Source organism: Enterobacteriaceae endosymbiont of Donacia cinerea (assembly GCF_012569925.1).
Lineage (GTDB): Bacteria > Pseudomonadota > Gammaproteobacteria > Enterobacterales > Enterobacteriaceae.
This window is the reverse complement of sequence record NZ_CP046204.1, coordinates 2,314-59,984: the sequence shown is the minus strand read 5'-3', so window position 1 is coordinate 59,984 and position 57,671 is coordinate 2,314. Positions and strand designations below refer to the sequence as shown.

The window sequence follows — 57,671 nt, the reverse complement described above, 5'->3', positions numbered from 1 at the left end:
ATATTATTATCAAATCTAAAAATATGGATGGATACTATACTTATTTTATTCCTGGTTGGGACTGTCATGGTTTACCTATAGAACAGAAAGTAGAAGAAATTTTAAAGAAACAAAATAAAAAAATTTCCAAAAAAAAATTTAGAATTAAATGTAGAGAATATGCTTTTAAACAAATTGAAAAACAAAAAAAAGATTTTATAAGATTAGGAATATTTGCTGATTGGGTAAACCCTTATTTAACAATGAATTTTCAAACAGAAGCAAATATTGTTCGTACTTTAGGAAAAGTTATTAAAAATAATTATATATATAAAGGTAAAAAACCAGTATATTGGTGTACAAAATGTGTTTCTTCTTTAGCTGAAGCTGAAGTTAATTATGTTAAAGAAAAAACATTAACATGTTATGTTATGTTTAATATAATAAATTCTAATGTTTTTAAAAAAATTTTAAATATAGAAATAAAAAATTATAATATTTCATTTTTAATATGGACTACAACACCGTGGACTATTCCAGCAAATAGAGCTATTGTTGTAAATAGTGAAATATATTATCAATTAATTAAAATTAATAAAAAAATTATTATAATAGCTAAAAATTTAGTTAATATTATTATGTATAAAGCAAAAATTATAAAATGGAAAATTTTATTAGAAATAAAAGGTAAACATTTTAAAAATATATTAATAAAAAATCCAATTAATAATAAAATTTCTTCTGTAATTACAAGTGATTATGTTTCTGAAACATCAGGAACTGGAATTGTTCATATGGCTCCTAATCATGGATTAGATGATTATAAAATATGTCATCAAAATAATATAAAATGTTTAGAAAATATTATAGACAAAAAAGGATTTTTTGTAAATAGTGTACATCCTCAATTAGATAAAATTAGTATTTTTTCTTCTACAAAAATAATTATAAAAATCTTAACAAAAACAAACACATTATTTTTATTAGAAAATTATGTACATAATTATCCATATTGTTGGCGTCATAAAATACAAATTATATATATATCTACATCACAATGGTTTATTAGTATAGATAAAAAAAATCTTAGAAAATTAGCAAAAAAAGTTATAAAAAAAGTAAATTGGATACCTAATTGGGGTTATAAAAGAATGTATTTAATGTTAGATAAAAGACCTGATTGGTGTATTTCTAGACAAAGAACTTGGGGAATTCCAATTCCTTTATTTGTTAATAAAAAAACACAAAAAATACATGTTAATTCTTTAAAATTTATTGAAAAAATAGCTTGTATGATTGAAAAAAAAGGTATACAAGCATGGTGGGATTTAAATATTAATAAATTTTTAGGGGAAGACGCTATTTTATATGAAAAAGTTACAGATGTATTAGATGTATGGTTTGATTCTGGATCTACTCATGATTCGATTATTAAAAAAATCAAAAAATTTAAAAAAAATAAAATTGATGTATATTTAGAAGGTACAGATCAATATAGAGGATGGTTTATTTCCTCATTAATTATTTCAACAATAATTAATAATGATGCTCCATATAAAACAGTAATAAGTCATGGATTTACTGTTGATGAAAATGGTAAAAAGATGTCTAAATCTTTAGGTAATATTATTAAACCTCAAAGTATAGTAAATACTTTAGGTAGTGATATTTTAAGATTATGGGTATCTTCTACTGATTATACTAATGAAATACATATTTCTTCTAATATTCTAAACAGAATTACCGAAATTTATAGAAGAATTAGAAATACAGTTAGATTTTTATTATCTAATTTAGATAATTTTATACCAGAAAAAAATCTAATAAAAATAGAACAAATGTTAATTTTAGATAAATGGATTATCCATAGAACAAAAGTTACACAAAATAAAATTATAAAATATTATAAGGAATATAATATACAAAATGTAGTTCAAGAAATAACACAATTTTGTTCTATAGATTTAGGTTCCATTTATTTTGATATTATAAAAGATAGACAATATACATTTAAAAAATTTAGTATAGAAAGATTAAGTTGTCAAATGTCTTTATATATGATCCTTGAATCTTTAGTAAGATGGATAACACCAATATTATCTTTTACAGCTCATGAAATTTGGAATTATATTCCTGGAATAAGATCTAAATATGTTTTTACAGAAGAGTGGTATTCTAAATTATTTTATTTATCATCGAATAGTATAATGAATAATAAATATTGGGATGAAATTTTTCTTTTTAAAAATAAAATTAATAAAATTATTGAATATGCAAGAAATAAAAAAATTATAGGTAGTTCATTAGAAGCAAATATTACTGTATTTGTGAATACAAATATTTATAAAAAATTAGTAATATTAGGTTCAGAATTACGTTTTTTATTATTAGTATCTAATATTTCTTTTTATGAAGAACGAAAAATGTCTACAAATAAATTAATAAAAAGTTTTAAAATTACTAAATCAAAATATTTTAAATGTAAACGTTGTTGGTATTTTTATAAAAATATAATTAATAATATTTGTGATCGTTGTAGATTAAATACAATAGGTGATGGTGAAAAACGTTTATTTATTTAATAAGTTTTTTAAAATAATTAAAAAAAAAATAAAAATAAAAATATTAAATATATATATTTTATTATTTATATTAATAGATTTTTTCAGTAAAAATCTCATTATTAAAAAAATAAAACTATATAAATTTTATTATATTTGTTCTTATTTAAATTTAATTTATTTACAAAATTATGGTATTATTTTTGGTTTTTTAAAAAATTTTAAAAATATTAATTTATTTTTAATAAAAATTAATATAATTATATTAATAATATTAATTTTTATTAAAAATAATTTTAATCAATTATCTTATAATATTTTATTTAGTGGAATATTAAGTAATTTACTTAATAGAATTCAATATGGCTTTGTGATAGATTTTATAGATATACATATATTAGATTATCATTTTCCTATTTTTAATATTGCAGATATTCTAATTTTTGTTAGTATAATTCTGATTATCAAAGATAATTTTAAAATATCAAAATAATATGTGGGTTCCTTTATATGAAAAAAAATCAAATTCGTTTAGCTATAGCAGGAATTAATGGTCGTATGGGTAAAAATATTTTTAAAATACTAAATACAGAAAAAATAAATAATATTTTATTAAATGGAGTTACAGAAAGTAAAATATCTCTAAAAAAGATAAATAAAATTTTATATAAATCTAATTTTTTAGATATTAAATCTAATATAATAGATATTATAGATAAATTTGATGTTTTAATAGATTTTACAAATCCGAAAACAACACTAAAAAATATAAATATTTGTGAAAAATATAAAAAAAAAATTGTTATTGGAACTACAGGTTTTACTCAAGAACAAAAATTAATAATTAGAAAAATATCAAAAAATATAGCTATTATTTTATCTTCTAATTTTAGTCAAGGTATAAATATTTTATTAAAAATAATAGAAAATATAATTAATATTTTATGTAAAAATAAAAAAATAAATAATTTAGATATAGATATAATAGAAAAACATCATAAAAAAAAAATAGATTTACCATCAGGAACAGCTTTATCATTAAAAAATACTATTATTAAAGCTTATAAAAAATTTAATATTTTAAAAAAAATTACATGTCACTCTATTAGAGCAGCTGATTTATATGGAGAACATAGTGTCTTATTTTCTTTTATCGGAGAACAAATAGAATTAATTCATAAAGCATCTAATAGGATGCCTTTTGCAAAAGGTGCCATTCAAGCAGCTATTTGGATTAATAATAAAAAATCTGGTATATATAATATGCACGATGTATTAGAAATATAATATTAAAATTAATAAAATTAATTATTTTAAAAAATTTGTATTATTTTATAAATAAAAAATCTATATGATATATCTTCATATTTTTATACGGATGATATTGAATATCAATAATGTTTACTTTATAAGTTTTTTCTTTTTCATCTATTAGTTTAATTATATGAAGTTTTTTTTTTAAAATTTTTTTAAAATTAATATTAACTATATCATTATCATTTATAATAATAGGTATTTCTTTTTTTTTTTTACCATAAATTATGGCTGGAAATTGGTTATTTAGTCTTAAACGTCTACTAAATTTTTTACCTGTCTGTATTCTTTTTAAAAATTTTATAATATTCATATTATATCTCTTTTTAATTAATTAATATAATTTTTTAGCAATATCTAATAAATCTTTTTTAAAAATTTTTTTCATATTTAAAATAGCATCAATAATATCATGATGAATCATTTTATTTTTTTGAATACCTATACATCTTCCCCCATATCCTTTGTATAATAATTCTACTGCAAAAGATCCCATTTGAGAACCTAAAATACGATCATATGCAACAGGAGAACCTCCTCTTTGGATATAACCTAAAACTGTAGTTCTAGTTTCACGTTTAATTTTAGTTTGGATAAATTTCGCTAGTTTATTAATATCACAAATAAATTCGGTAATCAATACTATTGCATGTTTTTTACCTTTTTCTATACCTAATTTTATTTCTTTTACTAAATCTTCTTGATTATAATTAATTTCAGGTAAAACTATAAATTCACAACCTCCAGCAATAGCTGCAGATAAAGTTAAATCTCCACAATGTCTACCCATAATTTCAACAATAGATATTCTTTGATGAGAAGTAGATGTATCTCTTAATTTATCAATAGCTTCAACAATAGTTTCTAAAGCAGTAGAATAACCTATACTATAATCAGTACCTGCTACATCATTATCAATTGTTCCTGGAATTCCTATACATGGAAAACCCATTTCTGTTAATAATTTAGCACCAATATACGTACCATCTCCTCCTATTACAACTAATGCATTAATACCATGTTTTTTCATATTATTTATAGCAACAGAACGTACTTTTTGATTTTTAAATTGAGGAAAACGAGCAGATCCTAAAAAAGTACCTCCTTTATTAATAATATCAGATACACTAAATCTATTTAATTTAATAATATTATTATTATATAATCCTAAATAACCATTATATATGCCAAAAATTTCTATATTATAACTTATTGCTGTTCTCACAACACCTCTAATAGCAGCATTCATTCCTGGAGCATCTCCACCACTTGTAAGTACACCAATTTTTTGAATCATATGATACCTCATTAAAATATATAATATTTTATTAATAAAATTAATTTTTAAAAAAACCTTTATATTTTTTAGAAACTATAGAATATGGATCTTGATGTATAATTATATCTGAATAAGGAAATTTTTTATTTAGAGCATTTTCTATCTTTTTCGCAATTGAATGTGATTCTAATAAAGGTAAATTATCTTCTAATACTAAATGAAGTTGTATAAAACGTGTAGGACCAGATTGTCTTGTTTTTAATTGATGTGCTCCTTTTACTTTAGGCCAAGAAGTAATTAAATCTATTATAATTTTTTTTTCATGTTCTGGTAATGATCTATCTAACAAAGATTGTATTGCTTTATATCCTACTTTAAAAGCGTTATAAAAAATAAATATACTTATAATTAATGCTATAAAAGAATCTGCTTGTTTTATATGAAAATAATTTAAAATTAAAGCTAATAAAATTGCACTATTAATCAAAATATCTGATTCATAATGCATCATATCAGCATGAGTAGCTTGACTATTTGTTTTAGCTATTACTTTTCTTTGAAAAAGAACTAATATTAAAGTTAAAAAAAATGAAATTATTATAACTAATATTCCTATTATTGGATAATATATTTTTGTAGGATTAGATATATATTTTAAACTATTTAAAAATAAAAATATTGCTGTAATACAAATAAATATACTTTGTGTTAAAGCAGATAGTGATTCAGCTTTGCCATGACCAAATGTATGTTCTAAATCAGCAGGCTGTAAAGAATAATATATAATTAATAAATTAATTGATGAAGACGTAATATCAACAAAAGAATCTACGCAAGCAGCTAACATACTTATAGATTTTGTTTGCCACCAAGCTAATAATTTTAGTATTAATAATGTTAAAGATAATAAAATTGCTAAATTTGTAGCTTTTTTTATTAATTTATTATATTCATTTTTGTTTTCTTTAAAATAAATTTGTTGAGATATATTATTCATATTTATATTTAATCCATATTTAAATTTTTATAATGTAGTATAAAAATTTTTTATATTTTAAAATAATAAATTATTTTAACATTAATTTTTATTCTATTAAAAATATGTTAAATTTTAATTTATATTTTTATTAAAAATTATATAAAATAATTATATTTAAGTCATAAATTTAAAAAAAATTTGAAAAAATGAAAAAATTTAATGAAAAAACATTTCAAGGAATGATTTTTATTTTACAAAATTATTGGGCACAACAAGGTTGTAGTATTATTCAACCAATTGATACTGAAGTTGGAGCAGCAACATCACATCCAATGACATGTTTATACGCAATAGGTGAAAAACCTATTAAATTAGCTTATGTACAATTATCAAGAAGACCATCCGATGGACGATATGGTAATAATCCTAATAGATTACAACAATATTATCAATTTCAAGTAATAATGAAACCTCCTCCTTATAATATCCAGATTTTATATTTAAAATCTTTAGAAATATTAAAATTGAATTTAAAAAAAAATGATATTCGTTTTATAGATGATAATTGGGAAAATCCTACGTTAGGTGCATATGGAATCGGGTGGGAAATATGGTTAAACGGTATGGAAATAACTCAATTTACATATTTTCAACAAATGGGGGGTATAATATGTAATCCAATAACAGGAGAAATTACTTATGGTTTAGAAAGATTAGCAATGCATATACAAGATGTAAAAAATATATTTGACTTAATTTGGAATAAAGATAAAAGTACTTACGTTACTTATGGTGATATTTTTTACAAAAATGAAATAGAACAATCTATTTATAATTTTCAATATACAAATATTAATTTTCTTATGTATTGTTTTAAAAATTATGAAACTGAAATAAATTATTTATTAGAATTAGAAAAACCATTAATTTTCCCTGCATATGAAAAACTTTTAAAAGCCTCCCATTGCTTTAATTTATTAGAAGCACGTAGATTTTTATCACATACTGAAAGACAAAGGTATGTTCTAAAATTACGTAATATGACAAAATTAATCATTACAAAATATTATGATAATATAAAATAGAAATTATTAATTAGGTAATATAACATTATGTGTAATAATATATTATTATTAGAAATTGGTATAGAAGAAATACCTTCTAATTATTTATTAAAATTATCTAAAATAATTTTAATAAATTTTAAAAATGAGTTAAAAAAAAATTTTTTTAAATATAAAACAATAAAATGTTTTTTTACTGCTAGACGTATTGCATTACAAATATATTTTATAAATATTATACAAAATGATTATTTTTATACTATTAAAGGACCTTTTATACCTAATAAAAAAGATATTTTTTCAAATAAAATAGTTAAATTTTGGATAAAAAAGTATAATATTAAAAATATAAAAAATATTTTCTATAAAAATAAATATCTTTTTTATAAAAAAATAATAAAAGGTGCACATATTGAAGATTTAATATCAAATATGATAATAAATTCCTTAAAAAATATTATTTCTATTCCTAATTTTATGTACTGGGATAAAAATTTTTTTAAATTTATTAGACCTATAAGAAACATAGTATTAGTTTTAGGTAAAAAAAATATTAAAAAAAATTTGTTTAATCTTCAATCTAATAATATTATTCAAGGACATCGTTTTATGTGTTCAAAAAAAATAATTTTAAAAAATGCAGAAGAATATAATAAATTATTATTTAAACAAGGAAAAATTATTGTTAATTATACTGAAAGAAAAAATTTCATTTTTAATGAAATACAAAAAATAACAAATAATTTAAATCTTATATCTAAAATAAATAAAAAATTTTTAGAAGAATTATCTTCTATGGTTGAATGGCCTGTATTATTAATAGGTAAATTTAGTAAAAAATTTTTAACATTACCATCAGAAATATTAGAATATATTATGATTAATTATCAAAAATATATCCCTTTATATGATAAAAAAAAACATTTATCATTTTATTTTATTATTTTAATAAATATTCAAACAAAAAATAATAAAAAAATTATTTATAATAATGAACAAGTAATTAAATCAAGATTTAAAGATATTCAATTTTTTTTTCAAAATGATTTAAAAATAAAATTTGAAAAATATTTAGATAAATTAAAAAATATTATTTTTCAAAAAAAATTAGGTAATCTATTTGAAAAAACTATACGTATAAAAAATATATCTCAATTTATAGGAAAAAATATTAAAAAAATTAATATTGTAGATTGTATTAGAGCTAGTAAATTATCTAAATGTGATTTAGCAACACAAATGGTTTATGAATTTCCTGATTTACAGGGAATTATTGGCATGTATTATGCAAAATATAATAAAGAAAATAAAAATGTAATACAAGCTATTAAAGAACAATATCAATATAAAAAAAATAACTTAATACCTAAACATATAGTTTCTTGTGTTTTATTTATTGCAGATAAAATAGATACAGTAGTAGGAATTTTTAGTATATCGTTAATACCTACTGGAGATAAAGATCCTTTTGCTTTAAAATATATAACATTAATCATTATACGTATTATTATAGAAAAAAAAATAAAAATTAATTTAACTAAATTAATTATTTTTAGTTTATCTTTATACAAAGATAATTTAATTAATAAAAAAAAAATATTAAATCAAATTTTATTTTTTATAAAAAATAGATGTAAGAATTGGTATATATCTTTAGGTTATAAAAAAAATATTATCTCTTCTATTTTAGATAATGAAATTAATAATTTATTAATTTTAGATTATAAAATAAAAGCTTTAGATTTATTTTTTAAAAATGAGATACAACAAAGTTATTTTTTAATTTCTACTTATAAAAGAATAAGTAAAATTTTACTTAAAAATATAAAATACATAGATGATGTTAATGAAATAAATACTTCTTTATTAAAAGATAAAGAAGAAATTACATTATTTAAACATATTCTTAAATTATCAAAAATATTTATTTTAAAGATTAAAAATAACGAATATTATAATATATTATTGATATTATCAGAATTATATTATCCTGTGAATAATTTTTTTGAAAAGGTCATAATTAATCATAAAGATAAAAAAATTAAAAAAAATAGAATTTTGATCCTAAATCATATAAAAAAATATTTTTTTAAAATAGCTAATTTTAGTTGTTTATATTAATTTTAATTTTTTTAATGTATCTTCTATAATTTTTTGATTATATTTTGTAAGTTGTGTCATAGGAAGTCTCATTTTATCATTATCTATGAGTCCTAATCTTTTTGCTACCCATTTAACTGGTATTGGATTAGATTCAATAAATAATTGATTATGTAATAAGATTAAATCTTTATTAATTTGTTTTGCTTTATTTATTTTTTTTTCTTTTATATAATTACAAAATTTACTCATTTTTAATGCAGCAATGTTAGCTGTAACAGATATAATACCATCACCACCTAATAACATAAATTCAAAAGAAGTTTTATCATCACCACTAATTAAAAAAAATTTTTTTTTAATTAAATTTTTAATTTTATTTACACGAGATAAATCTCCAGTTGCTTCTTTTATTCCTATAATATTATTAATTTTTGACAATCTATAAATTGTTTCTGGTAATAAATCGCATCCTGTTCTTGAAGGAACATTATATAGTATTTGCGGTAATTCAGTATTATTTGCAATTTCTTTAAAATGTTGATATAAACCTTCTTGTGTAGGACGATTATAATAAGGAGTAACATTTAAACAACCTACAATTCCTGAATTTTCAAGAATAGATATTATTGAAATACTTTTAGATGTAGAATTAAATCCTGTTCCAGCTATAATAGGTATTTTATTTTCTGAAAAATCTAATGCATACATTATAATATCTATGTGTTCATTATATGTTAACGTAGCAGATTCTCCTGTTGTACCCATAATAACAATTGCTTTTGTGCCATTATTAATATGATACTTAATTAATTTTTGTAAACTTTTTTTACAAATATTACCTTTAATATCCATTGGAGTTATAAGTGCTACAATACTTCCAGTAAACATTAGACTATAATCCATATTAATTAATGTTAATGATTGAATAATCATAACAAATTTAAAGTAAATAAACAAATTATTATAATTTTATTAATTTAAATTTTAATAAAATAATAAAAATTATTATTTTTTTATATTAAATTTTTGTAAAAAATCATTTATTTTTTTTTTTACATCTAAAATAGATGATGTATTATTAATTTTTTTATAAATAATTTTTTTATTTATATAATCTTTATTATAATATTTAATTAATGGTTTTGTTTGTCTTAAATATTCTTTTAAACGATTTTTAATCGTAATAATATTATCATCTGTTCTAGTTATTAATGTTTCTCCTGTTATATCATCTTTATCTTTTATCTTTGGAGGATTAAAAATTATATGGTAGGTTCTACCTGAAGGTAGATGTATTTTCCTACCTATAATTCTTTTAATAATTTGTTTTTTTGGTATATGAAACTCTAAAATTATATCTATTTTTATATTTTCTTTTTTTAGAATATTAGCTTGTACAATATTTCTAGGATATCCATCTAATAAAAAACCTTTTTTACAGTCTAAATTGTATAATCTATTTTTAATAATTTTAATCGTTATATTATCAGGAATCATTATACCTTTTTTAATAAAGTTTGTTATTTTATTAGTTAAAAGAGAATTCTTATTATTTAGAATATAATTTCTTAATATGTTTCCTATAGAAATATTAGGTAAATGATATTTTTCAGATATAAATCTTGCATAAGTTCCTTTTCCTACTCCTGGAGGTCCTAATAATATTATACGCATTTAATAATATTCTCATTTTTAAAAAAACTTAAAATATGTCTTTTCAAAGATATTAATTTCTTTAGAATGTTTCATTGTTAAATCTATTTGATCTAAATCATTTGTAATAAAATTAATTATATCTTGACTAATTTTAAAATTAAAAAATTGATTATTTATTATAATTTTTTTATGAAATAAATCTATATAACATAAAATACCAGGAAATTTTTCTACTATAAAAAATAATTGATCAATTATTTTTTTATTTAAAATAATTAGTAATAATTTATTATTAATAGCATTATTATAAAATATATCTGCATAACTAGAAGCGATAATAGTATGAAAACCAAAATCTAATAATGCCCATACAGCATGTTCTCTCGAAGAACCACAACCAAAATTTTCTCTAGTTAATAAAATTTTTGAATTTTTAAATTCTTTTTTATTTAAAATAAATTTATGATTAAGTACTTTATTTTTATCATCTAAATATCTCCAATCATTAAATAAATTTTTTCCAAATCCTGTTTTATTATTCTTTTGTAAAAATTGTTTTGGAATAATAACATCCGTATCAATATTTGATATATTTAGAGGAACTATGATATCATTATATTGTAATTTTTTTTTCATATATATCTCAATTTATATTAATAAAACAACCATATAGAGCTGTTATTGCAGCTATAAGGGGACTTACTAAATGAGTTCTACTATTACGACCTTGACGACCTTCAAAATTTCTATTACTAGTAGAAGCACATCTTTCTCCTGGTTGAAGTTTATCATCATTCATAGCTAAACACATAGAACATCCTGAATATCTCCATTCAAAACCTGCGTTTTTAAAAATTTTATCTAATCCTTCTTTTTCTGCTTGTTCTTTAACAACATTAGATCCTGGAACAACTATCGCTGTAACGTGAGGAGAAATTTTTTTTCCTAAAACAACTTTTGCTGCTATTCTTAAATCTTCAATTCTAGAATTTGTACAAGAACCAATAAATACTTTATTAATTTTTATATTAATTAATTTTATACCTTCATTTAAAGCCATATATTTTAAAGCTTTTATTGCTAATTTTTTTTTATTATGATTTTTATAGGAATTTATTAATGGAATATTTTCATTTATACCTATGATTTGTTCAGGATTAGTACCCCAAGAAATTTGAGGAGTTAACTTTGTAATATCAATATTTATAATTTTATCAAATTTAGCATTACAATCACTATATAATGTTTTCCAATATTCTAAAGCTTTTTTCCATAAGTATTTTTTAGGAGCGAATTTTTTATTTTTTAAATAAGATAAAGTTATATTATCAGGTGCAATTAATCCTGATTTAGCACCCATTTCAATAGACATATTACAAATTGTCATTCTTGATTCCATACTTAATTTTTTTATAACATTACCATTAAATTCAATAATATATCCATTACCCCCACTAATACCAACTTTTCTAATTATTGATAAGATTATATCTTTTGCTGTAATATTTTTGGATATATTACCATTAATATTTATTAACATGTTTTTAGCACGTTCTTGTTTTAAAGTTTGAGTTGCTAATACATGTTCTACTTCTGAAGTACCTATTCCAAAAGCTAATGAACCAAATGCTCCATGAGTAGAAGTATGTGAATCTCCACATACAATAATCATTCCTGGCAATGTAAGACCTTGTTCTGGACCTATAACATGAACTATCCCATTTTTAGGATTATAAATATCGTATAATTTAATATTAAAATCATTACAATTTTTTATAAGTGTTTCCATTTGTTTTTTAGCTATATAACTAGATGCATTTATATCTTTTATTTTAGTAGATACATTATGATCCATAGTTGCAAAAGTTTTATTTGATCTATAAACTTTTCTATTTTTATTTCTTAATTCTTGAAAAGCTTGAGGTGAAGTTACCTCATGAATAAAATGTCTATCAATATATAATAAATTAATATTATTTTTTATATTACAAATAATATGCCTATCATATATTTTTTCATATAATGTTTTTCCCATAAATTATACCTATATATATCTATATAATAAATTCCATAATTAATGTTCCCATATCATCAGTTGTAACTATTTTTTCATCTTTACTATTTGTAAATAAATCTTTAGTTCTATAACCTAAATCTAGTGTTTTTTGAATAGCATTTTTTATTTTTTGAGCTATATTTTTTTCTTGTAAAGAATATTCAATTAACATTGCTAATGATAATATTTGAGCAATAGGATTAGCTATATTTTTTCCTGCAATGTTAGGAGCAGAACCTCCTGAAGGTTCATATAAACCAAAATAATTATGATTAAAACTAGCTGAAGGTAAATTGCCTACTGATCCCGTAATCATAGCACATTGATCAGATATTATATCTCCAAATAAATTTGAACATAATATAATATCAAATTGAGAAGGATTTTTCATTAATTGCATTACAGCATTATCAATATACATATGTTCTAATTTTACTGATTTATATTGTTTAGATACTTCTGTTAAAACTTCACGCCATAATTTGGATGTGTTTAAAACATTTGCTTTGTCAATAGAACATATTTTTTTTTTTCTTTTTAATGCTAAATTAAAAGCAATATGTGCAATTCTTTCTATTTCAAATCTTGAATAAATTTCAGTATCAAATGCATATTCATTTATTCCTTTTCCTTTTCTACCATTAGGTAGACCAAAATATATACCTCCTGTTAATTCTCTAATACAAATAATATCAAAGCCTTTATTTAAAATTTTTTCTTTTAATGGACTTAAAATACTTAATTGTTTATAAAAAAAAGAAGGACGTATATTTGCAAATAAATTAAAATGTTTTCTTAATTTTAATAATGATCCTTTTTCTGGTCTTTTATCTAAAGGTAAATAATCCCATTCAGGACCTCCTACAGATCCAAATAATATGGCATTAGAATTTTCACAACCATATAATGTTTTTTTAGGTAACGGATTTCCATATGTATTAATAGCTATTCCACCAACAATATAAGTATCAATAAATATTTTTTTATTTATATATTTTTTAATTTTTTCTAATATTTTTATTGCTTGTTTCATTACTTCTGGACCAATACCATCTCCAGGTAAAATAGCTATTTTAAATTTAGCTGACATTATTATTCCTCAAAATTGTTAACTTTATTAATTTTTAATATATTTTGTTGAACTTTATCAGATTTCCAAATACTATTAAGACAATTAATAATTGAAATAACTGAAGCCTTAATAATATCTTTAGATAAACCAATTCCATAAAAAAATTTTTTTTTATATTTTATTTTAATATCAACTTGTCCTATTGATTCTTCAGTATGATTTTTAGCTTTTAATATATATTGAATAAGTTTTATATCATAATTTGTTATTCTAATTATTGTTTTATATATTGCATCTACTGGACCTAATCCGGTTGCAGCTTCTAATTTTATTATTTTTCCACATTTTAATTTTATTATTGCAATAGAAATATTAGAATTAGATTGTACATTAAAATATATTAATGAATAATATTCTGTATTATTTTCTATTTCATTATTAAAAGCTAATGATTCTAAATCATAATTAAAAATTTGTCCTTTTTGGTCAGCTAATTTAATAAATTTTTTATATAGTGTATTAATGTTATATGTATTTTTTTTATATCCCATTAAATTCATATGATATTTAACTGCAGCTCTTCCTGACTTAGAAGTAAGATTAATTTTTGTTTTATTTAAACCTATATTTTTAGGGTTTAATATTTCATAAGTTTTTTTATTTTTTATCATTCCATCTTGGTGAATTCCAGAAGAATGAGAAAAAGCATTACTTCCTACAATAGCTTTATGAATAGCTAATGGAATATTACAAATTTTACTTACTATTTTACTTGTATAATATATTTTTTGGTAATTTATATTAGTATAAAAATTCATATTTTTTTTTCTTGTATATAGAGCCATAATTACTTCTTCTAAAGCACAATTTCCGGCTCTTTCTCCTATTCCATTTATAGTTCCTTCAATTTGTCTTGCTCCTGCATTTATTGCAGTAATAGCATTACCAACTGCCATACCTAAATCATTATGTGTATGAACTGAAAGAATACATTTATCTATATTATCTACTTTTTTTTTTAAATAAGAAATTATATTATAATATTCTTGAGGAAATGTATAACCTACTGTATCTGGAATATTAATAGTTGTAGCTCCTGCATCAATTGCTGTTTTTACAACTAAACATAAATCGTTAATAGGTGTCCTACTTCCATCTTCACAAGAAAATTCAATATCATCAGTATATTGACGTGCATATTTTATCATAAATGATATTTTTTCTATTACTTTATTTAAAGTGGTTTTTAATTTTGTAATAATATGTATAGGAGAAGTTGCCAAAAAAAGGTGAATTCTAAAATTATTAGATTTTTTTAATGATTTATATACCATATCTATATCTTTTTCTTTACATCTAGCTAAACCACATAATTTACTATTTTTTATAATATATGATATTTTTTTAGAAGTTTGATAATCGTTAGGAGAAGAAATAGGAAATCCAATCTCAATAATATCAATGCCCATAGATTCTAATGCTAATGCTATTTCTATTTTTTCTTTAGTATTTAAATTAGATTTTAGTGATTGTTCACCATCACGTAATGTAGTATCAAAAAGAATAATTTTTTTTTTCATATTAATATCATCTCTTAAAAGAAAATTTATTAAAAATATATTTTTTTATATTAAAATTAATTTAATAATTAAAAAAATTATATTTTATATATATATTATATATAATTATAATAATTTATATTTATTAAATATTTAAATAAAAAATTATTTTTTATGAGTTTTTATTTAATTAAAATAATTATATTAAAATAATTTAATTATTATTAAAATTTTAAATTATTAAAATATTAAATTTTTTTTAAGGTTATTATGGATGTAATAGATAAATTTTATATGATGCGTGCAATAAAATTAGCTAAACTAGGAATTTTTACTACAACTCCTAATCCAAATGTAGGATGTATTATTGTTAATAATAAAAAAATTATTGGACAAGGATATCATTTTAAAACAGGAAAATCTCATGCAGAAATTAATGCATTAAAAATGGCAGGTCAATATGCTAAAGGATCAACAGTTTATGTAACATTAGAACCTTGTAATTATAAAAATTTAACACCATCTTGTTGTCAAGCATTAGTTAATGCTAAGATAAAAAGATTAGTAGTTGCTTCAAAAGATCCTAATCCAAAAGTAAATGGTAAAGGATTAAAATTTTTAAAAAGTAAAGGTATTCAAATAACTAATAATGTTTTATCAAAAAAAGCTAAATCCATAAATTATGGATTTTTTAAAAGAATGAATACTGGTTTCCCTTGGATACAACTTAAATTAGCATCATCTTTAGATGGTAAAATTGCATTATTAAATGGGAATAGTAAATGGATATCTTCAAAAGTTTCTAGAAAAGATGTTCAAAATTTACGAGCAAAAAGCACAGCTATTCTAAGTACAAGTAGAACTATTTTACAAGATAATTCTACTTTATTAGTAAAATGGAATAAATTATTTTATCAAATAAAAAAAAAATATCCTAAAAAATTATTAAGACAACCAATTAGAATTATTTTAGATAGATTAAATAAAATTAAACCTACTAATAAAATTATTTTATCTCCTGGAAAAATAATTTTAGTAAAATCACAATATACTTTTGAAAATTGGCCTCATTATGTAGAGCAAATTATTATTCCTGAAATAAATAATTATTTTAATTTAAAATATTTATTTAAAATATTAGGTAATAGAGGAATTAATTCACTTCTTATAGAAGCAGGAAGTATTTTATCAGGATCTTTAATTAATGATAAATTAATAGATGAATTAATTATATATTTATCTCCTAAATTATTAGGAAATATGTCGTTAAATTTATGTAATATACATAAATTTACAAATATTATTAATGTACCTAATTTTTATTTTACAAATATAAAAAAATTAGGACCAGATCTAAAATTAATATTAAAACCTATTAAATAATTTTATAAAAAAGAAGGATATAAAAAATATACTATGAAAATTATTGATGAAAATATTATAGCACCTAATGCTTTTATAGCTATTGTTATATCAAGATATAATACATTTATAAATAAAAATTTATTATATGCTACTATTGATACTTTACAAAGAATAGGTATGGTACAAGATAAAAATATAACTATATGTTGGGTACCAGGAAGTTATGAAATAGCTTCAGTTATTAATTTATTAATACAAAAAAATATTTATGATGGTATAATAGCAATTGGAACTATTATAAAAGGAAAAACATCTCATTTTAAATATTTATCGAAAGAAGTTTGTTCTCAAATATCTAATTTATCAGTAAGAAATAATATCCCGATCTCTTTTAGTATTTTAATAACGGATAATATTGAACAAGCTATTGAAAGATCAGGTGTTAAGTTAGGTAATAGAGGTACTGAAGCAGCTTTAACTTTATTAGAAATGATTAATATATTTAAATCCATAAAATTATTACATATAAAAAGGTAAGTTAAGTGAAGTTTACTGAAAGATATCAATCTAGAAAATATGCTTTACAAGCTATTTACTCTTGGCAATTATCTAAAAATAATTTTCATGAAATCCAATACTATTTTTTAAACGAATCAATACAAAATATTAAAAACATTGATATTGATTATTTTAATGATTTAATAAATGGAGTAATAATTAATAGTTTTTATTTAGATAATGTAATGAAACCATTTTTATCTCGTAAATTATTTGAGTTAGGACAAATTGAAAAAGCAATTTTACGTCTTTCTTTATACGAATTAATTAATCGTTTAGATGTTCCATATAAAGTTGTAATAAATGAAAGTATTTGTCTTGCAAAAAAATTTGGTGGAGTTGAAAATAGTTATAAATTTATTAACGGTGTGTTAGATAAAATAGCAAACAAACTAAGAAATTAAATAATTAAAATTTTTTATTTTAATAATTATTTATATAGTAATTATAAATATTTTCAATATATCAATTTTTTATTAAATTTTTTTATTTATAATTCATTTTCTATTTTTAGAGATACTGTTTCTCCTAAAATAATTTGTACTAATTTTAAATTAAATTGTATAGCATATTTTACACTTTGTCCTGTTAATAATTTGTATTTATTATCCCAATAAACTGGACTTTTTGTCCATTGTTGATTTGGTATTAAATATTTTAATCCTAAATATCCAGTCATTTTTGCATTAGGAAATAAATTATTAGCACTAATAACCATAGCAGGTGAAGCACATATTGCACCTATTATACGATTAGAAAATTTAAATTTTTTTAGATATTTTAATAAAAAATAATTTTTTTGAAAATATTTAGATGCTTCTAATCCACCAGGAAGAATAATTGCTATTATATTTTCGATGTTAATATTTTCTATATTATTTAAAAAAATATCACTTACAATTTTTGTACCATGAGCACATAATATTTCTCGTTTATTATTTACACTAACTAATATAACATTTATATTACTTCTAGTTAAAATATCTATTGAAGATACTGTTTCTATATCTTCAATACCATCTGTAACACAGATAAAAACTGAATAACATTTTATCATTATTAAATTATCCTTATTAATCTAAAAAATTAAAATTTTAAAATAATCTTATTAAAGAAAGTATATTATTTATATATAGGAAATAATTTACATAATTTAATAACATTATTTTTTATATTTTTACAATATTTATTTTTTTTATTTAAAATATTTATAATATACTTAGATAATAAATATATTTCTTTTTCTTTAAAACCTCTTTTTGTAATAGCTGGTGTTCCTATTCTTATTCCAGAAGTAATAGAAGGAGGATTTATATCATCAGGAATACTATTTTTATTCACAATAATATTATATTTTTCTAATAATAATTCAGCTTCTATTCCTGTTATATTTTTATTTGTTAAATCTATAATAAATAGATGATTTTCAGTATAATTAGATACTATTTTAAAATGATATTGTTTTAAAATTTTGACCATTAATTTAGCATTTTTTAGTATTTGTTGTTGATATAAAATAAAATTAGGATTTAATGCTTCTTTAAATGCAGCGGCTTTAGCCGCAATTACATGCATTAAAGGACCACCTTGACTTCCAGGAAAAACAGATTTATCAAATTTTTGAAATAAATATTTATTTTTTTTTAATGATAATATTATTCCTCCTCTAGGTCCAGATAATGTTTTATGAGTTGTACTGGTTACTACGTGAGCGTAAGGTAATGGATTAGGATATAATCCTGCAATAATTAATCCTGCAATATGTGAAATATCAACAACAAAATATGCATTTATCATATCAGCAATATATCTCATTTTAGCCCAATTACATATTCTTGAATATGACGAAAAACCTCCAATAATTATTTTTGGTTTATATTTTTTTGCTAATTTTAATAAATTATTATAATCAATTATCCCTTTTTTATTTATTTTGTATGATATATTTTTATAAAATTTTCCTGAAAAGTTTACTTTAGAACCGTGTGTTAAATGACCTCCATGTGAATTTTCTAATCCCATTAAAATATCTCCAGGTTTTAATAAAGCCATATAAACAGCAAAATTAGCTTGTGATCCTGAATGTGGTTGTACATTTACATAATCTGCATGAAATAATTTTTTAGCTCTTTGTATAGCAATATTTTCAATTTGATCAATATATTTACAACCCCCATAATACCTATATTTAGGATATCCTTCAGCATATTTATTAGTTAATTTAGATCCTTGAAAAAACATTACATTATAGGATGTATAGTTTTCAGAAGCTATTAAATTAATACTTTCTTCTTGTCTTTTTGATTCTTTATTTAAAATATTTAATAATTCCGTATCATAGTTTAATATTTTTTTGTTTTTTTTCAAATTGATTACCTTTTAAAAAAAAATTCTTTTTTCTTTTAAAGAAAAAAAATTTTTTTATAATATTTGTACATTCTTTGATTAAAATTCCAGAATTTATTTTTATTTTATAGTTTATATTATAAATACCTAATAAATCTATAAAAGATCCTATATTACTATATTTTTTATTATAAGAACTAAATACTAAACGAGAAATTCTGCTAATAATTATAGCTCCAGAACACATTAAACATGGTTCTAATGTTACGTACATAGTTGTATTTAATAATCTATAGTTTTTTAAATATTTTCCAGCTTTTCTTAAGGCTATTATTTCAGCATGTGCTGTAGGATCATGATTTTTAATTGAATTATTCATACCATAAGAAATTATTTTATTATTTTTTACAATAATTGCTCCAACTGGTATTTCTCCAGTATTTTTTGCTAATTTAGCAAAACGTAAAGCATATTTCATCCAATAAATATCATTTTTCATTAAAATATATTTTTAATTTTAATTATTTTAAATAAAATTTAATTTTATTATATAAAAAATATGTAAAAGAATATATTTTTTATTTTTAAAAATAATTGTTATTAGTATAATATTAATACATTTCAAATTTTATAAAATTTGAAAAAATAATTAAACTTAATCTTAATAAAAGAGAATTTATAGTGATAAAAAAAATTACAGCAATTTATGGTATGCATGATTATTTATTTCCAAAAACTTTATTATGGAAAAATATTGAAAATATTATTCAAAATATTTTAAATAATTATGGTTATCAAGAAATTAAATTACCTATTTTAGAAAAAAGTGAATTATTTAATAAAACTATTGGTGAAAATACAGATATTATAGAAAAAGAAATGTATACTTTATTAGATAAAAATAAAAATTCTTTAACTTTACGTCCAGAAGGAACGACGGGTTTTATTAGAGCTATAATTGAACATAATATTTTTTATATTAATAAGCGTTTTTGGTATAATGGACCTATGTTTCGTTATGAAAGACCCCAAAAAGGGAGATATAGACAATTTAATCAAATTGGTATTGAAATACTTGGTTTAAAATCTCCTTATATTGATGCTGAAATTATTATTCTTACAAATAATATATGGAAAAAATTAAATATTACAGAAAATATTTTTTTAGAAATTAATACTATTGGATCTCTAATAGATAGAGAAAAATATATAAAAAAATTAATATTTTTTTTAGAAAAAAATTTACATCTTTTAGATTTAAAAGATAGAAAAAAAATATATACAAATCCTTTAAGAATTTTAGATAATAATCATAAAAATATTCAAAAATTATTAATTAATGCCCCTAAATTAAAAAATTTTCTTAATGAAAATAGTATATATAAATTTAAAAAATTATGTAAAATTTTAAATTTTATGAATATAAAATTTACTATAAATGATTATTTAGTTAGAGGATTAGATTACTATAATGATATAGTATTTGAATGGAAAACTAATAATATAGGAACAACAAATTCTAAAACTATATGTGGAGGAGGAAGATATGATAAATTAATTAATAATATGAGTAATAATAAAATTAATAGTGGAATTGGCTGTGCTATAGGTATAGAACGTTTAATTTTATTAGTTGAAAATATGAAATCTATTAAGTTAGAGATCAAATATCTTGTTGATATTTTTTTAATACCAATGGAAAATAATCATATTTTAAAAAAAATTTTAGTTATTGGAGAATTAATTAGAAAAAATTTTCCTAAACTTAGAATAGTAACTAGTTATCTTTTTAAAAATTTAAAAAAACAGATTATTAAAGCAAATAAATATAAATCACATTTTATAATTATTATAGGTCAAAAAGAAATAGATAATTCTTTACTTATTATTAAAGATTTATGTTTAAAAAAACAAATCATTATACCAGAAAATAAATTAATATTACATTTAGAAAAAATATTTTAATAAATTATTTTTTAAAAAATTTTTATCTAGTAAAATTTTACAATTATTAAAATAAATTTTAATTATAAAAGAGTAAAATATGAAAATAAAATTACCAAAAATTGTAATGTTAATATTTATTCTTTGTTCTATTTGTTTAACTTCTTGTACATATGAAAAAAATAATAGTACATTATCTAAATTTAATAAAATAAAGTTTAAATTAATTTGGCAAAATAAAATAGGAAAAAATAATATTTCTTTTAAAAAATTAAAACCTTTTTATAGTAAAGGATTTTTATACTTAGCTAATAAAAATGGATTTATTTATTGTATAAATATAAAAACAGGAAAAATTATTTGGTCTATTAATTTAATAAATAAATCTTGTTTTTTTTCATCTTGTAAATATGAATATCTTACTGCTGGACCCATAATTTCAAATAATTATTTGTATGTTGGTAATAAACAAGGAAAAATTTTTGCAATAAATATAAAAAATAAATCTGTAGTGTGGGAACAAAATATATTTAATGAAATATTATCTAATTTTATTATTAGAAAAAATATACTACTAGTCCATAGTATGGATGATATTTTACAGGGATTAGATAAAAATAATGGTAAAATTTTATGGACAGCACATTTAGGTCATTCAAATATATTATCTATAAGAGGTTTATCTGATCCCGTACTTTTTTTTGATAATGTAATTATAGGAAGTGATAATGGTTTAATTAGTTCTCGTGTAGTTACTAACGGATTTTTAGTTTGGGAGCAAAGTTTATTAAGAATGAATAGTAATAAAAATTTCATTAATATAAATGATATTGATATACAACCAATTATATATAAAGGAATTGTGTATGTATCATCTTATAATGGTAATTTTATGGCGATAAATTTAAGTACAGGTGATATTATTTGGGAAAAAATATATTTTACTCATAAAAATTTTATTATAAATAATAATGTTATTTATTTAATAGACCCATTAAACAGAATTTTTGCCTTAAATGCAAAAAATGGTAAATTAATATGGATAATAGATGAATTTAAAAATAATAAAATTGATAATTTATTTATATATAATAAAAAAATTTTTTTTACAAATAATAAAGGATTTCTTTATTGGATAGATCCTAAAGAAGGAATTTTCCTTGGAAATAAAAAAATTGATAAATATAAAATAAATTATATTTTAGTAATAAAAAATAAATTAGTTGTACAAAATATATATAATAAAATATATTTATTTAAAATTTTAACAATATCTTAAATAAAAGAGATAAAAATGACACATCAATATCCTAATATTGTTATATTAGGTAATAATAATGTAGGTAAATCTTCTTTATATAATATTTTAATTAAAAAAAATGATTCGTTAGTTAATAAAATACCAAATTTTACAATAGATACTAAATATGGTAATGCTAAGATTAAAAATTTAGAATTTATCTGTATAGATACAGTTAGTTATAATAACTTTAATAAAAAAAATCCTTTAATAAAAGAACAAATTTTATTTTTAATTAAAAAATCAAATCTTATTTTATTAATAATAAAAGGAGATAAATTAAATACTATAGATTATAAAATTATTGAGAATATTAGAAAATATGGTAAAAAAGTAATTATAATATTAAATTTTAAAAAAAAAAAATTTTTAGATACTGAATTTTATTCTTTAGGTGTAAACTTTTATCAAATAAATATTTTAGATAATAATGATATTTTAAAATTAAAAAAAATATTATTTTCTTATATTAAGAAGATATTTATAAATAAAAAAGATACAAATAAATTTTATATAAAAAATAAAAATAATATTAAATTAGCTATTATAGGAATGCCTAATGTAGGTAAATCCACTTTAATAAATAAATTTGTTAATGAAAAAAGAGTAATTATTAGTGATATTCCTGGAACAACAAGAGAAAGTATTTCTGTATCATTAAATAAATTTAATAAAAATATTACTATAATTGATACAGCAGGTATAAAGAAAAAAAATAAAATTAAAAATCAAATAGAAAAAATATCTATTTTAGAATCTTATAAAATTATTAAAAAATCTAATATTGTTTTATATGTAATTAATGGAGAAAAAAAGATTTTTTGTAATCAAGATATAACAATAATAAATTATATCATTTCTAAAAAAAAATTAATTATTTTAGTAATAAATAAAATAGATCTTATAAAATTAAAAGATATTAATTTTATAAAAAAACTTATAAAAATAAAATTTAAATTTTTTCCTATAGTTTCTATTTCTGCTAAATTTACTGTAAACTTAACAAATATTTTTAAAATAATATATAAAATATATAATATATCTACTAAAATATATAATACTTCTAAACTTATGAAAATTTTAAATTTAGCAACCAAATTAGTTTTACCACCAATACATAATGGTAGACGTATAAAATTAAAATATATACATCAATTAAATAATAATCCTTTAATATTTAAAATATATGGTAATCAGTTAACAAAATTAAATAATAATTACAAACGTTATTTATTAAATTTTTTTTATAAAAAATTACAATGTATTGGCAATGTTATAAATTTAAAATTTCAAGAAAATAAAAATCCATATAATTAATTTATTAAAATTAATATTTATTATTTTAATATATTTTATTCAAAGAAATAAATTTGCATTTATTAATATATAAATATGAAAAAAAAAATTCCGTATTTTAGATTTGAAGTAGCTCCTATGTTTAAAAAAACTAATAAATATTGTAGGTATTTTTACCGTAAATTAACTAAAAAATCACTTTTATATACTGAAATGATTCATTCTAATTTAATTAAAAATAATAAAATAATTTTATTAGAAAATAATAATGTGAATAATCTTGTATTACAATTAGCTGGTAATGAACCGAAATTATTATCTTTGTGTGCTAAAAAAGCAGAAAAAATAGGATATAAAGAAATTAATTTAAATTTAGGATGCCCCTCTTTAAGATCTCAAAAAGGTAATTTTGGAGCATGTTTAATGTTTCAACCTAAAATTGTATCAGATTGTATTAAATCTATGAGTGATAGTGTTACGATTCCTATTACAATAAAAATGCGTATTGGAATTAATAATAATGATAATTATGATTTTTTATATAAATTTATTGATTTATTGATAAAAAGTGGTTGTAGAAGATTTATAATTCATGCAAGAAAAGCATTACTTTATAAAAAAATTAGTACAAGAAAAAATTTAATAATCCCTAAATTAAATTATAAAATTATTTATAAGATAAAAAAAAATTTTCCGAATATAAAAATATCAATTAATGGTGGTGTTAAAACTTTATTAGATATTAAAGAACATTTAAAATATGTTGATGGAGTTATGATTGGTAGAGAAATTTTTAAAAATCCAATGATATTAATAAATATCGATAAACATATTTATAATAATAAATCTGTTATTATTAAAAACCCTTTAATAATAGTAAAATCTATGTTTTCCTATATAGAAAAAGAATTAAATAAAGGTGTTCCTTTAATGACTATTATTACTCCCTTATTAAATATTTTTTATGGTATTAATGGATTTCATAATTTTAAAAATTTTATTTTTAATAAAAAAAATTTTTTAAAAAATAATAATCTAGATATGTTAAAAAAAGCTTTATTTTATATAAAATATTAATAATATATTCTATTTTATTTTTTAAATAAGTTAAAAATTATATTTATAAATGGTAATAAATAATTTAATGAAACAATTTAAAAAAGATTTACAAATTGAAAATATAAAAACTCCTCCTCATTCTTTAGAAGCAGAACAATCAATATTAGGAGGATTAATGTTAGATAATAATCGATGGGATTATATTATAGAAAAAATAATAGTAGACGATTTTTTTATTTTATCACATAAAATAATTTTTAATGAAATGAATATTTTAATAGAATTAGGAAAACCTATAGATTTAATAACATTATCTGAATCTTTACAAAGTAAAAAAAAACTAAATCAAGTAGGAGGATTTGCATATTTGGCTGAATTATCAAAAAATATTCCTAGTATATCGAATATATATGCTTATGCGGATATTGTTCATGAACGTGCTATAATTAGAGAAATGATATCTGTTGCTAATGAAATAGCAGAAGCTGGATATTATCCAAATGGTAGAAATAGTGAAGATTTATTAAATTTAGCAGAATCCCGTGTATTTAAAATTGCAGAAAAAAGGTTTCATAAAAATACTAAACCTAAAAATTTAGAAGAAATTTTAGAAGTTACTATTTCTAAAATTGAATCATTTTATAATGCTCCTAAAAAAGGGATCACAGGAATAGATACTGGTTATCATGAACTAAATAAAAAAACATCAGGATTACAAAATTCTGATTTAATTATAATTGCCGCACGTCCTGCTATGGGAAAAACTACGCTTGCAATGAATATTTGTGAATATACAGCAATATCTCAAGATAAACCTGTATTAATATTTAGTTTAGAAATGCCTTGTGAACAAATTATGATTCGTATGCTAGCATCTCTTTCACGTGTAAACCAAAGTAAAATTAGAACAGGACAATTAAATGATAATGATTGGAAAAAAATATCTAATACTATGGGTATTTTATTAAAAAAAAAAAATATATATATTGATGATTCTTCTGAATTAACTCCAACAGAAATTAGATTACGTTCTAGAAGAATATTTCGAGAACATAATGGTTTAAGTTTGATAATGGTAGATTATTTACAATTAATGAAAGTACCTTCTCTATCTTTTAATAGAACTTTAGAAATATCTGAAATTTCTCGTTCTTTAAAATCATTAGCTAAAGAATTACATGTTCCTGTTGTTGCTTTATCTCAATTAAATAGATCTTTAGAACAAAGATCTGATAAAAGACCAATGAATTCTGATTTAAGAGAATCTGGTTCAATAGAACAAGATGCAGATCTTATTATGTTTATTTATAGGGATGAAGTATACAATGAAAATACTAATTTACATGGTATAGCTGAAATTATTATAGGTAAACAAAGAAATGGACCTATTGGAACTATAAAATTAATTTTTAATAATCAAATTACACGTTTTGATAATTATTCAAATTATTATGATAATGAAAATATTTAAAATTTTTTCTAAAATAATTTAATTAATTTTTTATAAAAAAATATTACATAAAAAAATAATTAATATAAAATTATTTATATAATTTAATTAAGAAAAAAGAAATGTTAAAAATTTTTAATACATTAAGTAAAAAAAAAGAAGTATTTTATCCTATTAATAAAAAAAAAGTAAAAATTTATGTATGTGGTGTAACTCCATATGATATATGTCATATTGGTCATGGAAGAACTTTTATTGTATTTGATATTATTATCAGATATTTAAAATTTTTAAATTATGAAGTTTATTATATAAGAAATATTACTGATATTGATGATAAAATTATAAATTTAGCAAATCATGAAAATAAGAATATATATTCTATTACAAAAAATATAATTGATAAAATATCAAAAGATTTTAATAATTTAAATATATTATTTCCTAATTTTGAACCTAAAGTTACTGATCATATACAAGATATTATATCTGTAATAAAAAAGTTACTAATAAATAATACTGCATATATTGCTAAGAATGGTGATATTATGTTTTCTATTAAAAAATATCCAAAATATGGATTTTTATCTAAACAAAATATAAATTTATTAAAATCAAATATAAGAGTTAAGAATATTAATTTTAAACAAAATTATAAAGATTTTATTTTATGGAAATTAACTAATAAATTAAATATAGGATGGGACTCTCCTTGGGGTTATGGCCGTCCGGGATGGCATATAGAATGTTCAGCTTTGAGTCGTAAATATTTAGGAAAGTGTTTTGATATACATGGTGGTGGTAATGATTTAATATTTCCTCATCATGAAAATGAAATTGCTCAATCTTCTTGTATTGATCCAAAATTTTTTGTTAATTATTGGATACATACAGGGATGATTATAATTAATAATAAAAAAATGTCTAAATCTTTAAAAAATACTTTTAAAATAAAAGACTTATTATTAAAATATAATGAAGAAGTTATTAGATATTTTTTAACTGCTACTCACTATCGTAGTCCTATTATATTTAATGAAACTAAATTAAAACAAGCACAAATAGCTATAAAAAAATTATATACTTCTTTATTTTATAAAAAAAAATTTTTTAATATAAAAAATATTAAAAATAATTTTTTTTTATTAGAACAACAATTTTATAATGCTATGAATGATGATTTTAATACTCCTAAAGCATATAGTATATTATTTAAAATATCTAAAAAAATTAATATTTTTTATAAAAATAAAAAATATTTAATTGCTAATTATTATATTTTAAAATTAAAAAAATTAGGTAATATTTTAGGGATTTTATTTTATAATCCTAAAAAATATTTACAAAATAATACATATTTATATAATTATTATAGTGAAGATGAAATAAAAAAATTAATTAAAAAACGTAATATTGCTCGTCAAAATAAATTATGGAATAAAGCTGATTATATTAGAAATAAGTTAAAAAATAAAAATATTCTTTTAGAAGATACAGATATTGGAACAATATGGAAAAGAAAAATATAAAATTTTATATAATTAGATTAATAAATATTTTATATAAAGTTTATAAACTTTTTTGTTATAAAAAAAAAATTATAAAACTACGTAAAATAATTACAAATTATAATTATAGATATTATATATTGAATAATTCTGATATTCTTGATTATCAATATGATAAATTATTAATTAAATTAGTAAAATTAGAAAATTTATATCCTTATTTAAAAAATAAATATTCTCCTACTCAATTAGTAGGTTCTAAATATAAATCATTTATATTTTTTAAAAAGAAAAATCATAAAATACCAATGTTATCATTAAATAATGTTTTTAGTGAATATGATTTATTTAAAAATTTTTTTTCTCCTATTAAGAAAATAATACATAAATCTAATTTTTGCTGTGAATTAAAATTTGATGGTATAGCAATTAATTTATTATATAAAAATGGTTATTTAGTTAGTGCAATAACAAGAGGAGATGGTTTTTTTGGAGAAAATATTACACAAAATATATTGCAAATTAAAAATATACCTCATATTTTAAAAGGAAAAAATTTACCTAAAAATTTAGAAATAAGAGGTGAAATATTTATAACAAAAAAAAATTTTAAGATATTGAATCAAAAACAATTAAATAAAACTAAATTATTTAGTAATACAAGAAGTGCTACATTAGGAATATTAAAATTAAACAAAAATATTAATACAAAAATTTTAAATTTATTAAATTTTTTTAGTTATGGAATTGGTTTTATAGATAAAAATTTTTTTTTAAGTCAACAAGAAATATTAAAAAAATTAAAGCATTATGGAATTCCTATATGTAATCATACTAAAATTTATTCTTCTTATTATAAAATTATTAATTTTTATAAATATTATAAAAAAAATAGGCATCTTTTACCTTATAATATAGATGGTATTGTTATTAAAATAAATAATATAAAACAACAAAATATTTTTGGACATACTAATCGTGCACCTAAATGGGCTATTGCTTATAAATTTCCTTCACAAGAAAAATTAACATTATTAAAAAAAGTAACTTTTCAAATTGGACGTACAGGAATTCTTACTCCAATTGCTAATTTTCATACAGTAAATATTAATGGAGTAAATATTAGTTTTGCAACATTATATAATATTAATGAAATAAAAAGATTAGATTTAAAAATTGGAGATAATATTGTAATACAAAGATGTGGTGATGTAATACCTAAAATTACTAATGTAATAATTAATAAACATTCTATAAAAAAAAGAAAAAATATTTTAATACCTAAAATATGTCCGAGTTGTAATTCTATTTTAAAGAAAAAAAAAAATAATATTTTATATTGTACATCAGAATTATTTTGTAAATCTCAATTAAAAGCGTATTTAAAACATTTTATTTCAAAAAATGCTATAAATATAAGTTTTATTGGAGAAAAGTTAATTGATAAATTAGTAGATAAAAATTTAATAAAAAGTTCTGTAGATTTATTAAATTTAAATATTTTTACTTTATCTAAAGTAGATTATTTAGGTAATAAATCTATTAAAAAAATTTTAAAATTTTTAAAAAAAAAACAAAAAATTACATTTAGTAGGTTTTTATTTTCTTTAGGAATTCCCGAAGTAGGAATAGTAACGTCTAATATTATATCATTTTTTTTTAAAACATTAGAAGATTTTTTAAATACTAATATAACTAAATTACAAAATATTACTAACATAGGAAAAAAAACTTCATTAAATATATTAAATTATATTAAAAAAAAACATAATATAAATATTATTCAAAATTTATTAAAAAAAATAGATATTATTTATTCTAAAAAAATTTCAGAAAAAAATTTTTTTTATCAAAAAAAAATAGTTATTACTGGTAAATTAAAATTTATAACAAGACATAATCTTGTAAATCAACTAATGATATTAGGAGCTATAATAAATACTAATATTAGTAAAAAAACAAATATATTAATTTTAGGTATAAATCCAAGTTCTAAATTATTAAAAGCAAGTAAATTTAATATTAAAATTATTAATGAGAATAAAGTAATTTCTTTACTTAATAAAATAAGTAATTTTGAAAAATATTAAAATTTGTTTATTTATTAAATAAATGATATTGTTATTAAAAAAGTACACATATTTTAATTTAAAAAATTTTAATAATAAAATTATATGAAATATACTAAAGATATTATAGAAAATTATTTTTCAGAATATAAAAAAAATAATAATTTATTAAAAAATAAAGAAGTTATTAATAATATTAATAAAGTAATTAAATTTTTGGATAAAGGTATAATTAGAGTATCTGAGAATATTAAAGGAAATTGGAAAGTTTATGAATGGATAAAAAAAGCAATATTATTATATTTTCGTATTAATCAAAATTTTATATTAAAAAGTAAATATAATAGTTTTTACGATAAAATACCTTTAAAATTTGGTGATAATTTTAAAAAGAATGATTTTGAAAAAATGAAATGTCGTATTATACCTCCTACTGTAGTAAGATATGGATCTTTTATTTCTAAAAACACAATACTAATGCCTTCTTTTATTAATATAGGAGCTTTTATAGGTAAAAAAACTATGATAGATACTTGGTCTACAATAGGTTCTTGTGCTCAAATAGGAAATAATGTTCATATTTCAGGAGGCGTCGGAATAGGTGGTGTTTTAGAACCAATACAATCTAGACCCACTATTATAGAAGATAATTGTTTTATAGGAGCAAGATCGGAAATAGTAGAAGGGGTAATTGTAAAAAAAGGATCAGTAATTTCAATGGGAGTATATATAGGACAAAGTACTAAAATTTATAATAGAGAGACAGGTTTAATTCATTATGGAATAATTCCTAGCTATTCAGTTGTAGTACCAGGTAGTTTACCATCAAAAGATGGTAAATATAGTTTATATTGTGTAATAATAGTTAAAAAAGTAGATAAAAAAACTTTAAGTAAAACTGAAATTAATGATATTTTACGTGAACAAGAAACAAAACTTTAAGTAAAATAAAAATACTATATAACGAAATTAGTTAATTAATTAACTTATTATTTTAAATAAATATGCTTCTTTTTATATTAAAAGATTTCAACTTTAAAAAATATAATAGTAAAAATAAATTTTTTATTTGCATCCGGGAGGATTTGAACCCCCGACCACTCGGTTCGTAGCCGAGTGCTCTATCCTCTGAGCTACGGATGCCTATAATATCTTTCGGTGAGAGAGAGATTCGAACCCTCGATGCAGAAAACCACATACACCCTTAGCAGGGGTGCGCCTTAAGCCACTCGGCCATCTCACCAATTATATTAAACTTAGATATAATATTATATCTTTTATAAAAACTTTGTCAAATTAATTATTTTTGTAAAAAAATAAATTTATTTTAACGAATTTGTTTTTTGATTTTTCTCTGCTTGTATACGTTGATATATTTCTTCACGATGAACAGCAATTTCTCTAGGAGCATTAACACCTATTCGAACTTGATTCCCTTTTATTCCTAATACTGTTACTATAACTTCATCACCTATCATAAGTGTTTCGCCTACTCGGCGAGTAAGAATAAGCATCCTTTTCTCCTTAAAAAAATAAAATATAATAAAATATTTATTATATTAATATTTATTTAAAATAATAATTTCAAATTTTTATTTTAAAATAAATTTAATTAATTTAAACTTAAATTAATTTATTTATTTTGTTTAAAATAAATAATCTTATTTTAGATAAGAAAAAATAATATTTATCTTCATTAAGATTAATATTTCCTTGTGCCATATTAACACATCCATTTATTTTACAAACATTTTTATCTAAATTTTTTTTAATTATTTCCAGAACATTTATTTTTTTAGAAAGATCTTTTGTTATTTTTATTATAAAAAATATTTTGTTTTCCCATTTTGTGGATAATAAAATTATTACTTTTTTAAATTTTTTTAATAATTTTTTTATAAAATAATTAAATAATTTTGGATTAAAATTATATATTTTACTTATTATTAAGTTAATATTATTTAATAAAATATTATTTTTTAATAAAAATTTTTCTTCTTTTAAAATAATATATTTTTCTAATTCTTTAATTTTACATTTTAATATATTAATCTTTTTTTTATTTAATAAAATATTTTTTATTAAATTTTTTTCATCTGTTTTAAATATATTAGAAATAGATTTAATATTTTGATTTTGTTTTTGTATATATTCTAATGCTAAATTATGAGTAATAGCGTGTATACGTTTTATACCACTTGCGATATTTAAAAATTTTGTAATTATAAAAAAACCAATTTCTTGAGTATTTGAAATATGTGTTCCACAGCAAAATTCTTTTGAAATATTTTTAATATCTATAATCTTTACAGTATGATTATATTTATTTTCAAATAAAGAAATAATATTATTATCTTTTATTTTTTTTTTTTTTAAAAAATATGTTTTTATGGGTATATTTTGAAATATATAATTATTAATTTTTTTTTCAATATCAAAAATATCTTCTAATTCTAAAGAATTATCATATGAAAAATCAAATCTTAAATACTTATTAGTAATTAAAGATCCTTTTTGTTGGACATAATTTCCGAATTTTTTACGTAAAATAGCATGTAATAAATGTGTTGCAGAATGATTTCTACTAATTATCATACGATTAGGTATATTTATTTTAGAATATAAATAATCATTAATTTTTAATGATCCTAAAATCATTTTTCCAATATGAATAATTAAATTTCCTTGTATTTTTGTATTATAAACTTGAAAAATATTATTTTTATCTTTTTCTAAAAATCCTATATCACCTATTTGTCCTCCAGATTCTCCATAAAAAGAAGTAATATCTAATATTATTTCTCCTTGATCTCCTGTTACTATTTTATGTACTAATTTTTCATTCAAATATATATCAATTATTTTACTATAAACAATAAATTTTTCATATCCATCAAATTTTGATATTTTATTTTTATGATAAAAAAAATTTTTTTTTTCAAAAAAATTTTTTTTTCTTGAATTTTGTTTTTGAATATCCATATATTTTATAAATTCTTCTTTATTAATATTAATTTTTTTATCTATACATATATTTTCTATTAAATCAGGAGATAGTCCAAACGTATCATATAAATAAAATATTTTTTTTCCTGATAAAAATTTTTTTTTTGATTTTCTAATTTCTTTATCTAATAATAATATTCCTGATTCTATAATTTTATTATAGTTTTCTTCTTCATGTTTAATTATAGTAACAATATTATTATATTGTTTATATAAAATATTTTTTTCTTTATTATTAATATATTTAATATATATTTTTACTAATTTATAAAAAAATGTTTTTTTTTTACCTAAAATTCTACCGTGATTTATAGCTCTTCTTATAATTTTTCTTAATATATATCCTCTTTTTTCATTACTAGGTAAAATACCTTCTGATATTAAATGTATAGAAGATCTAATATGATCAGCTATAACTTTTAACGAATTATGTTTTAAATCTTTATTTTTAATAAAATGATTTATATTTGTAATCATTTTTTTAAAAAAACATAGTTGATAATTTGAATTAACTCCTTCTAAAATAGAACTAATACGTTCTAATCCCATACCAGTATCAACTGATTTTATTAATAAGGGTATTAGTTCCCCGTTTAAATTTTTATTAAATTGTATAAATACAATATTCCATATTTCAATAAAACGATCACCTAATGAGTTATTTTTAATATTTCCTTTTAAATTATTACCTAAATCATAAAAAATTTCAGTAGAAGGGCCACAAGGTCCTGTATCTGACATTTGCCAAAAATTATCAGAATTATATATTTTATTATTTTTATCTTTTATTAAAAAGATATTTTTTTTTGGAATACCAATATTTTTATTCCAAATATTATATGTTTCTATATCTGTATAATATACAGTTATATATATTTTTTCTTTTTTTAAATTAAACCATTTTGAATCAGTTAATAATTCCCATGCATAAGAAATTGCTTCTTTTTTAAAATAATCTCCAAAACTAAAATTTCCTAGCATTTCAAAAAATGTATGATGTCTATTTGTAAAACCAACATTTTCTAAATCATTATGTTTTCCTCCTACTCTTATACATTTTTGAACTGTAGTAATTCTTGGATAAGGAGATTTTTTATATCCTAAGAAATATTCTTTAAATTGATTCATACCTGCATTTGTAAATAATAATGATGTATCATCATGAGGTATTAATGAACTTCCTTCTATTATTTTATGTTTTTTTTTATGAAAAAATTCTAAAAACATTTTACGAACTTCTTCTATTTTATTTCCCATATTATAAATTATCCTTAATTACTATTAAAATAGTATATAAATTAATTATAAAAATAAAATATTTAATTATATTATTTTTTTTTAAAAAAAATCTTTCGTATTTTTTTTTCTATTTCTGTAGCTTGTTCTTTATTTTTTTTTAAAAAATTGATAGCATTAATTTTTCCTTGTCCAATTTTTTCATTATGAAAACTATACCATGATCCACATTTTTCAATTATTTTTTCTTTTACTCCTAAATCTAATAATTCTCCATAAATATTAATTCCTTTACCGTAAATAATTTGAAATTCTGCTTTTTTAAAAGGTACTGCAACTTTATTTTTAACTACTTTTACTCTAGTTTCATTACCAATGATATCATCTCCTTTTTTAACATTACCAATTTTTCGAATATCTAATCTTATAGAAGCATAAAATTTTAACGCATTACCTCCAGTTGTTACTTCAGGATTACCGAATAAAATTCCAATTTTCATACGAATTTGATTAATAAAAATTAAAAGTGTATTTGATTGTTTTAAATTACTTGCTAATTTACGCATAGCTTGACTCATCATCCTTGCTGCTAATCCTATATGAGAATCTCCTATTTCTCCCTCTATTTCAGCTTTAGGAGTTAAAGCTGCTACAGAATCTACAATGATAACATCAATTACTCCTGATTTAGCTAATGAATCACATAATTCTAGTGCTTGTTCTCCAGTATCAGGTTGAGAACATAATAATTTATTAATATCCACATTTAACTTTTTAGCATATATAGGATCTAAAGCATGTTCTGCATCAATAAAAGCACAAACTTTTCCTAATTTTTGGGCTTCAGCTATAATCTGTAATGTTAAAGTAGTTTTACCAGAAGATTCTGGACCGTATATTTCTACTATTCTACCAATTGGTAATCCACCAATACCTAATGCTATATCTAAAGATATAGATCCTGTTGATATTGATTCTATATCCATAGTTCTATTATCACCTAATCTCATAATAGAACCTTTACCAAATTGGTTCTCTATTTGAACAATAGCATCTTCAAGAGCTATTGTTCTTTTTTTATTTAAATCCATAACGTTCACCTACCTTATATTTTTTAAAATAATAAATTTAATTATAAATTTTTATAAAAAAAAAATTTTTTTTATTATAATAAAATTATTCATATAAATTTATTCTTAATAATATATTAAAATGTTAAAAAAAAATAATTTTTATAAAAATGCAAATTATATTTTAGATATACAAGGATTACAGTGTCCAACAACTATTATGATGATCAGAAAAACAACACTTAGGATAAAAAAAAATGAAACTTTATTAATTATTACTGATAATTTATTAGTTAATACAGATATAAAAAATTTTTGTTACTTTATGAATTATAACATAATTTATAAAAAAATATATAATATACCACCATATTTATTTTTAATAAAAAAATTATAATTTTTTATTTAATAAAATTCTTTTATATAAAAGATATGTAACAATCCCAAATTTTTTTTCTCGATATTTTATCCAATTTTTTGGTAAAAAAATTTTCTTACTTTTAGTTTTATATTCAATAAAAATTTTAGCATTATTTTTTAACCAGTTATTTTTTTCTAATAAAATACAAGTTTTTTGTAACAAAATATTTTTTTCACAAAAAGGGGGATCTATAAAAACTAAATTATATTGTATATTTGATTTTTTTGATAAAAAATTTATAGTATTTTGATAAATTAAAGAAATATTTTGTATTTTTAATAAAAAAATATTTTTTTTTAATTGTTGGAATATTTTTTTATTATTTTCAATTAATGTAGCAAATAAAATATTTCGAGAAAGAGCTTCCAAACTTAAAATTCCAGTACCAGCATAACAATCTAAAGAAATGAACATATGTAAATGATTTTTCATAAGCCAATTGAATAAATTTTCACGAATAAAACACATTGTGGGTTTTAATATTTTGTTATTTATGACTTTTATTTTTTTACCTTTCCATTTACCAGATATAATATTAATTTTATTAAAACATTTTTTTTTTTTCATAAATTACATAAAATAACTTAGTAATAGTAATTACTTTAAAATTATTTTTGATATATTATTTAAATAATTATTTAATTATATCAAGTAATTTTATTACTAGGTAATTTAAAATTTTATAAAAAAATGATAAATAAAAAAAGTATAATTCAAAAAAATGAAAAAAAAATGAGTTTTTTTAATTATTTAAAAAAAAAGTTAATTAAAACAAGTAAAAATATTAGTAAAAAAATTATTAAAATTTTTAAAAAAACAAATACTATTGATAAAAATTTATTTAATAAATTACAAGAAAAATTAATTATTTCTGATATAAGTATACATACTGCAAAAAAAATTATTAATTTAACAAAAAAATATGTACAATTAAATAAATTAGAAGATCCTTCTCAATTATATAAATATCTAAAGATAGAAATGTTAAATATTTTACTTCCAGTAGAAATTCCTCTTTTAATTAATAAAAATGTAAAAAAACCATTTATAATATTAATAATAGGTGTTAATGGAGTAGGTAAAACAACTACAATTGGAAAATTAGCATATTATTTTCATAAAAAAAACAAATCTGTTCTTTTAGCTTCTGGAGACACATTTAGAGCTGGGGCACACGAACAATTATTTACTTGGAGTAAAAAAAGTAATAGTTTTTTTATATATAATTCTAAAAAAAAAGAAAGTTCAGCAGTTATTTTTGATGCAATTTTTCAAGCTAAAAAAAAACAAATAGATATTTTAATTGCTGATACATCAGGTAGATTACATAATAATATTCTTCTTATGGAAGAACTAAAAAAAATTGTACGTGTAATAAAAAAAAATAATAATATGGTTGTAGATGAAATTATGTTAGTTTTAGATGCAAATATTGGACAAAATTCTATTAATCAATTAAAAACATTTCATAAGAATATTGGAGTTAGCGGTATTACTTTAACTAAAATAGACGGAACAGCAAAAGGGGGGATTATTTTTTCTTTAGCAAATGAATTTAATATACCAATAAGATTTATAGGTTGTGGAGAAAAAATAACAGACTTACGTTTATTTAACGCAAAAGATTTTATTAATGCAATTTTTACAGATTATTAATTAATTTTTATTAAGATTAATTTAAAATATTAATAATATTTTATTTTTGGAGGAATTAATGTATAAAAATATATTTACCTCTAATTTAAGATCTTCTATTATTGTACCTATAGGTACATTAGATTCTTATATATATATTACAAATAATTATCCAATATTAACTTCTGATGAAGAACAAGAATTATCAAAAAAATTATATTTTAAAGGAGATTTAGAAGCTGCTAAAAAATTAATTTTATCACATCTAAGATTTGTTATACATGTAGCTAAATATTATTCAGGATATGGATTACAACAAGCAGATCTTATTCAAGAAGGTAATATAGGTTTAATGAAAGCTGTACGTAGATTTAACCCAGAAATCGGTGTTCGATTAGTATCTTTTGCTATTCATTGGATAAAAGCAGAAATACATGAATACGTTTTACGTAATTGGAGAATAGTAAAAGTTGCTACTACTAAAGCACAAAGAAAACTATTTTTTAATTTACGTAAAGCCAAACAAAGATTAGGATGGTTTAATCAAGATGAAATTAAAATGGTAGCAAAAGAATTAGGAGTATCTATAAAAGATGTTTGTGAAATGGAATCACGTATGTCAGCTCAAGATATGAGTGATAATAATAATATGAAAGATAATTTTAAAAATAAAAAAGACAATTCTAACATCTTTCTTAAAGATCATAACTCTAATTTTGCAAATATAATTGAAAAAGATAATTGGAGTAAATTTATTTCAAATAAACTATATAAAGCTATGCTAAAATTAGATTATCGTAGTCGTAATATCATTAATTTAAGGTGGTTAAACAAAAATAAAAAAAAAACTACATTACAAGAATTAGCAAATTATTATGGTATATCTGCAGAACGTATAAGACAATTAGAAAAAAATGCAATGAAAAAGTTACGTTTTATTATTGGAAATTTATTTTTAATGTGATTTATATTTTTTTAATGTTTTTTATGTAATAATTAATTAATGATTTTAAAATTATATAAGATTTAATTAGAAAAAAGGATTTAAAAATGGCTAGTAGAGGTATTAATAAAGTAATTATTATTGGTTTTTTAGGTAAAGATCCTGAAATACGTTATATGCCTAATGGTAATCCTGTTGTAAATATTATAGTAGCAACTTCAAATACTTGGAAAGATAAAAATACTGGAGAAAATAAAGAAAAAACTGAATGGCATCGTATTGTTATTTTTGGAAAATTAGCAGAAATTTCGAATGAATATTTAAAAAAAGGATCTCAAGTATATATTGAAGGTTATTTACAAACTCGAAAATGGCAAAACCAAAATGGTCAAGATAATTATATAACTGAAATAATTGTCAGCGTAGGAGGCATTATGCAAATGTTAAATAATTTACGTCAACATGATAATAATTTATTAAATAAAGAAAAAAATTCTAAAGAAATTAAAAATAATTGGAAAAAAAAAATTAATGTATCTAATAATATAGAAAAAAATAATAATGATGAATTGTCTGTTAATAAAAATGAAAATCTTCTTGATTTTGAAGATGATATACCATTTTAATAATCAAAAAAAATTCTTAATTAAAAGAATGGTTAATAATTAATATTATGCTTTATAATAATTTTTTACTTTTGCAACTTAAAAAAAAATTTAAAAAAAATTTACCACCTATTAAGGGTTGCGTAAAAATTTTAAATCAAAAAACAGGAATTTTAGAAACAGATAAAAATTATATATATAATATACCTTATATTTATTTAAAATATATCATGGAAGGAGATTATATTTTAGCTAACATAAAAAATGATAATAATCAATTACAAGTTATTCCAATTAGATTATTAAAATCTAATATTAATTTTTTTGAAGGAATAATTAAAAAAAAAAATAATATTATTTATATAATTCCGGAAAAAAAAATTTTATATAAAAATATAATAAAATGTAATATAAAAAAAAATATAAAAAATATCATTAAAAATGGAGACAAAGTAATTGCAAAAATTATCCAACATCCTCTAAATATAAATAGAGAAAATAATATTTTTGTAGCTGAAATAACTGAATTTTTAAATAAAGATAATAAATATTTAATTCCATGGTGGACTATTTTATTAAAATATAATCTTTCAATTAATTCTCCTAAAAGTAGTTTATGTAAGAAAATAAAACTTTTAGATGATAATTTATATAGAAAAGATTTAACTAAACTATGTTTTATTACAATAGATAATAAAGATACCAAAGATATAGATGATGCATTATATATAGAAAAAATATCTGAAAAAAAATTATTAGTTTATGTAGCTATTGCAGATCCTACGGCTTATATTGAAAAAGATAATGAAATAGATCAAATTGCCTCAAAAAGAATGTTTACTAATTATTTACCAGGATTAACAATTCCTTTATTACCAAAAATTTTATCAGAAAATTTTTGTTCTTTAAATCCTAATCAAAAAAGACCAGTTTTAATTTGTAAAATGATAATTCATAAAAATGGTTCTTTATCTAAAAAAATAATTTTTTTTACAGGTTGGATAAAATCTAATGCAAAATTAAATTATCATGATGTTTCTAATTGGTTAGAAAAAACAGGTAATTGGGAACCAGATAATAATAAAATAAAACAACAGATTATTTTTCTATATAAGTTTTACTTATATCGTAAAAAATGGAATTGTCAAAATATTGTAGATTTTAATAATACTGATTATAAATTTATTTTTGGAGATAAAGGACAAATAGTAGATATAATAATAGAGAAAAAAAGAATAGCACATAAGATAATTGAAACTGCTATGATTACAGCAAATATATGTGCATCTGAAATATTATATAAAAAATTAGGTTTTGGAGTATATAATGTATACTATGGTTTTAATATAAATAAAATAAATAAAATAATTGAACTATTAAATGAGTGTAATATCAAGTATAATAAATCATTTTTAACAACTTTAAAAGGTTATAAAGAAATATATAATAAATTATATGATTTAAAGGCATCTTTTATTTTAAATAGAATAAAAAAATATCAATTAATTACATTATTCAATACAAAACCCGGTCCTCATTTTTCTTTAGGATTAAAAAGATATGCTACTTGGACATCTCCTATACGTAAATTTGGAGATATGGTCAATCATAGATTAATTAAAGCAATTATAAATAAAAAATATAGTATAGCAAAACCTTTAAATGATATATTTATTAATATGAATAAAAAACGTTATTTACATAAAAAAGCAAAAAATGATTTATCTAATTTTTTATATTTACAATATTTTAAAAATATATCAATTCGTAGTAAAATTTTTATTTCTGAAATAATTGATATATTTTATTATGGAATCAAAATAAGATTTGTTAAAAATGGAGCTTATGCGTTTGTTCCTAAAAAGTTTTTGTATTCTAATATAGATTATATTAATATTAATCAGGAAAAAGGTGTTATTTATATTAAAAATAAGTTATTTTATAAAGTTACTGATAAAATAAAGGTAATTATAAAAGAAGTGAATATTAGTGGTATTATTGCTAAAATAATTTAATTTTTTATATTAGGTAAGTATGACAGTTAAAGGACATATAATATTTACAATAGCTAGTAGTATTTTAATACAACATTTTATATTTTCTAATATTATGTATCATGATGATTGGTGGCGTATTATTCCTGTTTCCATTATTACATGTTTATTGCCTGATATTGATAATCCTAAATCTATTTTAGGACGTAGAATTAAAATTTTATCATATTTAATTAATAAAATATTTGGACATAGAGGATTTACACATAGTTTACTATCAGTTTTAATTTTAAGTTTTATAATTTTTTCTATTCATTTAAAATTAAATTGCATTTTTGATGTTAAATTAGGTTTAATTATAGGTTATTGTAGTCATATTATTGCAGATATATTAACTCCATATGGAGTTCCATTATTATGGCCTTATAAAAAAAAATTTAAATTACCACTTATTACTAAAAATTTTCTTAAGGAAGATATTTTTTGTTATTTATATTTAATATTTTCTTTATATTTATTGTATCCTATTTGTAATAATATTATAACGAAAATTTTCTATTAATATTTTAAAAAATATTAATTAAATTTTTAATTTTGTTTAATTATATAAAGATAATAAAATATTATGTCATTAAAAAAAAAAATACTAGTTACTTGTGCTTTACCTTATTCTAATGGTAGTATTCATTTAGGACATATGTTAGAACATATACAAGCGGATATTTGGGTTAGATACCATCGTATGTACGGAAATAAAGTATATTTTATTTGTGCTGATGATGCACACGGTACTCCTGTCATGCTAAAATCTCTGCAATTAAAAATAAGTCCAGAAGATATGATTAATAAAATATATTATGAACATATTACAGATTTAAAGAAATTTAATATTAGTTACGATAATTATTATACTACACATAGCCATGAAAATTTTTTTTTTTCAAAATTAATTTTTAATCGTTTAAAAAAAAGAAAATTTATCAAAAAAAAAATTATTCAGCAATTATATGATTTCGTTTATAATATGTTTTTACCTGATAGATTTGTAAAAGGAAAATGTCCCAATTGTAATTCTATAAATCAATATGGTGATCATTGTGAAAATTGTGGAACAACTTATTCATCTATTGATTTAATTACTCCAATTTCTATTTTATCTCAAACAACTCCTATATTATGTAATTCTGAACATTTTTTTTTCGATTTACCTCAATTTTTTAATTTTTTAAAAAATTGGATTAATTCTGGTGTTTTAGATCAAAAAATAAGAAATAAGGTACAAGAATGGTTTATTTTAGGTTTAAAAGAATGGGATATTACTAGAGATAGTCCATATTTTGGTTTTAAAATACCTAAAACTATTAATAAATATTTTTATGTATGGTTAGATGCTCCAATAGGTTATATAAGTACTTTTAAAAATTTATGTGATAATAAAAAAATAAATTTTTATGAATGGTGGAAAAAAAATTCTAATACAGAATTATATCATTTTATTGGAAAAGATATTATTTATTTTCATAGTTTATTTTGGCCAGCAATGCTAGAAGGAAGTAATTTCAGAAAACCTACTAAATTATTTGTTCATGGTCATGTAACATTAAATGGATATAAAATGTCTAAATCCAAGGATAATTTTATTACTGCAAAAAAATGGTTAGATATTTTAGATTCTGATAGTTTACGTTATTATTATGCTTCTAAATTATCATCTGATATCAATGATATTGATTTTAATTTTTCTGATTTTGTTTATAAAATAAATGGAGATATTGTAAATAAGATTGTGAATTTAGCTTCAAGAAATTCGTATTTTATTAATAATTATTTTAATGATAATTTATCTAAAAATATTGATATGTCTTTTTATTTAAAATTTGTTAAAAAATCTGAAATTATTCATAAATATTTTATAGAATGTAAATTTAGTCATGTTATTAAACAAATAATAGTCTTATCTGATATAGCTAATTATTATATTGATAAATATAAACCATGGATTTTAATTAAAGATAACTTAAAAAAAAATAAAGTTCAAAATATTTGTTCTATGGGTATTAATATGTTTCGTGTAATAATGATATATATTAAGCCGATTATGCCTATTTTATCTAAAAAAACAGAGTTATTTTTAAAAAAAAAATTATGTATTGATAATATCATGTTTCCTTTAATTAATAGAAAAATTAATAAATTTAAACCATTATTTTTTAGAATAAATATAAAAGATTTATATAAAATAATAGATAAATAATTATAAAATTTATTATTTTTTTTATATTTTAATTTTTAAAATTTTAAAAAAATTATTTTAAAATTCTGGGTACTCTTTTAGAAACAGAACACATTAACTCATAACCGATGGTATTAGAAGATTTAGCAACGTCATCTATTTTAATATTTTCTCCCCATAATTCTACTGAACTTCCTACTTTAGCTGTTTTAATATTTGTTAAATCTACTGCAATCATATCCATAGATATGTTTCCTAATATTAATGTTTTCATACCTTTTACTAAAACATATGTCTTATTATTTATATTTCTGGGATAACCATCTGCATATCCACATGCAATGATACCTATTATATGTTTTTTATTTGTACAACATTGACCATTATTATATCCTATGATTTCTCCAGAAGATATTTTTTGTATAGATATTATTTTACTTTTTAAAGTCATAACAGGTTTTATATTTTTTTTAGAAATATCTTTCCAATTACCAGTTGGCGAGGCTCCATATAAAATAATTCCAGTTCTAATCCAGTCATAATGACTATATGAATGCCATAATATAGCTGCAGAATTAGCAAATGAACATGAAAAATTATAATAATTACGAATATTTTTTTTAATATTATTTATTTGTTTTTTTATAAAGTTAGAATTTTTTGATGCATCAGCAAAATGAGTCATTAAAGTAATTTTATAAACATTAATTTGATTTTTAATAATATTAATTATTTTTATAATATTTTTTACTGAGAATCCTAATCTATTCATTCCACTATTAATTTTAATATATATATTAAGTGGATATTTTGATTTATATTTAATTAAATTATTAAGTTGCCATTTACTATGTAGAGTTATAGTTAAGAAATATTTGTAAATTAAATATAATTCTTCTTTATTAAAAAAACCTTCTAATAAAAGAATAGGTTTATTATAGCCATTTTCTCTTAAAAATATAGCTTCATCTAGTGTTAAAACAGCAAAACCATCAGTATCATTTTTAATAAAAGGAAAAATATTTTTAATACCATGACCGTAAGCATCTGCTTTTAATACTGCCCAAATTTTAGATTTATGTGCAATATTTTTAATTACTTTTAAATTATTTTTTAATGCATTAGTATTAATAATAGCACAAATTGGTCTTATCATAATATTGATTCTTCCTTTAAAAAATAAAATTTTTATTAAAATATAAAATTATGTTTCATTTTTATGATTTAGTATAAATTAATATTTAACTTCAAAGAAGTTTATTATATAATTAATTCTAGAGAACTGTAATATTTCTTAGAAAGGATCTTAATAATGATTACCAGCAAATTTGGTATTGGTCAACAAGTAAGACATAAATTATTAGGTTTTTTAGGAGTTATAGTTGATGTTGATCCTGAATATTCTTTAAGTGATCCTAAAATTGATGAAGTTGCAGAAAGTATAACATTACGTAGTAAACCATGGTACCATGTAGTAATGGAAGATGATAATGGACAACCAATACATACTTATTTAGCAGAAGCACAATTATCAGGAGAACCATTAGAAAATGAACATCCAGAAAATTCATCATTAGATGAATTAGCATATGCAATAAAAAAACAATTAATAACACCTAAATTAAGGAATTAATATAAATAAATAAAATAAATTATTAATTAGTGTATGTTAAAAAACGAATTTTATGTTTTATTATATATTAAATTTAATGAAATTTATTGCATTTTTAATATGAAATAGAATTTTTTCTTTACCCATTAAATAAATTACATAATTAATAGGAGGAGTGTTTTCTAATCCAGTGATAGCTAAACGTAATGTCATAGCTAATTTTTTAAAAGATATATTTAATTTGTATATTATTATTTTTAAAACATCATCTATGTTTTTTAAAGACCATATGTTAATATTAACTAATTTTTTTTTAAATATTTCTAAAATTATTTTATCTTTTATATTTAAATAATTTTTAATTAAAATAATTTCTTTATAATTTGGATTATTATAAAAAATAAAACATAAATTTTTTATTTCATTGATTGAATTACATCTTTTGTAAAATATTTTATATAGATTTTCTAATTTTGGCCCATTATTAATATTGATATTATTTTTAATACAAATTTTTTTTATATAATTAATCATATCATTTTGTGATAATTTATTTAAATAATGTTTATTAAACCAGTTTAATTTTTTTATATCAAAAATACTAGACGACTTATTTAAGTTTTTTAAATTAAATAATTTTTTCATTTCTTCTAATGAAAAAATTTCTTTATTTCCATAAGACCATCCTAAACGTAAAATATAATTTAATAAAGCAAATGATAAATAACCATTTTCCTTATATTTTAAAATATTTAAATTATTATTTCTTTTTGAAATTTTTTTTCCTAATTTATCTGTAATTATAGAAACATGAGTATAGATAGGAATATTTGCTCCAATAGCATTAATAATATGTATTTGTTTAGGAGTATTATTTATATGATCTTCTCCTCTAATTATATGAGTAATTTTCATATCCCAATCATCTATTACTACACAAAAATTATAAGTAGGCATTCCATCTGTTCTTTGAATTATAAAATCATCTAATTCATTATTATTAAATTTTATTTTACCCCTAATTGTATCTGTAAATATAATATATTTATTTTTTGGGATACGTAATCTTATTACATAAGGTAATTTTTTATCATTTTTTAATTTATTATTACGACAATGACCATTATATTTAATTTTTTCTCCATTTATAATTTGTTTTTGTTTATTTGTTTCTAATTCTTGTTTAGAACAATAACATTTATAGGCTTTTTTATTATGTAACATGTTGTTAATAACATTATTATATCTATTTATTCTTTCACTTTGTAAATAAGGCCCTTCATCCCAATCAATATTTAACCATTGTAAAGTATCAATAATATTTTTAATAAAAATTTTTTTTGATCTTTTAAAATCAGTATTTTCAATTCGTAATATAAATTTACCTTGATTTTTTCTGGCAAACAACCATGAATATAAAGCAGTACGAATATTTCCTATATGTAGATAACCAGTCGGACTGGGTGCAAATCTAGTTATTATTTTCATAATTTTTAAAATTTTTTTGTATAGATTAAATAATATTATATAATAATATAAATTATTTTATTTTTATTTTAAACATTTTTAATAAAAAACATTGACATTATAGTATTAAAAAATATAGCATATAAGAATTATATTTTGGGTGATTAGCTCAGTTGGTAGAGTACCTCCCTTACAAGGAGGAAGTCGGCGGTTCGAATCCGTCATCACCCATAAAATTTATAAATTTTATATTTTGGGTCGTTAGCTCAGTTGGTAGAGCAGTTGACTTTTAATCAATTGGTCGCAGGTTCAAATCCTGCACGACCCAATAAATTTTATTTTTTATAAAAATAATAAAATTAAAGTAAAAATTAATTTTGTTAATTAGTTTGTAATTTATTGTGTATTAATAAAGATTATTTAATAATATTTAATTTTTTATATACTTCTATTATTATTATAATGAAATTAAGTAGTTAATTATGAATTAGAAAAATAATAATTATAACTTTATATATATAAAATTATAGAATTCATGATTTAAAAAAATATAAAATTTATTATTATTAAATAATAAATTTATGAATTCTAGTATAAAATAAATAATAAACAAAAATACTAAGTATTTATTGTTTGCTTAATGTTATAAGCTAATATATTAAAATTTTAAATTTAAAATTTTTAAATTTTTATTAAAAACTTTAAATATATTTTATTAATAAATTATGTATTCTACCATTTATGCGCCCTACAGGATTTGAACCTGTGACAAATAGCTTAGAAGGCTATTGCTCTATCCTACTGAGCTAAGGGCGCAGAATTATTATGTGTAAGTAATAATATCACTATTATAATATAGATTCAAATTAATTAAATAAATTTTATTTATTATTTTATTTTAACATGAGTATATAAAATGAATGCTAAAATTATTGATGGAAATATTATTGCTGAGAAAATATATAATAAAATTAATAAAAAAATGAAAATTCTTTTATTAAATAAAAAAAGAAAACCAGGTTTAGGAATTATTTTAATAGGCAATAATCCAGCTTCCGAAATTTATGTTAAGAATAAATTACAAATTTGTAAAAAATTAGGATTTTTTTGTTTTAAATATAATTTATCTAAAAATACTAGTGAAAATAAAATAATTAATATTATTAATTTTTTAAATAAGAAAGAATTTATTGATGGTATTTTAGTTCAATTACCTTTACCAAAAAAAATTAATAAAATTAAAATTTTAGAAAAAATACATCCATTAAAAGATGTAGATGGTTTTCATCCTCATAATATAGGACGTTTATGTCAAGGAGTTCCTTTATTACGTCCTTGTACTTCCTTAGGAATATTAAAAATATTAAAACATTATAATATTAATACATGTGGTCTAAATACAGTAATTGTTGGTGATTCTAATATAGTTGGGCGTCCAATGGCTATGGAATTATTATTAAATAAATGTACTATTACTATTACTCATCGTTTTACAAAAAATTTAAAACATTATATAAAATATGCTGATTTATTAATTGTAGCTGTTGGAAAACCTAATTTTATACCAGGAAATTGGATTAAAACAGGTTCTGTTGTAATTGATGTCGGGATTAATAGAATTAGTAATACTAAAATAGTAGGTGATGTTGATTTTCAATTAGCTAAGAAAAGAGCTTCGTATATTACACCTGTACCTGGAGGAGTTGGACCTATAACTGTAGCTACTTTAATGAAAAATGTTTTATATGCTTATGAAAAGCATAATTTTTTTAAAAAAAACTATGCTTAATATTTATAAAGTTAATTATTAAGCCGGATTCTGTCTAGAACAGTCATTTATCTAGAATAATAATCACTTATTATTTCAAGCAGCTTACCCAGATTCATAGTACGGGTAATACGAACCTTATTTAGCCTTGCTCCTGGTGGAGTTTACATTGACATATATTATTACTAATATACCGGTATGCTTTTACCATACCTTTTCACCCTTACCATATTTTAGAATATGGCGGTATTTTTTCTGTTGCACTATTCGTAAGTTTAAACTTCCCAGTAATTATCTGGCACCATACCCTACGGAGTCCGGACTTTCCTCTTTTATTAATTAATAAAAGCGACTGTTTTAATTAACTTTAGAATTATATAGTATACTATACTAATAATAATTAATATTTTTTTTTTATATAAAATTTATATAATATATTTTTTTTAATAGAAAAAATATCAGAAGTTATTTTTATTGCTTTTTTTGTTGATAGTTCTTTTTTTAAATTAAAAAATGTTTTAATTATTTTAGGAGATATTTCATAAACATTAGATTTAGATTGTTTATGTCCACTAATAACTAATATTAATTCTCCTTTTAATCGATTTAAATCTAATTTAATCCATTTAATTAAATTAGATACATTATCTCCATAAGTTTTTTCCCATTTTTTTGTTAGTTCTTTAACAAGAACTATATATCTTTTTTTTCCAAAAATTTTTTTTATATCATATAAACATTGTAATAATCTATGCGTAGATTCATAAATAATTAATGTTCTATCTTCTAGTTTTAATTTATTTAATCTTTGAATTCTTTTATTTTTTTTATGCGATAAAAATCCTTCATAACAAAATCTATTTGTTGGTAAACCTGATATAATTAATGCTAGAATCGCAGAACATGGACCTGGAATAGGTATAATATTAATATATTCTTGACGACATAATTGAATCATTCTATATCCAGGATCGTTAATTAATGGTGTTCCTGAATCTGCAACTAATGCAATATTATTGCCCTGTTTTATTTTTTCTAAAAAAATTTTTGAATTTTTTCTTTCATTATATTCATAATATGAATATAATTTTTTTTTTATTTTAAAATATTTTAATAATATTCCTGCTTTTCTAGTATCTTCAGCTAAAATATAATCTACTTTATTTAAAATCATTAAAGCTCTTCTACTTATATCATCATAATTACCTATAGGTGTTGCAATAATATATAAATTACCTGATTTAAAATTTTTCTTTTTCATATTTTTAATAATTCATTATTTAAAATATTTACTTTAATTATTTTATAAAATATATTAATATACAAGTTGTAATATAGCTTTATTAATCTAAAATGGAGGAATGGCCGAGAGGTTGAAGGCACCGGTCTTGAAAACCGGAAATAGGAAACTATTCGAGAGTTCGAATCTCTCTTCCTCCTATTTTTAATATTTTAACTACTAAAAAATATTTAATTTTAAATTAGTTATATAAATATGTATCTATACAGAAAAAAAAATGATTCATGGAATGAAAAATTAGCAATAAAAATTTCTTCTTTAGAAAATATTATTTTAACTACTAATCACTGGAAAGTGATATATACATTACGTTTTTTATATATAAAATATAATATACACCCCAATTTACGTATATTAATTAATACACTTAAAAAAAAACATAAAGACGTATATTGGGATAGTACTATTCTTTTTAACTTATTTCCTAATGGAACTATAAAACAAGCTTCTAATATTGCTGGTTTACCAAAGAGTAATGTTTGTTTATAAAATAATTTTTTATATTTTTAAAAAAAATATTTTTGACATTTATGATAAATTTTTTCTATATAAAAATATATAATTAACCAAATACAGCTATTTAAAATACTTTGTAAAAGTAATTCTAAATAATTATAATTAATATTATTTATATAATAAATAATACCATTTATAATAAATGTAACATATATTATAAAAAAAAATTTGTTTATTATATGCAAATTTATAATTAATTGATAATTATATGATATTAAATATGTGAGTATGCATAATAATAAACTATGTACTCCTAATATATAATTTAGAAAAAAATCTATTACTAATCCTATAAAAAAACTAGTAATTATATTAATAATATAAGGATATTTTATAATCCAGTAGATTAAAGTTAATATTAACCATGATATATGTAGTATAATATGATTATTTTGAATAAATAACATTTGTAAAAATAAAGATATTATAAAAGTTATATAAATAAACAATTTTAAAAAATAATTTTTCATATTTTTATTCTTAATTTATTAATAATATTAAGTATTTTATTTTTTCTATTTGTAAAAACGGTTTTACATATATTGTATTAAAATTTTTTTTTTTATCAAAAAATATATCAGTTATTTTACCTACTGGATAACCAATAGGATATTGTTCATCTAATCCAGAAGTAACTAATATATCTCCTTTATGAAGATTGATATCTGTAGATATATATTCAGATTTTAAATTATTTGTACATCCATTTCCATTAATTATAAATGTAATATTACTATTTTTTATTTGTACTGGTAAAAAAATTTTTTTATTACAAATTAACAAAACTTGACTACTTCTATTTTTACTTGATATGACTTGTCCAACAACACCTTGATTATTAAGAACTATTGTTCCTGGTTTTATATTATCTTTTAATCCTTTATTAATAAATATTACATCTTTATTTATAGGAAAATAAATAGGTATTATTTCTGCTAAGATATTTTTTTTTTCTTTTAAAATAGGTAATTGTAAAAAATTTCTTAAATTATCGTTATCATATTTAATTTTTTGTAAACTATATAATTTAATTTTTTGTTGTAAAATTTTATTATTTAAATTTTTATTTTTTTTTTGTAAAATATTATTTTTTATAAAATAATTAAATGTATTCTTATATATAGAAAATGGTTTATTTAAAATAAAATAAACTGGACTAATTTTACTATTAATATAGTAACGTAATTCTATAAAATAATTTGAATATATATCTGCAATTACAATTATTATAGAAATAACAATTGTAATAATCATTCTTGATTTAAAAATAGGTTTTTTATTAAAAATTAATTTCATAAATATATCATCTTAAAATTAGAATCTTATTCTTCACTAAATAAATCACCTCCATGTATATCAATCATATCTAAAGCTTTTCCTCCACCTCTTGCTACACAAGTTAATGGATCTTCTGCGATAGAAACCGGTATTCCTGTTTCTTCTATTAATAATTTATCAAAATTTTTTAATAATGCTCCTCCACCTGTTAAAATCATACCTCTTTCAGCTATATCAGATGCTAATTCAGGAGGACACTGCTCTAATGCAATCATTACAGCACTGACTATCCCTGTTAAAGGTTCTTGGAGAGCTTCTAAAATTTCATTTGAATTTAATGTAAATCCTCTTGGAACTCCTTCAGCTAAATTTCTTCCTCTTACTTCCATTTCTAATAATTCTTCTTCATTATTATAAGCTGAACCAATTCTATGTTTAATTTTTTCGGCAGTAGCTTCTCCAATTAAAGAACCATAGTTACGTCTCACATGATTGATAATTGCTTCATCAAATCTATCTCCTCCTATTCTTACAGAAGAAGAGTATACTACTCCATTAAGTGATATAACTGCAACTTCGGTAGTCCCTCCTCCTATATCAATAACCATTGAACCTGTTGCTTCTGAAACAGGTAATCCGGCACCAATTGCTGCTGCCATTGGTTCTTCTATTAAAAAAACTTCTCTAGCTCCTGCTCCTTGAGCTGATTCACGTATTGCTCTTCTTTCAACTTGAGTAGCACCTACAGGTACACATACTAAAACTCTAGGACTAGGTCTCATAAAACTATTACTATGTACTTGTTTTATAAAATGTTGTAACATTTTTTCAGTTATAAAAAAATCAGCTATAACACCATCTTTCATAGGTCTAATTGCAGAAATATTTCCTGGTGTTCTTCCTAACATTTTTTTAGCATTATATCCTACAGCTGCTACACTTTTAGGAAAACCTGCTTTATCTTGTCTAATTGCTACTACAGAAGGTTCATTTAAAACAATTCCCTGTCCTTTAACATAAATTAAAGTATTTGCTGTTCCTAAATCTATAGATAAATCATTAGAAAACATTCCCCGAAATTTTTTAAACATGATAAAAAAACCTGATTTTATATTTTATGGTTATTTTAATTAAATGTAATTTATTATATGATTCAATAATAAATAATAACATTATATTTAAAATAAATATATTATTAATTATAAATAAATAATATTTTTCAAAAAATAAAATTTTTTATATATTTAAAGTAAAATTACTATATACTAATTTTAAATATATTAAATTAGTTTAATACATAATTATGCATAAAAAAATCATAAAAAAATATCATATTTTGGTATTAAATGGACCTAATTTAAATCTTTTAGGGATTAGAGAACCTAAAAAATATGGTAATAAATCTTTAAAAGAAATTATTAATATTTTATTCAAAAAAGCTGAAAAAAAAAATTTTAAACTAAACCATTTTCAATCTAATGCAGAACATAAATTAATTGATTATTTAATAAAATATAAAGATAAATTTAATTATATTATTTTTAATCCTGGTGCTTTTACCCATACAAGTATTGCTTTACGTGATACTTTATTAGGAATTAATATTCCTTTTATAGAAGTACATATTACTAATATATATAAAAGAGAAATTTTTAGAAATAAATCTTTTTTTTCTGATATTTCTGAAGGAATAATTTTAGGATTAGGGACATATGGCTATGTTTTAGCATTAAAAATTATTTTTAGAAGATTATTAAATTAAAACTTTATTTAATAAAATTCTTTAAAATTTTGTATTTTTTTTAAAAAAAATGCAAGGATCAATTTCTCCATAATTATCTATAATTTTGACTTCTGGTTCTAACCAAATTCCGAATTTTTTCCCAACTGAATTATAAATTTTAATTGCTAAATTAAGTATATCTCTTCCTGATGAAGTATTAAATCTGTTTAAAAGAATTAAACATTGCTTAGAATGAACCATTACTCCTTTTCTTATATATCCTTTAAATTTACATTTATTTATTAACCATCCTGCTGATAATTTAAAAAAATTATTTTCTAAAGAGAAAGGCATATTTGAAAATATTTTTAATAATTTTTTCCCCAAATTGGGAGAAACTATTGGATTTTTAAAAAAACTTCCTGCATTTCCATAAATTTTATGATAAGGAATTTTTTTTTTTCTAATATGACAAATATAATTAAAAATTTTTTTAGGGGTAATATGAATATTATGTTTTAATTTTTTTAAATCATTATAATTTAAATTTGGAACCCATTTTTTAGATAAAAATAAACCTATAGAAATTATTATATAATTTTTATAATTATGTTTAAAGATACTATCTCTATATTTAAAATTACAATTTTTTTTATTAATTCTTTTAATATTTTTATTAATAGGATTAATTATGTCTACATATTCACAAAAATCTTGTATGCTAGAACCGTATGCACCAATATTTTGAATAGGAGCTGACCCTACACATCCAGGTATTAATGCTAAGTTTTCTAAACCATAAATTTTATTTTTAATTGTAAATTTTACTAATTTGTGCCAATTTTCACCAGAATTTATATGTAAATGCCAATATTTTTTAGATTCACTTATATAAATACCCTTTATTCTATTAACAATAACCAAACCATAAAAATTTTTTAAAAATAAAATATTACTTCCTTCTCCTAAAATTAGGCAAGGTCGGTTTTTTTGTTTATATTTTTTCCATAATTCACATAATTCTATTAAGTTTTTAACTTTTATAACTTTATTAGCATTAACATTTATATTAAAAGTATTTAATTTTTTTAGTGAATATTTACAAAAAATCATTTTTTTATTATATATCATTTATCCTGGTATTTACCTACTCTTACATGAGGAAAACCTCACACTACCATTGGCACTACAACGTTTCACTTCTGAGTTCGGAATGGATTCAGGTGGTACCATTGCGTTATTTATACCAGGAATATTTTATTAAATTATAAATAATTAATTAACAATTAAATCTAAACGATTCTGGTGTTGTAAGGTTAAGACTCACGGGTGTTTATTAGTACTGGTTAGCTTAACATATTACTATGCTTACACATCCAGCCTATCAACGTCATAGTCTTTAACGTCCCTTAAGGAATTTTTGTAAATAATTAACAAAAATTCAGGGAAGATTAATCTTAAGATAAGTTTCGCGCTTATATGCTTTCAGCGCTTATCTTTTCCGTATTTAGCTACCGGGCAATGCTATTGGCATAACAACCCGAACACCAGAGATACGTTCACTCCGGTCCTCTCGTACTAGGAGCAAATTCTTTCAATCTTCCAACGCCCACGGCAGATAGGGACCGAACTGTCTCACGACGTTCTAAACCCAGCTCGCGTACCACTTTAAATGGCGAACAGCCATACCCTTGGGACCTACTACAGCCCCAGGATGTGATGAGCCGACATCGAGGTGCCAAACACCGCCGTCGATATGAACTCTTGGGCGGTATTAGCCTGTTATCCCCGGAGTACCTTTTATCCGTTGAGCGATGGCCTTATCATACAGGACCACCGGATCACTAAGACCTGCTTTCGCATCTGTTTGAATTGTCATTCTCACAGTTAAGCCAGCTTTTGCCTTTGTACTAACCTCACGATTTCCGACCGTGATTAGCTGACCTTAGTACTCCTCCGTTACTCTTTAGGAGGAGACCGCCCCAGTCAAACTACCCACCAGACACTGTCTCTGACCCGGATAACGGGCCAAGGTTAGAATAATAAATATTAAAGGGTGGTATTTCAAGATTGACTCCATATTAACTAGCGTTAATATTTCATTGTCTCCCACCTATCCTACACATTAATATTTATTATTCAATATCAAGCTATAGTAAAGGTTCACGGGGTCTTTCCGTCTTGCCGCGGGTATACTGCATCTTCACAGCAATTTCAATTTCACTGAGTCTCAGGTGGAGACAGTCTGACCATCATTACGCCATTCGTGCAGGTCGGAACTTACCCGACAAGGAATTTCGCTACCTTAGGACCGTTATAGTTACGGCCGCCGTTTACCGGGGCTTCGATCAAGAGCTTCTTATTTAAAAATAATAACCCCATCAATTAACCTTCCGGCACCGGGCAGGCGTCACACCGTATACGTCCACTTACGTGTTTGCACAGTGCTGTGTTTTTAATAAACAGTTGCAGTCAGCTATTATCTTAGACTGATTTCAGCTTTGAAAGTAAATTTCTCTACTTACAATCAGCGTGCCTTCTCCCGAAGTTACGGCACTATTTTGCCTAGTTCCTTCACCTGAGTTCTCTCAAGCGCCTTAGTATTCTCTACCTGACTACCTGTGTCGGTTTGGAGTACGATTCAATATTATTTAAAGCTTAGAGGATTTTCTTGTAAGCAGGGTATCAATTACTTCAATACAATAAAGTATCTCGTCATTACGCCTTAATGTTTATAATTATTCGGATTTTCCTAAATAATTCATCTAAACGCTTAAACCAAGACTACCATCACTTGGCTAACCTAACCTTCTTCGTCCCCCCTTCGCAATAATAATGAGTACAGGAATATTAACCTGTTGTCCATCGATTACGCTTTTCAGCCTCATCTTAGGTTTCGACTTACCCTACCTCGATTACCGTTGGATAGGAACCCTTAGTCTTTCGGCGAATAGGTTTTTCACCTATTTTATCGTTACTCATGTCAGCATTCGCACTTCTGATCTTTCCAACAAACTTCACAATTTATCTTCAACAATTTACAGAACGCTCCCCTACCCAATAAATAAATTCTTTATTGTCGCAGCTTCGGTGTATAATTTAGCCCCGTTATATCTTCCGCGCAGGACGACTAGACCAGTGAGCTATTACGCTTTCTTTAAATGATGGCTGCTTCTAAGCCAACATCCTGGCTGTTTATGCCTTCCCACTTCGTTTCCCACTTAATTATAACTTAGGGACCTTAGCTAGCGATCTGGGTTGTTTCCCTCTCCACAACGGACGTTAGCACCCGCTGTGTGTCTCCCGTGATAACATTATTCGGTATTTGAAGTTTGCATCGGATTGGTAAATCTGGAAGATTCCCTAACCGAAACAGAGCTCTACCCCCGAATATGAATTACACGAGGCGCTACCTAAATAGCTTTCGGGGAGAACCAGCTATCTCCCGGTTTGATTGGCCTTTCACCCCTAACCACAAGTCATCCGCTAATTTTTCAACATTAGTCGGTTCGGTCCTCCAGTAAGCATTACCAAACCTTCAACCTGCCCATGGTTAGATCACCGGGTTTCGGGTCTATATCTTGCAACTAAAACGCCCTTTTAAGACTCGGTTTCCCTACGGCTTCCTTATACAGTTAACCTTGCTACAAAATATAACTCGCTGACCCATTATACAAAAGGTACGCAGTCACATTTTTTTCAAAATGCTCCTACTGCTTGTACGTATATGATTTCAGGTTCTATTTCACTCCCCTAACCGGGGTTCTTTTCACCTTTCCCTCACGGTACTAGTTCACTATCGGTCAGTCAGTAGTATTTAGCCTTAGAGGATGATCCCCCTATATTCAAACAAAATTTCACGTGTTTCGTTCTACTCTTCGAGAATATAATTATTATATTTTAGTATACGGGACTATCACCCTATATTGTATAACTTTCCAGTTATTTCTATTAATATAACAAATATGTATATCTCTGGGCTTTTTCCTTTTCGCTCGCCACTACTAAGGAAATCTCTATTGATTTCTTTTCCTCAGGATACTTAGATGTTTCAGTTCTCCTGGTTTGCTTCGTTATTCTATGTATTCAAATAACGATAATATATAATTATATATATTAGGTTTCCCCATTCGGATATCACCGACTAATAATGCTTTAAATCAACTTATCGATGCTTTTCGCAGATTAACACGTCCTTCATCGCCTCTGACTGCCAAGGCATCCGTCATATACGCTTATTTACTTAACCTTACAACCCACAATCGTTTAAATAAATTTAATATTAATTAAATAATTAAAATATTATTTTTTATTAAATTATTATTTTACCTAATTTTGAAAGAACAT

The 57,671-nt window shown here is 20.8% G+C and carries 50 protein-coding genes, 6 tRNA genes, 2 rRNA genes and 1 other RNA gene (1 of these 59 running past the window's edge); 30 read left to right on the top strand and 29 right to left on the bottom strand.

Annotated features, from left to right (window positions below; genetic code table 11):
* The 3 genes in view from ileS to dapB are tightly spaced (at most 17 nt apart) and all read left to right on the top strand, a layout consistent with a single transcriptional unit that may run on beyond the window.
* On the top strand, positions 1 to 2,561 hold the 3' portion of the coding sequence (gene ileS, locus GJT94_RS00305) for an isoleucine--tRNA ligase (protein WP_425482915.1). Its footprint begins 232 nt before the window's first position; the window shows 2,561 of its 2,793 coding nt (coding positions 233-2,793); its start codon lies off the left edge, out of view; the stop codon is at positions 2,559 to 2,561.
* A complete protein-coding gene (lspA, locus tag GJT94_RS00300; RefSeq protein WP_168894161.1) occupies positions 2,536 to 3,033 on the top strand; it encodes a signal peptidase II in 498 nt (165 codons plus the stop codon). The genes ileS and lspA overlap by 26 nt, the downstream gene beginning before the upstream one ends.
* A gap of 17 nt (positions 3,034 to 3,050) precedes the next feature.
* On the top strand, positions 3,051 to 3,827 hold the full coding sequence (gene dapB / locus GJT94_RS00295) for a 4-hydroxy-tetrahydrodipicolinate reductase (RefSeq protein ID WP_168894160.1): 777 nt from the start codon (positions 3,051 to 3,053) through the stop codon (positions 3,825 to 3,827).
* A gap of 40 nt (positions 3,828 to 3,867) precedes the next feature.
* Here dapB and rplY read toward each other — a convergent pair whose 3' ends face one another.
* Genes rplY through GJT94_RS00280 form a run of 3 tightly spaced genes read right to left on the bottom strand, consistent with a single transcriptional unit; the run spans position 3,868 to position 6,130 of the window.
* Positions 3,868 to 4,167 (bottom strand): 50S ribosomal protein L25, encoded by a 300-nt coding sequence (rplY, locus tag GJT94_RS00290; protein WP_168894159.1) that lies wholly within the window; start codon positions 4,165 to 4,167, stop codon positions 3,868 to 3,870.
* A gap of 21 nt (positions 4,168 to 4,188) precedes the next feature.
* The gene (pfkA, locus tag GJT94_RS00285; protein WP_168894158.1) at positions 4,189 to 5,151 is read right to left on the bottom strand and encodes a 6-phosphofructokinase; all 963 of its coding nucleotides are present in this window, start codon (positions 5,149 to 5,151) and stop codon (positions 4,189 to 4,191) included.
* A 40-nt stretch (positions 5,152 to 5,191) separates the two neighbouring features.
* Positions 5,192 to 6,130, bottom strand: a complete 939-nt coding sequence (locus GJT94_RS00280; RefSeq protein WP_168894157.1) for a cation diffusion facilitator family transporter — start codon at positions 6,128 to 6,130, stop codon at positions 5,192 to 5,194.
* A 188-nt stretch (positions 6,131 to 6,318) separates the two neighbouring features.
* Between GJT94_RS00280 and glyQ the strand changes: the two genes are divergently transcribed.
* On the top strand, positions 6,319 to 7,197 hold the full coding sequence (gene glyQ / locus GJT94_RS00275) for a glycine--tRNA ligase subunit alpha (RefSeq protein WP_168894156.1): 879 nt from the start codon (positions 6,319 to 6,321) through the stop codon (positions 7,195 to 7,197).
* A gap of 27 nt (positions 7,198 to 7,224) precedes the next feature.
* Entirely contained in the window at positions 7,225 to 9,297 is a 2,073-nt protein-coding gene (gene glyS / locus GJT94_RS00270) for a glycine--tRNA ligase subunit beta (protein ID WP_168894155.1), read from the top strand.
* On the opposite strand, the gene dapA is transcribed toward glyS, so the two are convergent.
* From dapA to leuA, 6 genes are all read right to left on the bottom strand, one after another.
* The gene (dapA, locus tag GJT94_RS00265; RefSeq protein ID WP_168894507.1) at positions 9,289 to 10,167 is read right to left on the bottom strand and encodes a 4-hydroxy-tetrahydrodipicolinate synthase; all 879 of its coding nucleotides are present in this window, start codon (positions 10,165 to 10,167) and stop codon (positions 9,289 to 9,291) included. The two genes, glyS and dapA, sit on opposite strands and share 9 nt — an antisense overlap.
* 117 nt (positions 10,168 to 10,284) lie before the next feature.
* A complete protein-coding gene (locus GJT94_RS00260) occupies positions 10,285 to 10,953 on the bottom strand; it encodes a nucleoside monophosphate kinase (protein ID WP_168894154.1) in 669 nt (222 codons plus the stop codon).
* Positions 10,954 to 10,971: 18 nt separating this feature from the next.
* Positions 10,972 to 11,571 (bottom strand): 3-isopropylmalate dehydratase small subunit, encoded by a 600-nt coding sequence (leuD, locus tag GJT94_RS00255; protein ID WP_168894153.1) that lies wholly within the window; start codon positions 11,569 to 11,571, stop codon positions 10,972 to 10,974.
* Positions 11,572 to 11,578: 7 nt separating this feature from the next.
* Positions 11,579 to 12,970, bottom strand: a complete 1,392-nt coding sequence (leuC, locus tag GJT94_RS00250; RefSeq protein WP_168894152.1) for a 3-isopropylmalate dehydratase large subunit — start codon at positions 12,968 to 12,970, stop codon at positions 11,579 to 11,581.
* Between the two features lie 19 nt (positions 12,971 to 12,989).
* Positions 12,990 to 14,081, bottom strand: a complete 1,092-nt coding sequence (gene leuB / locus GJT94_RS00245; protein WP_168894151.1) for a 3-isopropylmalate dehydrogenase — start codon at positions 14,079 to 14,081, stop codon at positions 12,990 to 12,992.
* 2 nt (positions 14,082 to 14,083) lie between these two features.
* On the bottom strand, positions 14,084 to 15,643 hold the full coding sequence (leuA, locus tag GJT94_RS00240) for a 2-isopropylmalate synthase (protein WP_168894150.1): 1,560 nt from the start codon (positions 15,641 to 15,643) through the stop codon (positions 14,084 to 14,086).
* Positions 15,644 to 15,892: 249 nt separating this feature from the next.
* On the opposite strand from leuA, the gene ribD reads away from it, so the two are divergent.
* The 3 genes from ribD to nusB are packed head-to-tail and all read left to right on the top strand — an operon-like array spanning position 15,893 to position 17,949.
* On the top strand, positions 15,893 to 17,005 hold the full coding sequence (ribD, locus tag GJT94_RS00235; protein WP_168894149.1) for a bifunctional diaminohydroxyphosphoribosylaminopyrimidine deaminase/5-amino-6-(5-phosphoribosylamino)uracil reductase RibD: 1,113 nt from the start codon (positions 15,893 to 15,895) through the stop codon (positions 17,003 to 17,005).
* A gap of 33 nt (positions 17,006 to 17,038) precedes the next feature.
* Positions 17,039 to 17,524, top strand: coding sequence for a 6,7-dimethyl-8-ribityllumazine synthase (ribH, locus tag GJT94_RS00230; RefSeq protein WP_168894148.1), 486 nt, complete (start codon positions 17,039 to 17,041; stop codon positions 17,522 to 17,524).
* A gap of 5 nt (positions 17,525 to 17,529) precedes the next feature.
* Positions 17,530 to 17,949: a transcription antitermination factor NusB gene (gene nusB, locus GJT94_RS00225; protein WP_168894147.1), complete on the top strand. Its 420-nt coding sequence runs from the start codon at positions 17,530 to 17,532 to the stop codon at positions 17,947 to 17,949.
* An 86-nt stretch (positions 17,950 to 18,035) separates the two neighbouring features.
* On the opposite strand, the gene GJT94_RS00220 is transcribed toward nusB, so the two are convergent.
* The 3 genes from GJT94_RS00220 to tadA form a co-directional block, all read right to left on the bottom strand.
* Positions 18,036 to 18,602 carry a DJ-1/PfpI family protein gene (locus GJT94_RS00220; protein WP_168894146.1) on the bottom strand — a complete coding sequence of 189 codons (567 nt, stop codon included), beginning with the start codon at positions 18,600 to 18,602 and terminating at the stop codon, positions 18,036 to 18,038.
* 65 nt (positions 18,603 to 18,667) lie between these two features.
* Positions 18,668 to 19,912 (bottom strand): serine hydroxymethyltransferase, encoded by a 1,245-nt coding sequence (gene glyA, locus GJT94_RS00215; RefSeq protein WP_168894145.1) that lies wholly within the window; start codon positions 19,910 to 19,912, stop codon positions 18,668 to 18,670.
* Positions 19,881 to 20,390, bottom strand: coding sequence for a tRNA adenosine(34) deaminase TadA (gene tadA, locus GJT94_RS00210; protein WP_168894144.1), 510 nt, complete (start codon positions 20,388 to 20,390; stop codon positions 19,881 to 19,883). The genes glyA and tadA overlap by 32 nt, the downstream gene beginning before the upstream one ends.
* 182 nt (positions 20,391 to 20,572) lie before the next feature.
* Between tadA and hisS the strand changes: the two genes are divergently transcribed.
* From hisS to dapD, 8 genes are all read left to right on the top strand, one after another.
* Positions 20,573 to 21,856: a histidine--tRNA ligase gene (gene hisS, locus GJT94_RS00205; protein WP_168894143.1), complete on the top strand. Its 1,284-nt coding sequence runs from the start codon at positions 20,573 to 20,575 to the stop codon at positions 21,854 to 21,856.
* A gap of 79 nt (positions 21,857 to 21,935) precedes the next feature.
* Positions 21,936 to 23,114 (top strand): outer membrane protein assembly factor BamB family protein, encoded by a 1,179-nt coding sequence (locus GJT94_RS00200; protein WP_168894142.1) that lies wholly within the window; start codon positions 21,936 to 21,938, stop codon positions 23,112 to 23,114.
* Between the two features lie 15 nt (positions 23,115 to 23,129).
* Entirely contained in the window at positions 23,130 to 24,452 is a 1,323-nt protein-coding gene (gene der, locus GJT94_RS00195; protein ID WP_168894141.1) for a ribosome biogenesis GTPase Der, read from the top strand.
* Positions 24,453 to 24,527: 75 nt separating this feature from the next.
* Entirely contained in the window at positions 24,528 to 25,508 is a 981-nt protein-coding gene (dusA, locus tag GJT94_RS00190; protein WP_168894140.1) for a tRNA dihydrouridine(20/20a) synthase DusA, read from the top strand.
* 67 nt (positions 25,509 to 25,575) lie between these two features.
* On the top strand, positions 25,576 to 26,961 hold the full coding sequence (gene dnaB, locus GJT94_RS00185) for a replicative DNA helicase (RefSeq protein WP_246208898.1): 1,386 nt from the start codon (positions 25,576 to 25,578) through the stop codon (positions 26,959 to 26,961).
* 101 nt (positions 26,962 to 27,062) lie between these two features.
* Positions 27,063 to 28,469 (top strand): cysteine--tRNA ligase, encoded by a 1,407-nt coding sequence (gene cysS / locus GJT94_RS00180; RefSeq protein WP_168894138.1) that lies wholly within the window; start codon positions 27,063 to 27,065, stop codon positions 28,467 to 28,469.
* Positions 28,451 to 30,538: an NAD-dependent DNA ligase LigA gene (ligA, locus tag GJT94_RS00175; protein WP_168894137.1), complete on the top strand. Its 2,088-nt coding sequence runs from the start codon at positions 28,451 to 28,453 to the stop codon at positions 30,536 to 30,538. The genes cysS and ligA overlap by 19 nt, the downstream gene beginning before the upstream one ends.
* Positions 30,539 to 30,622: 84 nt before the next feature.
* Positions 30,623 to 31,459: a 2,3,4,5-tetrahydropyridine-2,6-dicarboxylate N-succinyltransferase gene (gene dapD / locus GJT94_RS00170; protein ID WP_168894136.1), complete on the top strand. Its 837-nt coding sequence runs from the start codon at positions 30,623 to 30,625 to the stop codon at positions 31,457 to 31,459.
* A 128-nt stretch (positions 31,460 to 31,587) separates the two neighbouring features.
* Here the strand turns inward: dapD and GJT94_RS00165 are convergent.
* The 5 genes from GJT94_RS00165 to recA all read right to left on the bottom strand — a co-directional run bounded on the left by GJT94_RS00165 (position 31,588) and on the right by recA (position 35,850).
* Positions 31,588 to 31,660: transfer RNA gene (locus tag GJT94_RS00165), tRNA-Arg, on the bottom strand.
* Between the two features lie 13 nt (positions 31,661 to 31,673).
* Positions 31,674 to 31,760 (bottom strand) — tRNA-Ser (locus GJT94_RS00160).
* A gap of 79 nt (positions 31,761 to 31,839) precedes the next feature.
* Complete coding sequence (gene csrA / locus GJT94_RS00155) at positions 31,840 to 32,031, bottom strand: carbon storage regulator CsrA (RefSeq protein WP_168867846.1); 192 nt, start codon at positions 32,029 to 32,031, stop codon at positions 31,840 to 31,842.
* 109 nt (positions 32,032 to 32,140) lie between these two features.
* Positions 32,141 to 34,780, bottom strand: coding sequence for an alanine--tRNA ligase (alaS, locus tag GJT94_RS00150; RefSeq protein WP_168894135.1), 2,640 nt, complete (start codon positions 34,778 to 34,780; stop codon positions 32,141 to 32,143).
* A gap of 71 nt (positions 34,781 to 34,851) precedes the next feature.
* On the bottom strand, positions 34,852 to 35,850 hold the full coding sequence (gene recA, locus GJT94_RS00145) for a recombinase RecA (protein WP_168894134.1): 999 nt from the start codon (positions 35,848 to 35,850) through the stop codon (positions 34,852 to 34,854).
* Between the two features lie 121 nt (positions 35,851 to 35,971).
* Here recA and GJT94_RS00140 point away from each other — a divergent pair, with 121 nt between their 5' ends.
* A complete protein-coding gene (locus GJT94_RS00140; protein WP_168894133.1) occupies positions 35,972 to 36,226 on the top strand; it encodes a sulfurtransferase TusA family protein in 255 nt (84 codons plus the stop codon).
* Here GJT94_RS00140 and rsmD read toward each other — a convergent pair.
* Positions 36,221 to 36,817, bottom strand: a complete 597-nt coding sequence (gene rsmD, locus GJT94_RS00135) for a 16S rRNA (guanine(966)-N(2))-methyltransferase RsmD (RefSeq protein WP_168894132.1) — start codon at positions 36,815 to 36,817, stop codon at positions 36,221 to 36,223. The genes GJT94_RS00140 and rsmD overlap by 6 nt on opposite strands.
* Positions 36,818 to 36,940: 123 nt before the next feature.
* Between rsmD and ftsY the strand changes: the two genes are divergently transcribed.
* The 6 genes from ftsY to metG all read left to right on the top strand — a co-directional run bounded on the left by ftsY (position 36,941) and on the right by metG (position 43,681).
* Positions 36,941 to 37,906 carry a signal recognition particle-docking protein FtsY gene (gene ftsY, locus GJT94_RS00130; RefSeq protein WP_168894131.1) on the top strand — a complete coding sequence of 322 codons (966 nt, stop codon included), beginning with the start codon at positions 36,941 to 36,943 and terminating at the stop codon, positions 37,904 to 37,906.
* 58 nt (positions 37,907 to 37,964) lie between these two features.
* Positions 37,965 to 38,849 (top strand): RNA polymerase sigma factor RpoH, encoded by an 885-nt coding sequence (gene rpoH / locus GJT94_RS00125; RefSeq protein WP_168894130.1) that lies wholly within the window; start codon positions 37,965 to 37,967, stop codon positions 38,847 to 38,849.
* Positions 38,850 to 38,935: 86 nt separating this feature from the next.
* Positions 38,936 to 39,454, top strand: a complete 519-nt coding sequence (gene ssb, locus GJT94_RS00120; protein WP_168894129.1) for a single-stranded DNA-binding protein — start codon at positions 38,936 to 38,938, stop codon at positions 39,452 to 39,454.
* Positions 39,455 to 39,501: 47 nt separating this feature from the next.
* Positions 39,502 to 41,448, top strand: coding sequence for an exoribonuclease II (locus GJT94_RS00115; protein WP_168894128.1), 1,947 nt, complete (start codon positions 39,502 to 39,504; stop codon positions 41,446 to 41,448).
* Between the two features lie 19 nt (positions 41,449 to 41,467).
* A complete protein-coding gene (locus GJT94_RS00110) occupies positions 41,468 to 41,989 on the top strand; it encodes a metal-dependent hydrolase (protein ID WP_168894127.1) in 522 nt (173 codons plus the stop codon).
* Between the two features lie 63 nt (positions 41,990 to 42,052).
* Positions 42,053 to 43,681: a methionine--tRNA ligase gene (gene metG, locus GJT94_RS00105; protein WP_168894126.1), complete on the top strand. Its 1,629-nt coding sequence runs from the start codon at positions 42,053 to 42,055 to the stop codon at positions 43,679 to 43,681.
* Positions 43,682 to 43,733: 52 nt separating this feature from the next.
* Here the strand turns inward: metG and alr are convergent, their stop codons facing one another.
* On the bottom strand, positions 43,734 to 44,816 hold the full coding sequence (gene alr, locus GJT94_RS00100; RefSeq protein ID WP_168894125.1) for an alanine racemase: 1,083 nt from the start codon (positions 44,814 to 44,816) through the stop codon (positions 43,734 to 43,736).
* Between the two features lie 156 nt (positions 44,817 to 44,972).
* On the opposite strand from alr, the gene hspQ reads away from it, so the two are divergent.
* Complete coding sequence (gene hspQ, locus GJT94_RS00095; RefSeq protein WP_168894124.1) at positions 44,973 to 45,293, top strand: heat shock protein HspQ; 321 nt, start codon at positions 44,973 to 44,975, stop codon at positions 45,291 to 45,293.
* Positions 45,294 to 45,353: 60 nt separating this feature from the next.
* Here the strand turns inward: hspQ and gltX are convergent, their stop codons facing one another.
* Positions 45,354 to 46,760: a glutamate--tRNA ligase gene (gene gltX, locus GJT94_RS00090; RefSeq protein ID WP_168894123.1), complete on the bottom strand. Its 1,407-nt coding sequence runs from the start codon at positions 46,758 to 46,760 to the stop codon at positions 45,354 to 45,356.
* Between the two features lie 137 nt (positions 46,761 to 46,897).
* Between gltX and GJT94_RS00085 the strand changes: the two genes are divergently transcribed.
* Positions 46,898 to 46,970, top strand: a tRNA-Val gene (locus GJT94_RS00085).
* Positions 46,971 to 46,994: 24 nt separating this feature from the next.
* Positions 46,995 to 47,067, top strand: a tRNA-Lys gene (locus GJT94_RS00080).
* 414 nt (positions 47,068 to 47,481) lie between these two features.
* Here the strand turns inward: GJT94_RS00080 and GJT94_RS00075 are convergent.
* Positions 47,482 to 47,555 (bottom strand) — tRNA-Arg (locus tag GJT94_RS00075).
* 100 nt (positions 47,556 to 47,655) lie between these two features.
* Between GJT94_RS00075 and folD the strand changes: the two genes are divergently transcribed.
* Complete coding sequence (folD, locus tag GJT94_RS00070) at positions 47,656 to 48,528, top strand: bifunctional methylenetetrahydrofolate dehydrogenase/methenyltetrahydrofolate cyclohydrolase FolD (protein ID WP_168894122.1); 873 nt, start codon at positions 47,656 to 47,658, stop codon at positions 48,526 to 48,528.
* A gap of 3 nt (positions 48,529 to 48,531) precedes the next feature.
* Here folD and rnpB read toward each other — a convergent pair.
* Together rnpB and rsmI are read right to left on the bottom strand one after the other, a co-directional pair.
* Positions 48,532 to 48,876, bottom strand: an RNA gene (gene rnpB, locus GJT94_RS00065) — RNase P RNA component class A.
* A gap of 31 nt (positions 48,877 to 48,907) precedes the next feature.
* On the bottom strand, positions 48,908 to 49,768 hold the full coding sequence (rsmI, locus tag GJT94_RS00060) for a 16S rRNA (cytidine(1402)-2'-O)-methyltransferase (RefSeq protein WP_168894121.1): 861 nt from the start codon (positions 49,766 to 49,768) through the stop codon (positions 48,908 to 48,910).
* Positions 49,769 to 49,862: 94 nt separating this feature from the next.
* Between rsmI and GJT94_RS00055 the strand changes: the two genes are divergently transcribed.
* A tRNA-Ser gene (locus GJT94_RS00055) sits at positions 49,863 to 49,947 on the top strand.
* A 55-nt stretch (positions 49,948 to 50,002) separates the two neighbouring features.
* Entirely contained in the window at positions 50,003 to 50,296 is a 294-nt protein-coding gene (locus tag GJT94_RS00050) for a TusE/DsrC/DsvC family sulfur relay protein (RefSeq protein WP_168894120.1), read from the top strand.
* Positions 50,297 to 50,313: 17 nt separating this feature from the next.
* Here the strand turns inward: GJT94_RS00050 and mreD are convergent, their stop codons facing one another.
* Genes mreD through GJT94_RS00035 form a run of 3 tightly spaced genes read right to left on the bottom strand, consistent with a single transcriptional unit; the run spans position 50,314 to position 52,692 of the window.
* Entirely contained in the window at positions 50,314 to 50,793 is a 480-nt protein-coding gene (mreD, locus tag GJT94_RS00045) for a rod shape-determining protein MreD (RefSeq protein ID WP_168894119.1), read from the bottom strand.
* Between the two features lie 10 nt (positions 50,794 to 50,803).
* Positions 50,804 to 51,619 (bottom strand): rod shape-determining protein MreC, encoded by an 816-nt coding sequence (gene mreC, locus GJT94_RS00040; RefSeq protein ID WP_168894118.1) that lies wholly within the window; start codon positions 51,617 to 51,619, stop codon positions 50,804 to 50,806.
* Between the two features lie 26 nt (positions 51,620 to 51,645).
* Positions 51,646 to 52,692, bottom strand: a complete 1,047-nt coding sequence (locus GJT94_RS00035) for a rod shape-determining protein (protein WP_168894117.1) — start codon at positions 52,690 to 52,692, stop codon at positions 51,646 to 51,648.
* Positions 52,693 to 52,916: 224 nt separating this feature from the next.
* On the opposite strand from GJT94_RS00035, the gene aroQ reads away from it, so the two are divergent.
* The gene (gene aroQ / locus GJT94_RS00030; protein WP_168894506.1) at positions 52,917 to 53,363 is read left to right on the top strand and encodes a type II 3-dehydroquinate dehydratase; all 447 of its coding nucleotides are present in this window, start codon (positions 52,917 to 52,919) and stop codon (positions 53,361 to 53,363) included.
* Positions 53,364 to 53,384: 21 nt separating this feature from the next.
* Here aroQ and murB read toward each other — a convergent pair whose 3' ends face one another.
* From murB to GJT94_RS00015, 3 genes are all read right to left on the bottom strand, one after another.
* A complete protein-coding gene (murB, locus tag GJT94_RS00025; protein ID WP_246208897.1) occupies positions 53,385 to 54,455 on the bottom strand; it encodes a UDP-N-acetylmuramate dehydrogenase in 1,071 nt (356 codons plus the stop codon).
* Positions 54,456 to 54,458: 3 nt separating this feature from the next.
* A 5S ribosomal RNA gene (gene rrf, locus GJT94_RS00020) occupies positions 54,459 to 54,575 on the bottom strand.
* Positions 54,576 to 54,636: 61 nt separating this feature from the next.
* A 23S ribosomal RNA gene (locus GJT94_RS00015) occupies positions 54,637 to 57,573 on the bottom strand.
* Positions 57,574 to 57,671: the final 98 nt, after the last annotated feature.

What these genes read in the sequence shown, in the direction of transcription:
- lspA (WP_168894161.1), top strand. Translation starts at nt 2,536, where the DNA reads ATGGTGAAAAACGTTTATTTATTTAATAAGTTTTTTAAAATAATTAAA.
- dapB (WP_168894160.1), top strand. Translation starts at nt 3,051, where the DNA reads ATGAAAAAAAATCAAATTCGTTTAGCTATAGCAGGAATTAATGGTCGT.
- rplY (WP_168894159.1), bottom strand. Translation starts at nt 4,167, where the DNA reads ATGAATATTATAAAATTTTTAAAAAGAATACAGACAGGTAAAAAATTT.
- pfkA (WP_168894158.1), bottom strand. Translation starts at nt 5,151, where the DNA reads ATGATTCAAAAAATTGGTGTACTTACAAGTGGTGGAGATGCTCCAGGA.
- GJT94_RS00280 (WP_168894157.1), bottom strand. Translation starts at nt 6,130, where the DNA reads ATGAATAATATATCTCAACAAATTTATTTTAAAGAAAACAAAAATGAA.
- glyQ (WP_168894156.1), top strand. Translation starts at nt 6,319, where the DNA reads ATGAAAAAATTTAATGAAAAAACATTTCAAGGAATGATTTTTATTTTA.
- glyS (WP_168894155.1), top strand. Translation starts at nt 7,225, where the DNA reads ATGTGTAATAATATATTATTATTAGAAATTGGTATAGAAGAAATACCT.
- dapA (WP_168894507.1), bottom strand. Translation starts at nt 10,167, where the DNA reads ATGTTTACTGGAAGTATTGTAGCACTTATAACTCCAATGGATATTAAA.
- GJT94_RS00260 (WP_168894154.1), bottom strand. Translation starts at nt 10,953, where the DNA reads ATGCGTATAATATTATTAGGACCTCCAGGAGTAGGAAAAGGAACTTAT.
- leuD (WP_168894153.1), bottom strand. Translation starts at nt 11,571, where the DNA reads ATGAAAAAAAAATTACAATATAATGATATCATAGTTCCTCTAAATATA.
- leuC (WP_168894152.1), bottom strand. Translation starts at nt 12,970, where the DNA reads ATGGGAAAAACATTATATGAAAAAATATATGATAGGCATATTATTTGT.
- leuB (WP_168894151.1), bottom strand. Translation starts at nt 14,081, where the DNA reads ATGTCAGCTAAATTTAAAATAGCTATTTTACCTGGAGATGGTATTGGT.
- leuA (WP_168894150.1), bottom strand. Translation starts at nt 15,643, where the DNA reads ATGAAAAAAAAAATTATTCTTTTTGATACTACATTACGTGATGGTGAA.
- ribD (WP_168894149.1), top strand. Translation starts at nt 15,893, where the DNA reads ATGGATGTAATAGATAAATTTTATATGATGCGTGCAATAAAATTAGCT.
- ribH (WP_168894148.1), top strand. Translation starts at nt 17,039, where the DNA reads ATGAAAATTATTGATGAAAATATTATAGCACCTAATGCTTTTATAGCT.
- GJT94_RS00220 (WP_168894146.1), bottom strand. Translation starts at nt 18,602, where the DNA reads ATGATAAAATGTTATTCAGTTTTTATCTGTGTTACAGATGGTATTGAA.
- tadA (WP_168894144.1), bottom strand. Translation starts at nt 20,390, where the DNA reads ATGAAAAATGATATTTATTGGATGAAATATGCTTTACGTTTTGCTAAA.
- GJT94_RS00200 (WP_168894142.1), top strand. Translation starts at nt 21,936, where the DNA reads ATGAAAATAAAATTACCAAAAATTGTAATGTTAATATTTATTCTTTGT.
- der (WP_168894141.1), top strand. Translation starts at nt 23,130, where the DNA reads ATGACACATCAATATCCTAATATTGTTATATTAGGTAATAATAATGTA.
- dusA (WP_168894140.1), top strand. Translation starts at nt 24,528, where the DNA reads ATGAAAAAAAAAATTCCGTATTTTAGATTTGAAGTAGCTCCTATGTTT.
- dnaB (WP_246208898.1), top strand. Translation starts at nt 25,576, where the DNA reads ATGAAACAATTTAAAAAAGATTTACAAATTGAAAATATAAAAACTCCT.
- cysS (WP_168894138.1), top strand. Translation starts at nt 27,063, where the DNA reads ATGTTAAAAATTTTTAATACATTAAGTAAAAAAAAAGAAGTATTTTAT.
- ligA (WP_168894137.1), top strand. Translation starts at nt 28,451, where the DNA reads ATGGAAAAGAAAAATATAAAATTTTATATAATTAGATTAATAAATATT.
- dapD (WP_168894136.1), top strand. Translation starts at nt 30,623, where the DNA reads ATGAAATATACTAAAGATATTATAGAAAATTATTTTTCAGAATATAAA.
- csrA (WP_168867846.1), bottom strand. Translation starts at nt 32,031, where the DNA reads ATGCTTATTCTTACTCGCCGAGTAGGCGAAACACTTATGATAGGTGAT.
- alaS (WP_168894135.1), bottom strand. Translation starts at nt 34,780, where the DNA reads ATGGGAAATAAAATAGAAGAAGTTCGTAAAATGTTTTTAGAATTTTTT.
- recA (WP_168894134.1), bottom strand. Translation starts at nt 35,850, where the DNA reads ATGGATTTAAATAAAAAAAGAACAATAGCTCTTGAAGATGCTATTGTT.
- GJT94_RS00140 (WP_168894133.1), top strand. Translation starts at nt 35,972, where the DNA reads ATGTTAAAAAAAAATAATTTTTATAAAAATGCAAATTATATTTTAGAT.
- rsmD (WP_168894132.1), bottom strand. Translation starts at nt 36,817, where the DNA reads ATGAAAAAAAAAAAATGTTTTAATAAAATTAATATTATATCTGGTAAA.
- ftsY (WP_168894131.1), top strand. Translation starts at nt 36,941, where the DNA reads ATGATAAATAAAAAAAGTATAATTCAAAAAAATGAAAAAAAAATGAGT.
- rpoH (WP_168894130.1), top strand. Translation starts at nt 37,965, where the DNA reads ATGTATAAAAATATATTTACCTCTAATTTAAGATCTTCTATTATTGTA.
- ssb (WP_168894129.1), top strand. Translation starts at nt 38,936, where the DNA reads ATGGCTAGTAGAGGTATTAATAAAGTAATTATTATTGGTTTTTTAGGT.
- GJT94_RS00115 (WP_168894128.1), top strand. Translation starts at nt 39,502, where the DNA reads ATGCTTTATAATAATTTTTTACTTTTGCAACTTAAAAAAAAATTTAAA.
- GJT94_RS00110 (WP_168894127.1), top strand. Translation starts at nt 41,468, where the DNA reads ATGACAGTTAAAGGACATATAATATTTACAATAGCTAGTAGTATTTTA.
- metG (WP_168894126.1), top strand. Translation starts at nt 42,053, where the DNA reads ATGTCATTAAAAAAAAAAATACTAGTTACTTGTGCTTTACCTTATTCT.
- alr (WP_168894125.1), bottom strand. Translation starts at nt 44,816, where the DNA reads ATGATAAGACCAATTTGTGCTATTATTAATACTAATGCATTAAAAAAT.
- hspQ (WP_168894124.1), top strand. Translation starts at nt 44,973, where the DNA reads ATGATTACCAGCAAATTTGGTATTGGTCAACAAGTAAGACATAAATTA.
- gltX (WP_168894123.1), bottom strand. Translation starts at nt 46,760, where the DNA reads ATGAAAATAATAACTAGATTTGCACCCAGTCCGACTGGTTATCTACAT.
- folD (WP_168894122.1), top strand. Translation starts at nt 47,656, where the DNA reads ATGAATGCTAAAATTATTGATGGAAATATTATTGCTGAGAAAATATAT.
- rsmI (WP_168894121.1), bottom strand. Translation starts at nt 49,768, where the DNA reads ATGAAAAAGAAAAATTTTAAATCAGGTAATTTATATATTATTGCAACA.
- GJT94_RS00050 (WP_168894120.1), top strand. Translation starts at nt 50,003, where the DNA reads ATGTATCTATACAGAAAAAAAAATGATTCATGGAATGAAAAATTAGCA.
- mreD (WP_168894119.1), bottom strand. Translation starts at nt 50,793, where the DNA reads ATGAAAAATTATTTTTTAAAATTGTTTATTTATATAACTTTTATAATA.
- mreC (WP_168894118.1), bottom strand. Translation starts at nt 51,619, where the DNA reads ATGAAATTAATTTTTAATAAAAAACCTATTTTTAAATCAAGAATGATT.
- GJT94_RS00035 (WP_168894117.1), bottom strand. Translation starts at nt 52,692, where the DNA reads ATGTTTAAAAAATTTCGGGGAATGTTTTCTAATGATTTATCTATAGAT.
- murB (WP_246208897.1), bottom strand. Translation starts at nt 54,455, where the DNA reads ATGATATATAATAAAAAAATGATTTTTTGTAAATATTCACTAAAAAAA.